The organism is Cellulomonas sp. NS3 (assembly GCF_024757985.1).
Taxonomy (GTDB): domain Bacteria; phylum Actinomycetota; class Actinomycetes; order Actinomycetales; family Cellulomonadaceae; genus Cellulomonas_A.
In genome coordinates, this window is sequence record NZ_CP103289.1 from 4564363 (window position 1) to 4620318 (window position 55956).

The following is a 55956-nucleotide window of genomic DNA, read 5'->3' on the forward strand; positions in this document are numbered from 1 at the left end:
CCCGCGCACCGGCACCGCCAGCGCGCGACGGCCGGGTACCCCGTCACGCCGGCACACCGCGCGTGACCGACGAGTTCCGGCGCCGGACGTGGTCTCCTGCAGCGTGACCACGACGACCGCCCGCACCTGGGACCTCATCCACGCCGAGCGCGCCGCACTGGCCGACGACCTGCGCGGCCTCGACGACGACCGCTGGGCCACGCCGTCGCTGTGCGCGGGCCTGACCGTCCGCGAGGTGCTCGCGCACCTGACCGCCGCGGCGAGCCTCGACGGCCTCCGGTGGTTCGCCGGGGTGGTGCGCTGCCGGTTCGACTTCGACGCGCAGGTCGCCATGCGCCTCGCCGAGCAGCTCGGGGACTCGCCCGCCGAGACGTTCGCCCGGTTCGAGCGTGTCGTCAGGAGCACCACGACGCCGCCGCTGCCCCGGCCGGCGATCCTGGGCGAGGCCGTCGTGCACGGCGAGGACATCCGGCGTCCGCTCGGGATCACGCGGGTGTACCCCGCGGAGGTCGTCGACGCGGTCGCGCGCTACTACGCGGGCACCGACCAGGTCGTGGTCGCACGACGCCGGGTGCGCGGCCTGCGGCTCGTCGCGACGGACGGCGGCTTCACGGCGGGCGCCGGTCCGGAGGTCTCGGGCCCGACGCTCGCGCTCGTCATGGCGATGACCGGCCGCTCGGTGTTCTGCGACGAGCTGACGGGCCCGGGCGTGGGGGTGCTGCGCGCCCGGTGCTGACTGCGGGTGCCGGGACCGCTGCGGCGACGGGACGGGTCCCGGCGCCGCAGCGGCCGGGTCACGCGCGGCGACGCAGCAGCTGCTGGGTCTCCGGGGCACCGTCGTCGGCCGGGCTCACGATCACGAGCTCCTGCTCGGTGCACGTGTAGGTCTGCGTCCCGGTGAGGTCGATGCCCTGGTACTCGTCCGCGCCCGACTCCTCGGCCGGCATGTCGAACGGTGCGCCGTCCAGCGTGAACGACACGTCCTGCGTGACGCCGCTCGTGTCGACCGCGGGGACGGTGAGCTCGGTGTCGGTCGCGGTGTACGCGCCGGTCAGCGGGCCGGTGAACGCGAGCGTCGTGCCGAGGCGCTGCCCCTCGACGTCCATGGTGACGGTGAGCGACTGGCCCTCGTACGTCAGCGTGGCGCTGGTGCCGTCGAAGGCGATCCAGGTCGCGCCGGCCGTCTGCACCTCGGCGACGGTGCCGTCGGCCGCGACCGTCTGCTGGAGGCCGGCGCCCAGCGACGCCTGGTCCAGGTCCCAGCCGCCGACGAGGCACGCGGCTCCGGTCAGGGGCGTCGGCGTGGGCGTCGGGGTCGGCGTCTCCTCGACGGTGGCCTCGGGGGTCGGCGTGGGCGTCGCGGCGGTGTCGTCGCCGCCGGACGAGCACCCCGCGACGAGGAGCGCGAGGGCGACGAGGGTGGGGGCGACGAGGGGACGGACGGCACGCACGAGGGCTCCTGAGCACGAACGGGGGCCCACCGGGCGCGGGCCGCCCGTCACGCTAGCGCCCCGTCACCCGTCCGGGAGCGTCCGTCCGGGTGACGGGGGCGCGGGTCAGGACGCGTCGTACGCGACCGCGACGTCGAGGACCCAGACCACCCCGAACGGGTCGCGCAGCATCCCGTACAGCGGGGCCCAGCCGGCCGGGGCGAGCGGCACGAGGACCGTGGACCGCACGCTCAGCCGCTCCCAGAGCCCGCTGATCTCGTCGGCGGACGCGCCGCGCACGGAGACGAAGTAGGGGTTCTCCCCCGGCGACCACGGCTGGGCGGCGGGGACGTCGTAGGCCATGACGTGGAAGCCGTCGGGCGAGACGACCTGCCCCCACATCACGTGGTCCGCCTCGGCGGGGTCCTGGGCGGCGTGCGCGTCGCCGTAGGTGACGACGGTCAGCTCGCCGCCGAACACGTCGCGGTAGAGCTCGAGCGCGGCGCGGGCGTCGCCGCGCAGGTTGATGTGGGTCGTGGTGGTGATCGACATTCCGGCTCCTGGTGGTGGTGCTGTCGTGGTGCGGCACCCGTCCGGGCGGCGCACGCACACCCTCGCAAGTCATCCGGACAGGATGGGTCCGGATATCCCGGCACACTGGGTCCCGTGCCCACGACGTCCTCGCGCCTCCTGTCGCTCCTGTCGCTGCTGCAGACCCGGCGCGACTGGCCGGCCTCGACCCTCGCGGACCGCCTCGACGTGACCGACCGCACCGTGCGGCGCGACGTCGACCGCCTGCGTGAGCTCGGCTACCCGATCACCAGCACGCGGGGGCGCGAGGGCGGGTACCGGCTCGACGCCGGGGCGTCGCTGCCGCCGCTCCTGTTCGACGACGAGCAGGCGGTCGCGCTCGCCGTCGCGCTGCAGACCGCCGCGGCGTCCGGGGCGGGCGTCGAGGAGGCCGCGGCGCGCGCGCTGCGCACGGTCCGCCAGCTGCTGCCGGTCCGGCTGCGGCACCGCGTGGACGCGCTGCACGTGCACGCCACCCCGGCCGGGCACCGCGACCCCGTCGACCCGGCGGTCCTGTCCGCGGTCAGCGCCGCGATCGGCGCACGCGAGGTCCTGCGCCTCGACCACCGCTCACCGGGTGCGCCCGACGACGCGGAGCCCGGACCGCCGCGGCGGGTCGAGCCGCACCACCTCGTGGCGCGCGCGGGCCGCTGGTACCTCGTCGCGTGGGACCTCGACCGCGACGACTGGCGCACGTTCCGCGTCGACCGCCTGAGCCCGCGCTCGCCCGGCGGTGCGCGGTTCACGCCGCGCGAGGTGCCCGGCGGGGACCTCGACCGGTACCTGACCGGCCGGTTCCGTGGCCTGCCGGAGCCGGGCGCGGCGGGCGGGCGCGGAGGTGTCACCGGGGACGACCGTGGGACCGGCGACGGGGCGGCAGCCGACGCGACGACGGGCGGCGCCGGCGCGGACTGGCCCTGCCAGGGGGAGGTCGTCGTGCACGCGCCCGCGGCGGAGGTCGCGCCCTACCTCGCCGACGGCGTCGTGCAGGACCTCGGGACCGGTCGCTGCCGGGTGGTCCTCGGCGCGTGGTCCTGGGTCGGGCTCGCAGCCTCGCTGGCCCGGTTCGACGCGGACGTCGACGTGGTGGGTCCGCCCGCGCTCGCGGAGGCGTTCGGGCGGCTCGCGGAGCGCTTCGCGCGGACGGCCGCGGGCGCCGCGCGGTAGGCGAGCGCCCTCGGTCGACAGGTGCACGCACGCCGGGGCGCGACGGTGCCGACGGACGAGCGGCGGGCGCGCGGCACCCGTGCGGCAGCGCGTCAGTCGGCGGCGCCGCCACCGGCGCCCGTCGTGCCCGGCCCGGTCGGTCGCACGCCCGCCAGCTCCGCCGCCAGCACGCTCGCGCGCGCGATCACGTCGAGCTGGGCACCGTTGTAGAGCTCGGTGACGGTCTCGAGAAACGTCTCCTGCGTGACGCGCGGTCCCTTCGAGAGGTGCTCGTCCGGGTGCAGCAGCCACGGGTAGTCGGTGAGGTTCCGGGCGATCTCCGGGGCGAGGGCCTCGGCGATCCGCCGGCGGGTGGCGTCGTCCGCGTCGGGCGGCAGGGCGTCGAGCTCGGCGCCCACGCCGTCGTTGGGCTCGGACTCGACCATCTGCTTGAGGTCGGACATCGCCGACTCGTCGTAGAGCTGCTCGTAGACCAGCATCAGGCTCCGCTCGGTGCCGGTCAGCCGGCCGGCGACGTCCTCGAAGCCGGCGGGGACGTCGGTCGTGGTCGAGCCCTCGAGGATCGCGCGGATCTCGGCACGCGCCCGCTGCAGCCGCTCGATGCTCTCGGCGAGGCCGGCGTCGATCGCGAGCAGCGCCTGCGCCGGGCTCGCACCGCCGCCGGCCCCGACCGCCTCGATCTGCGTGAGGGGGACGCCCAGGTCACGCAGTCGCCGGATCTGCAGCAGCCGCACGAGATGCCGCGCCCGGTACTGCTTGTACCCGTTCGACATCCGCTCCGGCTCCTCGAGCAGCCCCGAGCGGTGGTAGTGCCGGACCGTGTTCACGGTCGTGCCCGCGAGCTCGGCCACCTCGCGCGTGCTCCACGCCATCGTCGCCCCGCCCTTCCCGCCGTCGCGGCGACGGGAACCTCCCGTCCGCGACACCGCACCCATTCAAGACCGTGTTCCCGGAACAGGGTCAACGGGCGCCCGCCCGTCGCGGGACCGGTGCGGGCGGGGCTTGACCCTGTGGTGGGAACACGGTCTGGACTGCAGCCCTCACCACCCCAGGACGTCCCACCAGCGCGACGCCCGCCACCGGAGAAGAGCCGACATGGACCACCCGTACCCCTGGCTGCAGGACCTCATCGACCAGGTCCCCGACCTCGTCCAGCCGCTGATCGTCGCCGGCGCCGCCGCCGTCCCCTACGTGGAGGGCGAGGGAGCGGCGGTGCTCGGCATCCTCGCCGGGATCGACCCGGTCGTCGCCGGCCTCGCCGCCGCGGCGGGGAACATCCTGTGCGTCGTCGCCGTGGTCCTCCTCGGGTCACGGATCCGCGGTGGGGTCGGCGCACGCCGCGCGGCGCGGGCAGGACGGACCCGCGAGACGTCGTCGCCCGCCGGTCCGCTCGGCGGGTCGACTGTCGCGCCTTCCGCTGCGACCGCTCTCGCGGAGGCACCCGCGGTGACCGCGGTCGACGCGTCCGCGGCCGACCCCGCGTCGGGCCGGAGCCACCGGTCGAAGGGCCACGCGCGGCTCCGGCGCTGGATGGTGCGGTTCGGCGTCCCCGGGGCCAGCCTCCTCGCGCCGATCGCGCTCCCCACGATGCTGACCGCGGCGTTCTTCGTCGCGTCGGGCGTCCGCAAGGAGTGGGTCATCCTCTGGCAGGTCGTCGCGATCGTGCTCTGGACCGGTCTCGTCGTGGTCGCCGCCACGGGCCTCGTCGCAGCGCTCGGCTGGTGACGGTCGCGACTGCTCGCCGCGCGGCGTCGGCCGGGAGGGACGCAGCCCTGGCGGGCGCCGCGCCGGGAGCCGACCCACCGTCGGAGGACTGACCGACGGACCGACGGAGGCAGCCATGGTGCGATCGATCGCCGACCAGAGCGTCACCGAGCTCGGCGGGCGCGTGAGCGTCCTGACCCGGCAGAAGAAGGACCACGTCACGCTCGACCGCCTGCTGCACGACCTGGGCCGGACGAGCGGCGAGGAGCAGGACGCGGTGCTCCAGCGGCTCTACCGCCTCGTCTTCCCGCACGCGTTCGCCGAGGAGGCCGTGCTGTGGCCGACGCTGCGGCGCGTGCTGCCCGACGGCCACGAGCTGAGCCTCGAGGTCGAGCAGGAGCACCAGGAGGTCAACGAGCTGGTGACCCGGCTCGAGGGCATGGGCCACGACCATCCCGAGCGGGGCGCGGTGCTCGACCGGCTCACGGAGGTGCTCCGCGAGGACGTGCGCGACGAGGAGGACGTGCTGCTCCCCCGCCTGCAGCAGGCCGTGAGCACGCGCGACGTCCGCCGCCTGGGTGTGCTGTGGGAGGTCGTCCGGCGCGTGGCCCCGACCCGCGCGCACCCGGTCGTCGCGCGGCGGCCGCCGGGCAACGTCCTCTCCGCCGTCCCGCTGTCCGTGCTCGACCGGCTCCGCGACCTGCTCGACGCCGGCGCCCGTCGCGGCCCGGAGCGCGTGGTCCCCGCGCTGCGCACCGCGAGCCGGCGGCTGACGTGGGCGGCGCACCGCGTCGAGCACCTGCCGCTCCTGCGGGTCGGCGAGGACCCGAGCACCCGCAGCGACGGGCCGGCCGCCGCCTGACCGGGAGCTCCCGGCCCGACCGGGCGCTCCCTGCCCGACTCGCACTCCCGGCCCGCCCGAGCACTCCCGGCCCGACCGGGCCGGGTGCGGCGACACCGCTCGGCGAGGTTCCAGCCGGACGGACGACGGCAGGGCGGGTGCGGCCGCGTGCGCCGCACCCGCCCTGCCGGGACAGACCCCCCGGTCAGCGCCGGGTCGTCACCGTGTACGTCGTCGTCGCCGAGCCGTCCTCGCTCGTGACGGTGACGCGCGCCGTGGGGTCGCGGCGCGTCGGCTGCCGGATCTCGACGGTCGCGTACGGGTCGGCGGCGACGGCGGTGACCGTCGCGACCCCCCGGACGCCGCCGACCACGTGGTCCGTGACCGCCGGGTCGAAGCCCGGGACGGGCGTGCCGTCGACCGCGAGCGCCGTCAGCGTCGCGTCCGACCCGACGCCCGGTGCGTGCGCGAGCAGCTCGACCTCGCTGACCGTCATGTGCTGCGACGGGCGCGCGGCGAGGACGACCCGGACGGCGTCGGTGTCGACCGGCGGGACCGGCACCGTGGCGACCGGAGCGGTCGGCGTGCCGGTCGGCACCGTGACCGGGTCCCCGGCGTCGACCCACGTGCCGTCCGCCGCACGCGTCTGCACGGTGACGGTCTGCGCGTGGCTGTCGCCGCCGTCGCGGTAGAAGTGCACCGCGACCCCGGAGACCGTGAGGCTCGCCGGGAGGGTCACCGTGAGGGTGTCGGCCGCGTTGGCCCGGCCCGACTGCCAGTTGGACCACGCCTTGTCGGTGAGGTCGCCGTTCACGGTCCCCGCCGCGGAGTACCCGGGCTCGGTGAACGTGGCGGCCGCGACGGTGCCGGGCGTGAGCGCGGCGTTGGCCGCACCGGGCTCGGTGACCTGGACCCGCACGGTCGCGGGCAGGGTGTCGCCGTCGCCGGCGTCGGCCGTGCCGGTGAGCTCGACGGTGCCGACCGCGTCGAACACCGCGCCGTCCGCGTCCCACGTCACGGGGCGCTCGACGTGCGCGCCGGTCGTCCGGCCGACCGCGACGACCGTCGCGGGCAGCTCGGGGACGCCGCCGACGTACGTCTTGGCGCGTGCAGGCTCGGTGCGGAGGAGCGTGTCGACCGTGACGACGACCTCAGCGCGGTGGGTGCTGCCGAGCGCGTCGGTCGCGGTGCCGCTGAGCGTGACCGTGCCGGAGCGGTCCCACCGCTGGTACGGCGAGAGCTTCCACGTCACCGGGAGCGTGCCGCGGGCGCCGTCGCGGAACACCGGGACGACCGTCGCCGGCAGCTCGGGTGCGGTGCCCGGCGTGGTGAACGCCGTGGCCTGCTGCACGTCGAGCACCGTCTCGTCGACGACGCGCCAGAGCTGGTTCGCCCCCGAGTTCGGCAGCCAGGTCGAGACCGGGGAGCCGTCGGCGGTGGCCTGGCCGAGCACCTCGAGGTTCCGGCCCGTCGCGACGTCGACCAGCGTGAACGTGCCGTTCCCCGTCGTGGACAGGATCCAGCGCGCGCCCTCGTCGGGCTCCCCGGAGGCCGGGACGAGCACGACCGCGCCGTCGACCACCGCGAGGCGCCGCCCGTCGGCCGCGGACGTGACCGCGTACTGCGCGCGGTTGGTGCCGCTCGTCCGCTCGTTCTCCCCCGTGCCGTCGTCGACCTGCGTGAGCGCCCAGAGCTGGTCCGGCGCCGCGGCGTCGGTGGTGCGGATCACCGCACCGGTCGCGTCGTCGCCCGCCGTCGCGAGCGAGAGCCCGCTCTGCACGCCCTGCAGCCGGTAGGTGTGCCCGTTTTGCACGAGCGCCGCGTCGTCGGCGACCCCGCGCACCCCGTCGACCACGAACGTCGTGACCGACTGCGCCGGGACCTCGAGCGTGGCCCGGGCGTCCTGCACGCGCACCGGGGCACCCTCGACGAGCGCCCCCTGCGCGCTCGTCACCACGGGCGTGACGGTCGCGCGCCTGGAGACCTTCCCGAACGCCGAGAGGTCCAGCGTCACGGCGCGGGCCTCGGTGGTCTCGTTGAGATGCACGACCGTCGCGCCCTCGTCGTCGACCGCCGCGACGCTCGCCGGGTCGTCGACCGCGACGAGACGGTCACCGGGCTCGATGAAGTGCGTGAAGTTCCGGACCGTGTCGAACTTCGTGTTCGTGTAGATGGGGCAGGTCTCGAGGGTGTCCTCGGCGGTGCAGTCGAACGGGAGCTGGATGCTCCCCCAGTTCGCGCCCGCCGCGCTCTCGCCGCCCGGCTTCATGTTGTCGTAGTCCTCGACGGGCTGCCAGAACACCCAGGCCGTCGGCTCGAGCTCGCGCAGGTCGTCGACGATCCGGTCGGCCATCCCCAGCCCGGGAACCATGGACTCGAAGTCCTGGCCGTTGCCCCAGGAGCCCTCGACCTCGCTCATCCACAGCGGCTTGTCCTCCGCCTTGGCGATGTCCCGGACCGTCGTGCGCTGGCCCGTGCCGTAGGTGTGGACGTTGAGCTGCGCGACGAGGTCCCGCACCTCGGGGGTGTACGCGTTCCAGTTGGTCGCGAACGTGCCCGGGTTCGTCTCGTCCATCGCCGAGATCGCCGCGCCGGTGCTCGACCCCTCGAGGGCCTGGGCCAGCGCCGTGAGGATCTCCTGCTGGCGCTCGGGGCCGACGTGCGCGCCCTCCTGCCGCCCGCCCGTCGGGTTCCCGTCGGGGCCGAGCGTGGTCCGCCAGTAGCTCGTGTTCGGCTCGTTGAGCGGGTCGACCGTGTCGACGGTGATGCCGTGCGCGTCCTCGAGCCGCTCGGTCACGCCGACGACGTACTCCGCGAAGTCGGTCACCCGGTCGGCGCGGACCTGCTCGGCGCTCGCGTCGAAGCCGCCCGAGACGTAACCGCTCACGGTCTGGAACCACGGCGGGGAGTTGCTGAACGTCTCCCAGTGGGTGACGTCGTCCTTGATCCGGTCGACCCACCACCGCTGCGTCTGGTCCGCATCCTCGTTCCAGTCGGCCGGGTCGTCGGCGCTCCACCAGTCGGTGTCGGTGCGCGTCGTGCCCTCGGGCGCGGCCCACCAGCCCTCGACCGCACCGCCGGGGCGCAGGTAGTCCGGCACGTCCGGGGCGTTGCCGCCGCCGATGTTGTAGCGCGCGATGTTGAGGTTGAGGCCCTCGTCGCCGAACACGAGGTCCGCGAGCGCGTCCCGCACCTCGTCGGGGTAGTCGCCGGTGGCGTTGGCGAACCACACGAGGCTCGTCCCCCAGCCCTCGAACGGTGCGCCCTGGTAGGTGGGGTCGGGCCGGACGGTGACCCCGGGCGTGCCCGGTGCCGGTGCTGCGGGTGCCGGTGCCGCGGCCGGTGGTGCGGCGGCCGCGGGTGCGGTGCCGGTCAGCCCGGCCACCACGGCGGCGGCCCCGAGGGCCGCGACGGCCCCCCGGGCTCGTGGGTGCGTGCTCGTCATCGAACAGCTCTCCTTCGTCTCGTACGTCGTCGTACGTCGTCGTCTCCTCCCGGGCTGCGGCGCGGCAGCTCCGGCGGGCGGACCCTGCCCGGTCCGCCGCCGCGCCGCCCGTGCCCGGGCGTCCTCTACCGGGCCGCGCGCCGGAGCACCGCGACACCGCGCGGGCCCAGCACGAGCGGACCCGTCGCCCCCTGCCCCCTCTCCCCCAGCAGCACGTCACCGTCGACCGCGACCTCGACGGCCTCGGCGGTCCGGTTGACCAGGAACCAGAACGCGTCCGCCTCGGTCGCGCGCACGGCGAGCTCGACGCGGCCGCGCACCTCCTGGGGCAGCTCGCTCGTGACGCCCGCGCCGTCGAGCACCGCCGTCAGCACCGGGCGCAGGCCGTCGACCCCGAGGCGCGTCGAGACGTAGGTCGCGGACCCGCCGGACCCGCCGCCGTCGACCCCGGCGTCCCCACCGGCCGCGGACCCGACGCGTCGCCGCGTCACCGCCGCGCGCCCGTCGAGGTCGCCCCCGGCGTACCGCGCGAGCACCTCCACCGCGTCGTCCGTCACGTCGACCCGCTCGCTCCAGAGCGTCCCCACGGTGCCGTCGTCGAGCGTCACCGTCTCGTCGTCCAGGAGCGGCTCGAGCTCCTCGACGCGGATGCCGAGCAGGTCCCGCAGGGGGCCCGGGTAGCCGCCGAGCCACGCGTGGTCGTGCTCGTCGACGACCCCCGAGAAGTACGTGGTGACGAGGTGCCCGCCACCCGCGACGTACGCGGTGAGCTCGTCGGCGAGCGCCTGCGGCACGACGTGCAGCACGGGCGCGACGACCACGGCGTACCCGGTCAGCGGCGCGCCGGTCGGGACCACGTCGGCCCGGACGCCCGCGGCCAGCAGCGCCGAGTACCAGTCGAGCGCCTCCGCCCGGTAGCGCAGGCGGTCGGACGGGTGGGAGTCCTGCTCGCTCGCCCACCACGACGTCCAGTCGAACAGGACCGCGACGCGCGCGGGGGCCCGGTGCGCGCCGACGACGGGCGCGAGGTCCCGCAGCTCGCCGCCGAGCCGCACGACCTCCCGGAACACGCTGCTGTCGCGACCCGCGTGCGGCACCATCCCCGAGTGGTACTTCTCGGCACCGGCCGAGGACTGCCGCCACTGGAAGAAGCAGACGGCGTCGGCCCCGTGCGCGACGTGCGTGAGCGAGTCCCGCACGAGCGCGCCCGGCTTCTTCGCGACGTTGACCGGCTGCCAGTTGACGGCGCTCGTCGCGTGCTCCATGAGGAACCACGGGCGCCCGCCCGCGAGGTTGCCGGTGAGGTTCGCGGAGAACGACAGCTCGTCGTGGGACTGCGGCCCGGGGTGCGTGTAGTGGTCGTTCGAGACGAAGTCGACCTCGGGCGCCCACTCCGCGTAGTTCATGCCCCTCGTCTCACCCATGACCATGAAGTTGGTGGTCACCGGGACGCCGGGGGTCAGGCGGCGGAGCACCTCGCGCTCGGCGCGCAGGTGGTCGCGCAGCGCGTCCGACGAGAAGCGCTTGAAGTCGAGCTGCTGCGTGGGGTTCGGGTGCGACGCGGCGACGCGCGGCGGCAGCACCTCGTCGAGGGCGCCGTACCGCTGCGACCAGAACGCGGTGCCCCACGCGTCGTTGAGCGCGTCGACCGTGCCGTACCGGGCCTCGAGCCACGTGCGGAACGCCCGCGCGGCGTCGTCGGAGTAGTCGTAGACGTTGTGGCAGCCGAGCTCGTTGTTCACGTGCCACGCGACGAGCGCCGGGTGCTCCGCGTACCGCGTCGCGACCGCCTCGACGAGGCGCAGCGCGTGCTCGCGGAACACCGGCGACGTCGGGCGCCAGTGCTGGCGCGCGCCGGGCCACAGCGTCTCGCCGGTGCGCGTCACCGGCAGCACCTCGGGGTGCGCGGTCGTGAGCCACGGCGGCGGGGACGCGGTCGCGGTCGCGAGGTCGACGCCGATGCCGTTGCGGTGCAGCAGGTCCATCGCGTCGTCGAGCCACGCCCAGTCCCACGTGCCCGCGGACGGCTGGATCCGGGCCCAGGAGAAGATGGCGAGCGACACGACGTTCACGCCGGCCTCGCGCATGAGCGCGACGTCCTCGTCCCAGACCTCGCGCGGCCACTGGTCCGGGTTGTAGTCGGCGCCGTACGCCAGGGGGTTCCCGGCGGTCTCGGGCCAGCGCAGCCAGGTCCGGGCGCTGTCGGGGCGGGGCATGGAGGTCTCCTCGGGGCAGGGTCGAGCGAGGCGGGGCGGGATCACCGGCGGGTCGGGTGCACACGACCCGGCCCGCCGGTGCGCGGGGGACGGCGGAGGGCGTCGGCTACTCGCCGATCGTGAAGCCCTGCTCCTCGCCGTAGGAGGCCGAGGCCTCCTCCCAGTCCGTCAGCCCGTCGAGCAGCGTCGTGCCGCCGACGTAGGCCTGGCCCGCGGTGTCGTTGAAGATGCTGTTCGCGTAGACCTGGAACGGGAGGTACGACCAGCCCTCACGGACGTTCGCGGCGGACTCGGCGAGCACCTCGTTGACCTTCTGCCCGCCGAAGTACGGGAACTCCTTGCCGATGAACTCCTCGGACTCGAGCTCCGCCGTCGTCGCGGGGAACGCGCCGCCGTCGACGCGGGTCTGCACGCCGTCGCCCGCGTTGGCGTACTCGAGGAACGCGTACGCGAGCTCCTTGTTCTCGCTGGCCTCCATGACGGAGAGCGCGCTGCCGCCGTTCTCGGCGGTCGCCTCCTCGCCGGCCTCCCACTGCGGCATCGGGGCCACGCGCCACTTGCCGGCGCCCGCCTCGACGCCCGACTCGAGGTTCGCGGGCATCCACGCGCCGATCGTCAGCGTCGCGATCGAGCCGTCACCGAGGCCCTGGTACCACTCGTCGCTCCACGAGCTGATGGGGGCGACGAGGTCCTCGTCGAGGAGCTGCTGCCACGTCTCCGCGAACCGCGTCGAGCCCTCGTCGGCGAGGTCGAGCGTCACGTCGGTCCCGTCGACCTGGAACGGCTGACCGCCCGCCTGCCAGATCATGCTCGTCGCGAAGCCCGCGTCGCCGGTGTCGTTGGTGATGTAGACGTTCGGGTCGGCGGCGTGCAGCGCCTTCGCCGCCGCCACGTACTCGTCCCACGTCGTCGGCACCGTGATGCCGTGCTTCGTGAAGACCTCCTCGTTGTAGAAGAGGGCCATCGGGCCGGAGTCCATCGGCAGGCCGTAGATCCCCTCGCCGACGGTCACGGACGACCACGGGCCGGGCGTGAAGGTGCCGTCGAGCTCGCCCGCACCGAGATCCGTCAGGTCGGCGACCGACTCGCCGAGCGCGAACTGCGGCAGCGCGTAGTACTCGACCTGCGCGACGTCGGGCACGCCCGAGCCGGCCGCGACGGCGTTCTGCAGCGCGGTGTACTGGTCGTTGCCGGTGCCGGCGTTGACCAGCTCGATCTCGACGCCCTCGTTCGCGGCCTCGAAGTCCTCGACGACCTGCTCGAGGGTGGGCTCCCAGGCCCAGACCGTGAGCGTGCCGCCCTCCTCGGCGGCGGCCGACGGGTCGGCGGCGTCGCCCGAGCCGCCCGAGCAGGCGGCCAGGGCCAGGGCGGTGACGCCGGCGAGCGCGGCGGCGCGCACGGCGGGGCTCGTCGCGCGCCCGGCGCGTCGGGTGCGGTTCCTCATGGTGGGTCCTCTCACTTCGTTGTCGAGGTCGACCCGGTCGCGGGGAGCGACCGGCGGGGGGTGGTGGGGTGGGTCGGTGCGGCGGCGGCGGCGGCGAGGGCGTGCGGGCGCTGCCCGGCGAGGCGGGTGGCGGCGCTCACTCCTTGACGCTCCCGGCGGCCAGGCCGGACTGCCAGTACCGCTGGAGCAGCAGGAACGCGGCGACGAGCGGCAGGATCGTGAGCAGCGAACCGGTGATGACGAGGTGGAAGATCGCCTCGCCGCCGGCCGTGGCGGCCTGTGCGTTCCAGGCGTTGAGCCCGAGGGTCAGCGGGAACCAGTCGGGGTCCTTGAGCATGATCAGCGGCAGGAAGTAGTTGTTCCACGTCGCGACCATCGTGAAGAGCAGCACCGTGACGATGCCCGGCGCGAGCAGCGGCAGGCAGACCTGCCAGAACGTGCGCCACTCGCTCGCGCCGTCGACCCGCGCGGCCTCCATGAGCTCGGTCGGGATCGCCTCGGCCGCGAACGTCCACATGAGGTACAGCCCGAACGGCGAGATGAGCGACGGGATGATGACCGACCACGGCGTGTTCGTCAGGCCCATCTGGCTGAACATGAGGAACGTCGGGACGGCGAGCGCGGTGCCGGGCACGGCGACGGCCCCGATGACGGTCGCGAACACCCCGCGCTTGCCGGGGAAGTCGAACTTGGCCAGCGCGTACCCGCCGAGCACCGCGAGCGCCGTCGCACCGCCCGCACCCGCGACGACGTAGAGCAGCGTGTTCGCGAGCCAGCGCACGAAGATGCCGTCGTCGTAGGTCAGCGTCGTGGTGACGTTGTCGACGAGGGCGAAGTCGCCCGCGAACCACAGCCCGAACGAGGACAGCAGGCCGGGCTGCGTCTTGGTCGCGTTGATCACGAGCCAGACGAGCGGGACGAGGCTGTACACGAGCACGATGCCGGCGAGGACCGTGAGCGTGACGCTGCGGCGGGGGCGGGCGCTGCGGACGCGGGCGGCGCGGGCCGGTCGGCGGCTCCCGCGCCCAGGGGCGTCGTCGCGGGCGGACGGGCGGATCCGGGGTGCCGGGCGGGCGGGACGCGGCCGGTCGGACGAGGAGGTGCCGGACTGGGCGGTCACGGTCATCAGCTCGCCTTCCGCATGCCGCGCAGCTGCACGGCGTAGGCGACCGCCATCGTGACGAGCCCCATGAGGATCGCGACGGTGGCCGAGTAGTTGTACTGCTGGCCCGAGAAGGACAGCGAGTAGGCGTAGAGGTTGGGCGTGAAGTACGTCGTGATCGCGTTGGGCGCGAGGCTCTGCAGGATGCTCGGCTCGTTGAAGAGCTGGAAGCTGCCGATGATCGAGAAGATCGTCGCGATGACGAGCGCGCCCCGGATCGCCGGGAGCTTGATCGCGGTGATGACGCGGAGCTGGCCGGCGCCGTCGAGCTCGGCGGCCTCGTAGAGCGACGTCGGGATGACGCGCAGCGCCGAGTAGAAGATCAGCATGTTGTAGCCGACGAACTCCCAGGTCACGATGTTGCCGATCGAGGCGAGCACGAGGTCCGGCGACAGCGGGTTGGGCAGCGACGTGCCGAGCGCGTCGTTGAGGTTGCCGACGAGCCCGAACCGCGTGCCGTACATGAACCCCCACATGAGGGTCGCGACGACGGCCGGGACGGCGTACGGCAGGAAGATCGAGATCCGGAAGAACCCCGCCCCGTAGAGGCGGCCGCTGTCGATCGCGAGCGCGACGACGAGGGCGATCGCGAGCATCACCGGGACCTGCACGAGCAGGAACAGCCCGACCCGCCCGAGCGCCTCCCAGAACTGGCTGTCGGCGAGCGCCCGCTGGTAGTTCGCGAGCCCGACGAACGCGTTGCCGCCGACGAGCTGGTTGCGGAACAGGCTCAGGTAGAGCGAGTACGCGATCGGCGCGAGGAACACGAGGGCGAACACGGCCATGAAGGGGCCGATGAAGGCCCAGCCGGTGAGCGACCGGCGCGTGCGGCCGGCCTGTCGGGGTCGCCGGACCGTGGGGACCGGTGGAGCGGACGTCGTCGTCATCGCGGTTCTCGTGCCTTCTGGTGGCCCGGTGCGCGCCCGGTGGGTGTCCGATGTTTGCGCAACCATAGGAGCACGCTGGATGATGTTTGCGCAACCATAGGGGTGGCCTAGGCTGTCCGCGACGAGCCCGGCACGGGCCCGCGCAGGGGATCTCAGGGGGTCTTCGAGGTGGAGCGATGAGTCCGGACGACGGGACGGCGACGGCCGCCCGCGCCCCACGTCAGGCGCCCGCCGACACGCCCGGCGCCGCCCGCCCGGGCACCCGCCGGCGCGTGTCGATGGCCGACGTCGCCCGGCACGCCGGGGTCTCCGCGCAGACCGTCTCCCGCGTCGCCAACGGGTACGAGGGCGTCGTCGAGGAGACCCGCACGCTGGTGCTGGCGTCGATGCGCGAGCTCGGCTACCGGCCCAACAGCGCCGCCCGCGCGCTCAAGAGCGGCCAGTTCCGGACCATCGGCGTCATCGTCTTCACGCTCTCCACCACGGGCAACATGCGCACGCTCGAGGCCATCGCGACCTCGGCCGCCGCCGCCGGCTACGCGATCACGCTCATCCCCGTCGCGGTGCCGACGCAGAGCGACGTTCGCGGGGCGTTCACGCGCCTCGGGGAGCTCGCGGTCGACGCCGTGATCGTCATCATGGAGGTCCACCTCCTGGACTCCTCGACCGTGACGCTCCCCCCGGGCGTCGAGGTCGTCGTCGTCGACTCGGACGCGGGCGACCGGTACGCGGTCGTCGACACCGACCAGGCCGACGGTGCCCGGCAGGCCACCGAGCACCTCCTCGACCTCGGCCACGGCACGGTGTGGCACGTCGCCGGACCCGAGGCGTCCTTCGCCGCGGAGCGCCGGGCGCAGGCGTGGCGCGCGACCCTGGAGGCGGCCGGTCGCCCGGTGCCCGAGGTCGTGCGCGGCGACTGGTCCGCCGAGTCGGGGTACCGCGCAGGCCTGACGCTCGCGACCGAGCCGACCTGCACGGCGGTCTTCGCCGCCAACGACCAGATGGCCCTCGGCCTGTACCGCGCGTTCGCCGAGAAGGGGCTGCGGGTGCCCGAGGACGTGAGCGTCGTCGGGTTCGACGACTACCCCGAGGCCGCGTCGTTCAGCCCGCCCCTGACGACCGTGCACCAGGACTTCTCGGAGGTCGGGCGGCGCTGCGTCGACCGCGCGCTGCACCAGCTCACCGCGGGCGAGCCCGACGTGGGCACGACGCTCGTGCCGACGCACCTCGTGGTGCGCGGGAGCACGGGGACGCCGCGGGCGGGGGCCGACGCGGGCTGACGGACGGGCCCGACGAGCCCGGACGGGCGCCGAGGCCGCCCGCGGACGGTCACTCGCGGAGGTCGATCTCACCGAAGCGCTCGTCGTCGCGGATCGGCTCGGTCAGGCACGGCGAGTCGACCATCCGCACCGGCGGGTCCGCGTCGCGGGTCACCGTGACGTCCACGCACAGCACCGCCTCGGCCATCTCGGAGAACATGCCGCTGCCCACCGACTCGCTGCCGACGATCTGGACCCGCCACGCGGCGCCGGTCCCCCCGGGGCCGAGGGGCTCGTAGGCCCCGATCCAGGGCGTGCGGCTGAACGCCACCTCGAACGCCTCCGGGAGCGTCTCCGAGGTCCCGTCGTCGACGTCGTCGATCGCCTCGGTCAGCCCGGCGTCGAGGATCCGCGCAGCGTGGCGCGCGTTGCTCGTCGCGGCCGCCGTCAGCGGGTCCCGCACCGGGGCGACGAACGTGCGGGCCGCGGCGGCGAGCGCGACCAGGACGAGGACGAGAGCGCCGACGAGGGCCCACCCGCGGCGGTTCACGGGCTCGTGGCGGGGGCCGGCGCGCTCGTCATCGCGTCAGGGTAGCGACGGATGGAACCACGGGGGGCCGATCGGCGCGCGCGGGGTGACGGTCTCCGACCAGCCTGGCCGGGGCGTCGTGCACGCGGCACCGCACCACAGCCAGCCCTCTCGCAGGCGTCCCTCGCCGGTGGAGGAACCGCGGTCCACACGGCGAAACTTTCGACTTGAAAGGATTCAGAGGTGTCTCGTCCGTTCCTCAGCGGCGAGCGCTTACCTACCTTGGGGCGCGGACGCAGTCCCGGGGCGATGGCGCCCGGGTAGGGGTCCTGCAGCGCCGCGGCGACCGGCCGGCGGCGCCACGTCGCGAGGGAGACGTCATGAGAGCACGAGGTATTGCGGCGGGGCTTCTCGCCGCCGCGACGGCGGTCGGCGCAGGGGTCGTCGCCGCGGAGAGCGCCCACGCGGCGATCGGCTGCCGCGTCACGTACGCGGTGTCGAACGAGTGGTCGACGGGGTTCGGCGCCGCCGTCACCGTCGAGAACCTGGGGGACGCGGTCAACGGCTGGACGCTGGCCTGGGACTTTCCCGCCGGGCAGACCGTGACGCAGGCGTGGAACGGCGTCGCGAGCCAGTCCGGCACGACCGTGAGCGTCAAGGACGCCGGCTACAACGCGCAGGTCCCGTCGGGCGGCACGGTCGCGTTCGGGTTCAACGGGACGTGGAACGGATCCGCGAACACCGCCCCGACGGCCTTCCGGCTGAACGGCACCGCGTGCACCGGGACGGTCACCCCGACCCCGACGGCGACCCCGACGTCCACGGCGACCCCCACTCCCACCCCGACCGTCACGACCACCCCCACGACGACCACCCCGCCCGCGGGTGCGTGGCAGGCCGAGGACCTCGACCGCGGCCTCATCAGCGTCCGGTCGGGCTCGGGCAACCTCGTGCAGTGGCGCCTGCTCGGCACCGAGGCCGCCTCGACGGGCTTCCACGTGTACCGCGGCGGCACGCGCGTGACGTCCTCGCCGGTCACGGGCTCGACGAACTACGTCGACGCGGGCGCGTCCGCGAGCGCGAGCTACACCGTGCGCGCGGTCGTGAACGGCACCGAGCAGGCGCCGTCGGCCCCGTCGCTGACCTTCGGCAACGGCTACCTCGACGTGCCGATCTCGAAGCCGGGCTCGGGCTACGTCGCCAACGACGGGTCCGTCGGCGACCTCGACGGCGACGGCCGGCTCGAGATCGTCCTCAAGTGGGACCCGACGAACGCCAAGGACAACTCGCAGGCCGGGGTCACCGGCAACGTGTACCTCGACGCGTACCAGCTCGACGGCACCCGCATGTGGCGCATCGACCTGGGCCGCAACATCCGCGCGGGCGCTCACTACACGCAGTTCCAGGTGTACGACTACGACGGCGACGGCAAGGCCGAGGTCGCCGTCAAGACGGCCGACGGCACCCGCTCGGGCACCGGCCAGGTCATCGGCAGCGCGAGCGCCGACCACCGCAACGGCGACGGGTACGTGCTCAGCGGCCCGGAGTACTTCACGGTCTTCCAGGGCCAGACCGGCGCGATCGGCGCCACGACCGACTACGTGCCCGCACGCGGCACCGTGTCGAGCTGGGGCGACTCCTACGGCAACCGCGTCGACCGCTTCCTCGCCGGGACGGCCTACCTCGACGGCGTGCGGCCGTCGATCATCATGGCGCGCGGCTACTACACGCGGGCCGTCGTGGTGGCCTGGGACTACCGCGACGGGAGGCTCACCCGCCGCTGGACGTTCGACTCGAACGCGTCGGGCAACAGCACCTACGCCGGCCAGGGCAACCACTCGCTGACCGTCGGGGACGTCGACGGCGACGGCCGCCAGGAGATCCTCTACGGCGCCGCCGCCATCGACGACGACGGCCGGGGGCTCTGGAACACCCGCTACGGGCACGGCGACGCGGGCCACCTGGGCGACCTCATCCCGAGCCGCCCGGGCCTCGAGTACTACAAGGTCACCGAGACCGCGTCGCAGCCCGACTCCTGGATGGCCGACGCGCGCACCGGGGCGATCCTGTGGCGCACGCCGGGCACGACGGACAACGGCCGCGGCGTCTCGGCCGACATCTGGGCCGGGAGCCCGGGCGCGGAGTCGTGGTCCTCGTCGGACTCCCAGCTCCGCAACACCTCTGGCACGGCGGTCGCCCGCAAGCCCTCGTCGGCGAACTTCCTGGCCTGGTGGGACGGCGACCCGGTCCGGGAGCTGCTCGACGGCACCCGCATCGACAAGTACGGCACGGGCGGCGACACCCGGCTGCTCACCGGCGCGGGCGTGCACAGCAACAACGGCACGAAGTCGACGCCCACGCTGTCGGGCGACATCCTCGGCGACTGGCGCGAGGAGGTCGTCTGGGCGACGTCGGACGACAGCGCGCTGCGCATCTACGCGACGCCGATCGCGACCGACACCCGCGTGTGGACGCTGCTGCACGACCAGCAGTACCGCACCGCGATCGCGTGGCAGAACACGGCGTACAACCAGCCGCCGCACCCCTCGTTCTTCCTGGGGGCACCGTTCACGCTCCCGGCGCAGCCGCGGGTGTACGTGCGCTGACGGCGTGCGGGTCGGCCGGGGTGACACCGGCCGACCCGCACGGGCGTGGGCGGCCGCCCACCGGCTCGACCGACGCGCGGCCCCTCGTCCGGCCAGGCGCTGCGGTGCGCGGGCTCGGCGGCCACGGGTCCGACGGCACCAACGGGCAGGCTGCCGCGCGGGGCGCCCGGCGTAGCGTGGAACGCGTCACGCAGGGGTCGAGGGGGATCGCCGTGAAGCGCTCGTGGGCGTTCCTGGCCGTCACCGTCGCCCTGCTCGCCGGGCCGGGCGCCGCGAGCGCGCTCGCCGGTCCCGCGGACGCCGCGTCGGCCGCGACGGCGGTCGGCGCGGCCCGGGCGGACCTCGCCGACCAGGGCGCGCAGCCCGACGGCGGGCGTCACCACCCGCGGCCCGGCCGCCCGCTGCACGTCGCGATCGGCGACTCGCTCCCGGCCGGCCAGCAGTCGGTGCCCCCCGCGGTCGACTTCCCCACGACGGCCGCGCTGTGGAAGGCCAACGGGTTCGTGGCCCGGTTCCACGCCGTGCTCCCGCGCCGGCTGGACTGCGCTCCGGGGCGCGGCCGGCACGGCGAGGACCTCGACCACCGCGGGCGCGGCTGCCGCGGGATCGCGCTCGTGAACCTGTCCCGGACCGGGATCCCGGGCGTGGCCGGCGGCGTCACGACCGAGACGGTGCTGGCGCCCGGGGACCAGCTGGACCAGGCCGTCGCGCTGCTCGACGCCCGCAACCACGACCGCTCGCGCCGCAACGACGTCGAGGTCGTCACGGTCTCGGTCGGCGGCAACGACCTCTACGGGCCGGCCGTCGCGGCGTGCGTGCTGGCGACGACGCCCGCGTGCCTGCCGACGCTCGAGACGACGTTCGCGGGCTTCGTGACCCGGTACGACGAGATCCTGCGCACGCTCCGGGAGCACGCCGGACCCCGGACGCTCATCCTCGGGATGACGTACTACAACCCCCTCCCGTTCTGCGACCTCGGCGCGACCGACCCGGAGCGCGTGCGGCTGCTCGGCGACGCGATCCTCGAGGGCGGGACGCTCGGCGGCGCGACCCTGCCGGCCGGCTCCAACGACCGGCTCCGCGAGGTCGCCGCGCGCCACGACGTGACCGTCGTCGACGCGTTCGGGCTCCTGGGGGCCGGGGACTTCGTCGGCGGGTCCGACTGCGTGCACCCCGACGGCGACGGCCACGAGCGTCTGGCCCGCGCGTTCGCGGCGGCCCTCCCCCGCTGAGTCGCAGGTGCGACGACGGCTGCCCTCGCCTCACTCGTGCGGGCACGCCGCCGGCGTCGACGCGTCGGTCCGCCGACGGGCGGGGCTGACCCGCTGACCCGCCGACGCGCCGACGACGACACCGCCGGTGCTCGCCGCACGTCCCGGAGCCGCCATCCGGCGTTCACCGCGCCGACCGGCGGCCGTCGGCGGGCGAGGTTAGCCTCGCGAGGTGACCGAGCTGACCTCCCTGACGACCGAGCCGGTCGAGCTGCCCGGCGTGCGCCCCGCGGACCCGCCGACCGAGATGCTGCCGGGCCGGCTGTGGCACGGCGGCTGCCCGGTCGACTTCGACTGGGTCACGGCGACCGGGATCCGCGCGGTGATCGACATCGCCGACGCCGACGCGCACCCGCCGGCGGGCGCGACGGACGGGCTGCTCTACCTCAAGGCCCCGCTCGTCGACGGCGACGACCTGCCCGACCCGGCGCTGACCCTGCGGCTCGCGACCCTCGTCGCCGGGCTGCTCGACGACGGGTACCGCGTCCTCGTGCACTGCACGTTCGGTCGGAACCGCTCCGGGCTGGTGGTGTCGCTCGTCGTCCGCGAGGCGCTCGGCCTCACGGGCGCCGAGGCCCTCGCGCACGTGCAGCAGCACCGCGAGGGCACCGTCAACAACGCGCGCTTCGCGGAGTGGCTGCGCACCCTGCCGGCGCCGCGCTGACGCCGGGCACGCCACCGTCACGTCACAGCGGCGTGCGCCACTCCCGCACCGCGTCGTCGAGCCAGTCGTGCGTGCGCCCGTGGTGCACGTCGTCCCACAGCCGGAACGCGACCCCGCCGAGCTCCGCGACGCGGTCGAGCACCGGGCGTCCGTCCCACGTGAGCACGTCGAACCCGTAGGCGTCGCGGAACCCCCGGTACGCGGCGGCGTCGATCTCGCCGGCGACGAACCGCCGTGCCGCGCTCGTCAGGTCGTACTCGCGGGGCGCACGGGCGATCCGCGGGTCGCTCGGCGGCGATGTCACGAGGAGCGGCGTGACCCGACTCGACCGTTGGGAGCAGCGCGCCGAGGTGCCCCTGTCCGTGGCCGCGCTCGTCTTCCTCGCCGCCTACGCCGTGCCGATCGCCGCACCGGACGTCTCGGAGAGCACGCGAGCCGTGTGCGAGACAGTGCTCACCGCGACCTGGATCGCCTTCGCCGTGGACTACGCCATCCGGCTGAAGCTCGCTGAAGCGCGCCGCGCGTTCATCCGGCACAACCTCTCTGACCTCGCCGTGATCGCACTGCCGATCCTGCGTCCCTTGCGGCTCCTGCGACTGGTCGCGCTGATCGGCGTGCTCAAGCCAGGTGCGCCGCGTTCGGCGCGGTGATCGCGAGTGCGCCACAGGTAAGGAGCAGCGCAGTGCCGGCGGTCACGTAGGTGACGACCCGTCCTCGCAGGGAGCGAGCGCCGGCGCGGTTGGCTCGTCGAGCGCGTCGCCGACGCCGCCGAACAGCAAGAGGCCGTGACACGAGACCAGCTCGACGACCTCATAGCAGAGGTCCGCCAACGACGAGCCGAACTCGCCAACCGCCGCCGCGCCGACGACGAAGGCGCGCCTGAGGCAGGCGTGACACGTACGTAGACGATCGTTTGAGTGCATGGATGCGCACGCACGGCCCGTGTGCGCACGGTCGTCAGCGCCGCACGGCCGGCGACCCGGCCCTCCGGTTCGACCGCGCAGCGGCATGAGCGCGCGTAGGAGTGCGCTCGGAGCATGTGACAGGTCTCGGTCCCTCTCGCCTCAGTCGCTCAGCGCCCCGGAAGCGGCGGCAAGCGCCGACAGGCATCCGAGAACCACGGCCCACACGAGAGCCTCCGAACGAAGGACTGCGGCGGCACGGCTACGAAAGCAATGGCGAGCGTCGTGAACCATGCGTGGACCGTAGGCCCGGCACAACGCGCACGGAAGCGCCGGCGGCCCAGCGTTCCCGGTGGACCCCGCAACGGCATGACCGTGCGCTGCGCGCACAGCGGGACCTCACAGCGCACTCGCTGGCCTCCCGCCGAGCGCATGCACCTGAACGGAGGTTTGTGTACACGCAGTGGCGAGACGCCGCGGGGGCCGCCCTGCGGCGTCCCCAACGCACCAACCAGCTGTACTCAAGCCTTCGGTCAGGTGCAGTGTCCCGTGTGATGAGCCGTCAGTCGCCGCCGCCTGACGCGTGCAGCGTTGGGGCAAGCGTTGTTGCGGTGACGCGTACCGGGTGCCGAGAGTGATCGACGCTGCGGGCGGCGCGCCTCGGCCCTCGCTTGACAGACCTCAGAGGTTCTCTAGCGTCGAGACCATGACCCTCATGCAGTTGCGTGACCTGACTGGGACCGTCGTGGCGGTCACCGGTGCCTCCGCCGGCATCGGCCGTGCCATCACCGAGGCGCTGGTTGCCGCGGGCGCCAACGTCGTGGTCGGAGCTCGCCGGCTCGAGCGTCTCACCGAGCTGGCCGGGCAACTGGGAACCGACCGGGTCGTGCCCGTGCAAATGGACGTGCGCGCGCCCGCCGACAACGCCCGCCTCGTGCAGGCGGCCCTAGACACCTGGGGCCGACTGGACTCCGTGGTCGCCAACACAGGCGTCGGTCTCTACGGCTCGGTCCTGGACGGCAGCGACGAGGACATTCGAACCATGATCGACACCAACTTCACCGGCACCGTCTTCACCGTGCGTGCCGCGCTGCCACCGATGCTCGAGGCCGGTGCAGGCGACATCGTCATCGTCGCCTCCGTGGCGAGCTTCCGCGGCGGGCCGGACGAGGCCGTGTACGCCGGAACCAAGTTCGCCCAGCAAGGCTTCGCGGGCTCCATCGATCGTGAGCTCCGCGAGAAGGGGATCCGTGTGACGACGATCAACCCCGCCGGGGTCGAGACGGAGTTCGCGATCGGCAAAGGCCGCACCCAGGGTGACCCCTCGCTCGCGGAGTACCTGCGCCCGGAGATGGTCGCCCACGCCGTCGTCACCACGCTGCAGCAGCCGCGCGAGATGCGGACACAGCACTGGGCGATGTGGAGCATGCGCCAGGGCAGCTGAAGGAGCCGTGGCTCGGCAGACGGAGCCGCGGCGCTGGGCGAGGTTCGGTCGCGGAATCGACAGACCGAAGGAGCACAGACCCATGGAGAACACAGGCAGCACGGTCCGTGGCGAGCGGGTCCCGAAGGTTGTCGTCTTCGACGTGAACGAGACGCTGAGCGACATGTCGCCGATGTCGGCCCGTTGGAAGAGTGTCGGCGCGCCGGCCTACCTCGCGCGGCAGTGGTTCGTCGAGGTGCTTCGTGACGGCTTCGCTCTGGCCGCCGCGGGTGCGTCGCAACCCTTCGCAGAGATCGCCGCTGCCACCGCCGAGCGGCTCCTCATGCCCGTCGGAATCGAGGACGTGCCGGCGGCGGTGAAGCACGTGATGGCGGGTTTCGGTGACCTCGACGTCCACCCGGACGTGCCGGACGGCGTGCGCGGCCTTCGCGCCGCCGGGATCCGGTTGGTCACGCTCTCAAACGGTAGTGCCAAGGTGGCAGATGGCCTGCTGACGCGGGCGGGCCTGCGGGGCGACCTCGAGGCTCTCCTCAGCGTCGACGACGCGCCACGGTGGAAGCCTGCGCCTGAGGCGTACGCGCACGCGGTCCGCTGGGGCGGGGTGGCGGCGGCCGAGATGCTACTCGTCGCGGTGCACCCCTGGGACATCGACGGCGCAGGACGGGTCGGGATGCGCACCGCCTGGATCAACCGGGACGCAGCCCACTACCCCGCATTCTTCCGGCAGCCGGATATCGCAGTGGCGTCACTGACGGACCTCGCAGCGCGGTGGTCCCGGCGATGAAGCCGCTGCTGGCCCGTACCTGAACGGACGTTTAGGTGCACCGTCATACGACGCCTCAGGTGCTCGGCGGGGTCTCCGAAAACCCTGCGCGGGCGATCGGCTCGCGGAGCCAAGGCCAGTCGTCCTCGGCCCAGATCGTGAAGCGGTCTACAGCGCCACCCTCGCCCAAAGACAGCTCGACCAGCCACTCGACGTCGGAGTGCTGAACCACCTCCACCGGGACGAGGTCTGGTGGTGGATGTGGGCCGCGAGGGCGCGCGCCCGCGGCTCGCTCATCACGGGCGCCCCCGCGCGTCGTCGTTCACCCGGACACTGTGCGTCACGGCCGCTTCTCGCGGAAGTAGCCGGCGCCTTCGCAGGTGCATGTAATCAAACGATCGTTTAGGTACATGTCACGCTGTCGTGCGTTGATCATGGCGTCGCAGCGGCTTGGTCAGCCATCGCCGCCACCGGGGCACGATCAGCACCGTCAGCGCCGGTGTGGCGTAGGCGAGGGCTGCCCAGGGGTGCGATCGACCCGCGGCGAGGGCTGCCCGGGCATCGCGAACGGCCATCACGACGCCCGGATCGGCCGGGTCGTGCACTAGCTCGAGTGGAGCGGTGTACCGGGAGTCGGCCGGGGCTTGCTCCCAGTACTGGTACGGGCCCCGCGTGGTCCACCCTGCTTCACGTACAACCGAGCGGAGGTTGGTCGACGCTCCATGCCATGTGCACTTGAACGAACGTTCGAGTACATGTACCGGCGTCCGCGCTCACGGGGTCACTCCGGCGTCGCCGAGGGTTGAGGGATCGAGCGTGGAGCGTTCAGCGGCGGGGATCGACCGGAACGTACCCGCCCTCGGCATCTCGGACGAGCAGCGTCGCGACGTCGCCCGCGACGCGGACGAGGCCTTCGCGCCAGACGCCGTCGACGAGCATCCGAACCTGGCCCTGACCGTCGCCCGTGGGGAGGGTGTACTCGTCGAGCAGCACGTCGGCGTGTTGCGCCTGCTGCTCGACCTGCCGGGCCAGGCCCGGATCTGTGCGCGCATCGACGACGAACCAGGCTCCGATGCCCACCGCCGCCACGGTCAGCACGACCAGCAGGGGGACCCACAGCCGCTCGAGCGAGTCGCTGCGCCCGCGAGGCATGTCTTTCGCCATTTCGAGGAACACGTCCGCTCCTTCCCGCCGGCCGGGCCGGCTGCCCAACACCGGCGTCTGGTGCGCCGCCGCGACGCGGAACGCGCAAGCCAGGGTTCATGCCATCGTCACACGACGGTCAAGCCAGCACCAGGCCACGCTCGTTTGAGCCAAACCGTCGAGACTGCCTCATCGCGAACTCGACCGCGCTCTGCTCGAGTGCATGTACTCAAACGATCGTTTGAGTACATGCCGTCAGAGCGGGCAGCGGCCCACGGGCGCCTCCGCCGCGCGGCAAACTGGGGCGGTGACGCCGGCTGAGATCCACCTGACGCGACTGGTCGAGGCGGACGATCCCAACGCAGTAGCCGCGGAGCTGCGAGCCGCCGTGGGTGAGCGAGGAGCCCTCGACCTCGCAGTGTCGTGGAGCCGAGCGATCGACCCAGACATACGGAGCGCCGCGCTGGATCTGCTCGTCGCCGTCCTCGACGCGGCCTGGGAAGCGTCGCCGGAGGTCGGCCCCGCACCCGAGATGGTCCGCCTGGTCATCGAGCAGGCCGGCTCCGTCTCGGTAGACCACGAGAACGAGTACCTGCGTTGGATCGCCGCGCGAGCCCTGCGGCTGGTGGCAGGTCTCGACGAGGACGGACAAGCGACCGAGCTGTTGATGCGCTTCGCCGACGACGAGGACGGCGACGTTCGCCTCCAGGTGTCGTTCCAGCTGGCCTTCTCCCTTGAGGACGACGCCGCACCTGACGACCCGGACGTGGAACTGCTCGTGCGGCTGCTCAGCGACCCCGACCCCGATGTCCGCGACTACGCGTCCTTCGCCTTCACCATCAACTCTGTCGACTCCCCGACCATCCGAGACGAGCTCCTGACCCTGAGCGCGACCTCCGAGGAGCCGGCCGCAGGGCAGGCGGGGGCCGCCCTCGCCGAGCGCGGCGACACCCGGGTGCTCCCGATCGCCGTCGTTTACGTACATGCACGAACAGGCGATGGCCGACCGGCTGCGGGTCAGCGGTCGCGTCGAAAGCCGGCGCCAGCGTGCTCGCCGCTGCTCCCGGTGCCGCTCGTGCCGCTCGTCCCGCTCGTGCGTCGAACTCGCTGACCGGCTGCAGGCGCGCGACGCCCTCGAGTCGTCTGGCGAGGGCGAAGATGCTTGTCCGCGCGACAAGATGGCGGAGTTCGGCATCCGACGGAGGAGGACGACGTGGAACGCGTGACCGGGGTCGGTGGCATCTTCGTGGCGGCGCGCGATCCGGAACGGCTGGCCCGGTGGTACAGCCTCCAGCTCGGGGTCGACCCCGCGCCCGACTCCTACGAGGTGTCCTCGTGGTGGCAGGACGCGGGCCCGACCGTCTTCGCCCCCATTGCCCACGACGGGGAGCACGTCGCCGGCCCCGCGCACTCGTGGTCGTTGAACTTCCGCGTCGCGGACCTCGACGCGATGGTCGAGCAGCTGCGCCGCAACGGTGTCGCCGTTGAGGTCGACCCCGAGGTCTACCCCAACGGCCGGTTCGCCTCTCTGCAGGACCCCGAGGGCAACCCGCTGCAGCTATGGCAGCCCGAGGGCGCCGATCGGCGTGGACCGGTCTGAGCGTCGCCTCTTGGGATAAGCCCGATCCCGACACCGGGTCCTGGCTGCTCGCCCATGGGTGTTTTGCGGTCGTGCTCGTGCTGGTGCTGGTCGCCATCGGTGGCGTCATCGCCGTCCGCTGGCTCGTCAGCCTGTGGTGACGGGCCGACGTCCGCACCACCACACGCCACGACTTCATCAGCACCAAGCCCTCGCCGGCCGGCGAAGCACGTACATGTACTCAAACGAACGTTTGGGTACATGTACGCAGGCTCCCCTGCGGGCGGTGCCTGTCCCGCTCCGTGGTCGGCACGTCTGCGCAGAGCCAGCGGCACGTCCGTGTGGAGTCAGGCCCTCAGTCGAGCCAGCTCGGCAGAGGCGTGCCTGGATGGACGACCGCGATGTTGTCCGAGGACGGGACGAGTACGCCGTCCAGGGAATCACCCAGCACGACGTCGACACGGTCTCCCTCACCGCGGATGGTGATCCGGGGGCACCAGAAGCTGCCGAGGGCTTCGTCCCACGGGACGTAGTGGAGATCCACACCCGTGACGCGCCCGCCGACCATCGGCGCCCAGCTCGGGGCATGCTCCCCCACGTCCCAGATCGCCACGTCCGCGTCGCTTCTGACGCCGCTGCCGAGCATCGGGGTGGGCTGCAGGCCGATTCCCTCGCGTTCGCCGGGGGGATCCCACGTGAGCGAGAACACCGCGCCCCCGTCAGTCGCCACCTCGAACCCGTGGTCCACGGCGTCGAACCCGTCGAAGAGCCATGTCGGGTCGTTCCACTCCAGCTCCGCGTCGATGTTCCGAGGGCCGTCGTCAACTAGTCCGGGGTGCAGCTCGTGGCGGCGGTAGTCGAGAGTGAAGTAGCGGACAGCTCGGATGCGCGCGCCGACCAGCTCGTCGGCATCGCGGCGGCGCGCCTCCACCTCGGCGGCCGAGCCGGCCCAAGACCACACCCGCCCTTCTCCACGTGCCCCGACCTCCATGGCGCGAGTCTTGCAGGTCCTCTACCCATCGAAGCTCTGCCAGGTCCCCTCGGCGGCAGGTGCAACGACACGTACCTAAACGATCGTTTAGGTACATGTCTCACCGGGCTGACACCAGGGCTGTACGCCAGCGTGCCTCCACTCGCCACTGGCAGTGGCTCACTGTGGCCTCGGTTCCACCAGCGGTGACCGCAGCGCCGGGAGTCGGGCCTGGTCTCGTCGTGGTCGGTGTCCCGGGCTCATGGCGGCTCGCGCTGTCGACGGGTTCGGTCAGCTGTCGATGTCCTCGGTGGAGCAGCCGCCCTGCTCATCAGGTGCGTCCGTCCGCAGGGAGCAGTCGCTGGCCTGGTGGGCGTCGAGACCGCTGCGGATCCTCCGGGTGATGGCGTCGAGGGCCGTCCGTCCGGGCCCAGGGCTGAAGACCTGGCGGCACGGGTGGTGCGTTGACCGGTTGAGCCCGCCCTCGTTTCCGGCCACCACGGGGAACGTCGCCTGGAGGTGCGGGGTGCGGGTCGGCCAGGCGGTGGCGGGTCACGACACTCGGGCTCGCGCGACGACTCAGCGGGTGGCGATGCGGACCGATGAGACTGGCACCGGCTCTCACCGGTGCCGCCCCCGCCCTGGAGTCCTTGATGCTGCTGAAGAACCTCTCGATCGGTCGTCGTCTCGCGATCGGGTTCCTCGTGGTCGTCCTCGCGATGATCACCGTGACCGCGGTGGGGGTCACGCGGGTCGAGCAGATCCAGACGCGCCTGAGCACGATCAACGACCTGAACAGCGTCAAGCAGCGCTACGCCATCAACTTCCGCGGGAGCGTGCACGACCGTGCGATCGCCCTGCGCGACGTGGTGCTGGCGGGGTCGCCGGCCGACGTCGACCGCGAGGTCGCGCTGATCGAGAGCCTCGAGGCGGACTACGCCGACTCCGCGGTGCTCATGGCCGAGGTGTTCGCCGACCCGGCGAACGTCGGCGAGAAGGAGGTCGAGGCGCTCGCGCAGATCGAGCGCATCGAGGCGGAGACGATGCCGCTCGTCGACGAGGTCGTCGGGCTCCAGCGCGCGGGCGAGGGCGAGGCCGCCCTGGCGCTGCTCACCGAGGAGGCCAAGCCGCGGTTCGTCGAGTGGCTCGCGGCCATCAACGTGCTGATCGACCTCGAGGAGTCGATGAACCAGGCGGAGTCCGCGCAGGCCCGCAGCATCGCCGGCAGCTTCCTCATGACGATGGTGCTGCTGGCCGCGCTGGCCGCGCTGGCGGCGAGCGTCGTCGCGTGGCGGCTCACGCGAGGGATCACGCGACCGCTCGCCGCGGCCGTCGACGTGCTCGCGCACGTGGCCGACGGCGACCTGACACAACGGCTCGACGTGACGTCGAACGATGAGGTCGGCCGCCTCGCGCGCTCCCTGAACACCGCACTGGCCGCGGTAGGTGGTGCGCTCGGCTCGGTCGCCGGCAGCACGCAAGGGCTGTCCGCTCTCAGCGGGCGCATCGGTGAGCTCTCCGGACGGATCGCCGAGGGCGCGCAGGAGTCCGCGGCGCAGGCCGACGTCGTGGCGTCCGCCGCGAACGAGGTCTCCTCGAACGTGCACGCCGTCGCCTCCGGCTCCGAGCAGATGGGCGCGTCGATCCGCGAGATCGCTCAGAGCGCCAACGAGGCAGCCGGCGTCGCCCAGCGCGCCGTGGACGTCGTCGAGATCACCAGCGCGACGGTCTCTCGGCTCGGGGACTCCAGCCGCGAGATCGACGCGGTCGTCAAGACCATCACGACCATCGCCGAGCAGACCAACCTCCTCGCGCTCAATGCCACGATCGAGGCCGCACGCGCCGGTGAGGCGGGCAAGGGCTTCGCCGTCGTGGCCGGGGAGGTCAAGGAGCTCTCGCAGGAGACCGCGCGGGCGACCGAGGACATCTCCCGGCGGGTCGAGGCGATCCAGGCGGACACGCGCAGCGCCGTCGCGGCGATCGCGGAGGTCGCGTCCGTCATCGCCCGCATGAACGACCACCAGATGACGGTCGCCTCGGCAGTCGAGGAGCAGAACGCCACGACGACCGAGATGAACCGCGGGGTCGCCGAGGCGGCTGCCGGCTCGGAGCAGATCGCCGCGAACATCACCCGGGTCGCCGACGTGGCGCGCGCGACGACCGACTCGGTGGCCGAGTCCCAGCGCGCGGCGGACGAGCTCGCCAGTGTCTCGGAGGAGCTTCGCGGGCTCGTGCAGCAGTTCCGCTTCTGACCGCGTCTCAGCGACCTGGCCGAAAGCGAGCCAAAGCGGCCCCCTTCCCGCCGTCGCAGCCACCCGACAGCGGACACCTACGGTCGGTCGGCCAGCCGTAGGCGCAAACGCTCTGCGACGCGAGTGGCCTCATCGCGCTCGTCGAGCATTCCAACCTGTTCGCTGACGGCCGCCCACCGGACAAGCTCCGCCAGGATGAACGACCAGTCCGTCGTGAGCAGGTCAGGAGTGATGTCGGCGGTGACCGGTGGCCACCCCGCTGGTCCTTCCTCCCGGTTCGGGTGTGACGCGGCAGCCGCCCACCCGGCTTTGCGAATACGACGGCCGGTCTCGACGCGTGGGTCATCGCCGTCCACGGCTGCGTCAGATACGGAGTTGTCGATCGTGGCGTCGACCAGCAGCCAGTCGCTGACGGGCATGGCGATCTCTCGGGCGTCGTTCACGGCGGAAGTGTCGCCCCGCGGACACCGACTACGCCAGCCGCTCCCAGTCACGTCGTGGACAGCCCGCCCTACCTCGACGAAGCGGGCCCTATCCCGTGGCCGGGGCAGGCCTCGACCGGAACGACGGCGATCGCGACCAACGGTTTCGACCGCCGTTTGGCGTAGACCGGCGTCGGTGGCCGGAAACAGCGAAAGTGGCCTCCGTCGCGCTGCTGTAGCCACTCGACAACGGACGTGTTCCGATGAGAGACGCAAAGGCGGTTGCGAACGGACCGCGCTGAGCGGGTCAGCGGAGGTTGAGGACGGCTTCGTGCAGCACGCGCCGCAGCTCGAAGTGGGCCTCGACCATGCGCCCGAGGATGATCAGGTGGCGCACCTGCTGAGGGGTCCACTCCCGGGCGCTGGTGTCCATGATCTCCAGGGCGCCCAGCGGTTCGTCGCCGATCGAGCTGAGCGTCGTTCCCATGTAGGCCCGCATCTTCACCGCGCCGGTGACGTACGGGTTGGCTGCGAAGCGGACGTCGCGCGTCATGTCCGGGACCACCGTGGGTTCCAGGCGGTCCTGGATCGTGACCGCGGTGAAGGACTCCGCCTGCTGGAACGTCGCGATGAAGTCGCCCACACATGCCTTCACGACGCCTTCGTCCGGCAGCACCAGACCGATCGACACGTACGGGGCGCCTGTCACGTCGCGCGCCAGCTCGACGAGGTCGTCGTACTCCGGACCGTCGAACGAGTGCACCAGCCCGTACCGGTCCAGCGCCTGCAGCGAACGAGGCTCCTCGGCAAGCAGGGCGTCGGCCGGTGCGACGGTCACGTTGGCATTCATCACGGGTCCCTTCCACGGTCGCCGACCCCCGACGACCTACCAGCCCACCCATCGGCCCCGCACCCCGCCCATCCAGCATTCGCAACAGAACCGGCCGACATCACACCCTCGCGGCGAGCACACGTGGCCGAGCCGGCGCCGACGGCACGGCGAGCACACGGACGCGAAGGAGGCCCCGCTGCTGCAGGGGGCTAGAGCAGCGGGGCCTCCACGTCAGCGTATCGACCACATCTGGACGCCGGTCCAGTGGCGGACGGATGAACCCACGTCGGCAGGGCGCGGCATACCCCCTCCCCTAGTCAGCTCGGAGGTAGCCACAGCGACCACACGCCGGCCACAACGCCGCACACCGCCCCGAGCACGACGAAACCAGGCATCGGCGCGGAGCCCGTCGAGCACGCTCGACAGGATCGTGGCCTGCACACGCGTGCCGGACGGGTCCCACGACCCGGTCGTAGTGAACGGGAGTCCCTCGGCTTCGTGGATCCGCCGGTGCTTCTCCGTCAGCCGGTTGATCGCCTCGTGGTCCGTGCCTGCTCCGCCCGCTCCCGTCCGTGCACCTCGCTGAGCTCGTCGAGCCGCCACGTCACGTGCAGGGCGCGCGCCGTTCTCTTCCGGGCCGTGGCGAGCCCGTGGCCGATGCCCCACAGCGTCAGCAGGCGCGACGCGACGGTCAGAAGGGTCAGGACGACCCGCACATCCATGGCCGGGGTCAGCGTTCGACGCGGATGCGGGGGTGTTGTCCGGCGGGGTAGACGTCGGCGGTCCGGTCCTCGTCGCCGCGCGCGCTGCCGCCGCCGTAGGTGTCAGCAGCAAGCACGCCGGCACCGACGTGGTCCACCGCGACGAGTCCGACACGCTCTGGCTCGACGGCGTGGCGACGAAGCCGAGCTGACGCGAGCTCGTGGTCAGAGCCCTGGCCGGGCCGGGCCGGTCATCGTTTCGGACGTTGACCGGGCCGCGGCGTGGGCTCAGCCGAGCAGGCGGGTCATCTCGGAGATCTCGGCGGTCTGGTCCTCGATGATCGTCTCCGCGAGCGCGACCGCGTCGGCGTTCTCGCCGCCGTCGACCTCGTCCTGCGACATCGTGATCGCGCCCTGGTGGTGCTCGATCATCATCGTGAGGAACGCCTCGTCGAACGCGGCGCCCTCGGTCTCCTCGAGCCGCTCCATCTGCTCGTCGGTCATCATCCCGGGCATCGAGCCGTGGTCCATGTCGCCGTGGTCCATCCCGGCCATGGCGTCGTCCGCGGGGACCTCGGCGTCCCAGGCCTCGAGCCACGCGGTCATCGTCTCGATCTCGGGCCCCTGGGCGGCGGCGATGCGCTCCGCGAGGTCGAGGACCTCGGGGGTCTGCGTGCGGTCGGCGGCGAGCTCGGCCATCTCGACCGCGCCCCGGTGGTGCACGATCATCCCCTGCGCGAACTGCACGTCCGCGTCGTTGTGCTCGGCGGGCGCCTCGCTCGTCGACGCGGGTTCCGAGGCGGACGACGTGGCCGCGCCCGGGTCCGCCCCGGGGTCGCCGGAACAGCCGGTCAGGGTCAGCAGCAGCGCGACGCCCGCGGCGGCCGCACCGGGCAGCGTGGCGGTGCGGCGGGCCGGGGTCGGGCGGGTGCGTGCGGTCATGGTGGAGCTCCCTCGGTCTGTGGTCGGGTGGTCGAGGTGGTGGCGCGGCGCACGGGCCGGCCCCTGGACCCGGAGACGCACAGAGCGGTGCGCGGCGACCCGCATCCCCGGGACGGCACCGGCCGCGGGTCGACCGGGTCGCGACGGGTCGCGCGGCCTCCCTGCATCTCCGCATCATGACGCGGCGACGGACGCGGCTCCAACCGCTGCACCGGTTCGCGACCGCCCGCCGGCGCTGCCGCGCGCCCCGCACCGAGGCCCGCGGCAGCGGCGACGTCAGCGGCCGAACGTGTCGACGAGCTCGGTCCCGGGGCGCGCCACGGTCAGGTAGCCGCCGCCGTCGAGGGCGGTCGGCACGGTGATGGTGCCGGTCACCGTGCCCGCGCGGGTGTCGAGGACGTCCACGATGCCGTCGCCTCCCCGGGAGACGTAGCCGGTGTCGCCGGCGGCCGTGATCGCCGTGATGGGCCTCCCCGGCGACGCCCACACCTCCTCGAGGTCGTCCTCGCGTGCGGGGGCGCGGCTGGGCGTCGGCAGCGGCACGGCGTGCAGGGTCTCGAGGAACGTGGGCGAGCCCGGGTCGGCGTCGACGACGTGCGCGACGTACCCGTCGGGGTGCATGCGGGCGAACAGCACCCGGTCGTCGGCCACGGAGAAGCGGAAGGCCAGTCCGTCCCCAAGGGGCCGGCGCTGCGCCTCGTCCTCCCCCGGCGGGACGACGAACAGGTCGTTGCGCCACTCGCCCCACGTCTCGCTCGACTGGTCGCGCACGTAGCTCCACACGTGCGGCGCCTCGGCGCCCAGGACGCGGAGGTAGTAGCCGCGGCCCCAGTCCCGGTCGCCCGCCGTCCAGCTCAGCACGCCCTCGGGCGCGAGCTCGCCGCCGTCGACGTGGACGCGCTCGAGCCCGGCGTCCGTCGCGAGGAGCAGGTGACCGTCGACGACGGCCTCGCCGTGCCCGTACGCGCCGACGTCGGTCGTGCTGGTGGCCTCCGCGGGCCCGTCGAGCACGTCCTCGAGCGGGAAGGCCTCGACCCGCCCGGCCTCGGCACCGTCCCGGTGCAGGAGCGTGTCGCCGACGAGCGCGATCCCGGGCTCCTCGGTCGCCACCGGCAGGGTCGCCACGGACTCGAAGGTCTCGAGGTCGACCACGGTGAGGGCACCCGTGCCGGTCTGCGGGTCGGCGGAGGTGCTCACGACGGCACGCGCGCCCTCCGGGTCGACCGCGATGTGGACGGCCGAGCCGGGGAGGTCGACGCGGTCGGTGATCACGGGCTCGTCGCGCGTGACGTCCAGGGCGAGCAGCTCGGGCGTGTCGATGTCGGCGAGCAGCAGGCGGCCGTCCTCGAGCTGCACGAACCCGGCGTGGTCCTGGACCTTGACGCCTTCCAGCGTGCCGAGCAGCTCGTGCTCCGGCACGGAGTACGTGTGGATCGCTCCGGCGGCAGGGTCGGCGACGACGAGGCGCTCCTCGGCCGTCCGCACCGCCTCGGCGTCGGCGGTGCTCTCGGGGGCCCGCGGCGCGGCCCCGCTGCACGCGCTCAGGGTCAGCACCCCGGCGAGCCCGGCGGCGAGGGCGCCGCCCGCGCGCCGTCGGCCGAGCGCAGGACGAGGGCCCGTCGGACCGGGTACGGATGGGGTGGGCATGCGGCCTCCTGGCCTCGGGCGTCAGCGACGCGACGGGTGAGCGCGCCGAACGTAACGCTAGTGCGACTCTTTATCAACAAGCGCCCCGAAGAGGCAGCGCCGCGCGACGCCGGGCCGCCCTAGGCTCGCCGCATGACCGCCGCCGACCCCGCCGAGCCCGCCCAGCCCGGGCCAGCCGACACCTTCGCCGCGGTCCGCGAGCGCGTCCTCGCCCTGCACCCCGGCGACGAGGAGGGCCGCATGCTGCACTCGCTCGGCCTGCGGACCGCCGGGAAGTTCTACGCCTTCGCCACCGGCGCCGACGTCATCGTCAAGCTCCCCGCCGCACGCGTCGCCGAGCTCGTCGCGAGCGGCGCCGGGAGCCCGTGCGAGACGAAGCCGGGCCGTCCGATGCGGGAGTGGGTGCAGCTCCCGGTCCGCGACGCCGACTCGTGCCTGACCTCGGTGCTCGAGGCGCGCGCGTTCGTGCTGTCGGTCCTCGGCGCCCGGGCCTGAGCCGCGCACCGACGCACGGGCCGGCCGGGGCGGGCCCGAGTGGTCCGGCGCGTCCGGGATGCGGATGGCCAGGTCGTCGCGGTCGTCATCGCGTATCGCGACCAGGACGGCGGGCTCGTGAGCGAGGTCCTCGAGCTCGAGGACGGGCTCGTGGTGCGCGGGCACGGGACCTACCTCGTCTGACGGGCCTAGGCGGGACGGCCCGCATCTCACCCGCACCCCGCGCCGGCTTCATCCCGCCCGCCGCTCCACCTCGCACGCACCCCGGTCGATAGACTGAGGCAGAGGCCCCGCTGCTCTAGCCCCCTGCAGCAGCGGGGCCTCCTCCATGCCCGGGACCGGGCCGCCGCTCCGCGGGTGGTCCGGACCGCCCCGATGACCGGGCGCCTCGGGCGCCGCACCGGACGACGGGCGGACGGTGAGCCCGAGCGGTGCGGCAGGGTGGTCGGCATGCCCGAGCACCACGACGCCGAGCCTGCCGCCCCGACCCCGGACCGGGTCGGGCCACGCCTGCGCACGCTGTGGCTGGTGACCCACGCCGAGGCGACGCACCACGCCGACGGCCTCGTCGGCGGGTGGTTCGACTCGGCGCTCACGCCCCGCGGGGCGCAGGACGCAGCACTCGGCGGGCAGGAGCTGCGGCGACGGGTGCCGCCCGACGCCGACGTCGAGCTCGTCTCGTCCGACCTGCGGCGCGCCCAGCAGACCGCGGCCGCCGTCGGGGCCGCGCTCGGGACGACGTCCTCGCTCGACGCCCGGCTGCGGGAGAAGTCGTACGGCGTCGCCGGTGGGCGCCCGCAGGCCTGGCTCGACGCGCGCTTCGTGGCGCCCCCGGCGTCGGGCGACCGGCTCCGGCACGACGAGGGGATCGACGGCGCCGAGCCGTGGCTGACGTTCGCCCGTCGCGTCTACGCGGGGGTGTCCGACCTGCTGAGCCGCCCGCGCGACCACCAGGTCGTGGTCGCGCACGGCGGCTCTGGCCAGCTCGTCGTCGCCGCGTGGCTCGGGGTGCCGGTCTCGGCGACCGGGTACGCGCGGTTCCGCCTGCCGGCGGGGAGCCTCACCGTGCTGCGCGAGGACGGTCGCTTCCACAACCGCGAGGTCACCGAGCTCGGGTCGACCGCGCACCTCGGGCTCAGGGCGTGAGCAGCGACCGGTCCTCCCGTGCCGCCCCGCGCAGCGTCGCGGTCACCGGGAGGTTGTGCCGGAAGACGTCGTCCGGGTCGTAGCGCTCCTTGAGGGCGAGGAGGCGGGCCAGGGTCGCCGGCGGGAAGGCGTCCTCGACGCGCTCGGGCCGCGGGTCGGTGTCGAAGCTGCCGTACAGCCCGGACCAGTGGTGGGCCATCGCGTCCCACAGGCGGTCCACCCGGTCCCGCTCGGACCCCATGGCGACGAGCGAGAACCCGGCGCTGCGGTGCGCGTAGGCCGTGGCGTCGGCCGGGACGTCGTTGACGGCGCCGCCCGCCGAGCGGATCTGGAAGAAGTGCACCGCCCCGCTGCGGACCAGGCGCTCGAGGTCCGTCGCGAGCCCGGGCGTCACGTGCTCGACGAGCGAGGAGCGGGACACCGGCTCGCCGTGTCCCCCGTGCACGTCGGCGGTCCGGCGCACGACACCCGTGTACGGGAGCACGTGCACGGACTGCTGCACCAGCGGGGCGAGCATCGCGAACGGCTGGAGGCGCTCGACGATCGTCTCGGGCACGTCGGAGTCGACGACCGCGAGCACGTGCGCGACGACCTGCCCGCCGCGCGGGGCGCCGACGATGAGGAACGGCGTCACGTCGCGCGGCGCGGCCTCGACGAGCGCGCCGAAGTCGTGCAGGTAGCCGGCGACGTCGTCGACCGCGAACGACAGCTGCGCGAACCCGACGTCGCCGACCTCGTCGACCTCGAACTCGAACGAGGTGACGACCCCGAGGTTGCCGCCCGCGCCGCGCAGGCCCCAGAAGAGCTCGGGGTGGTGCTCGGCGTCGGCGCGCACGACCGACCCGTCGGCCAGCACGACGTCGGCCGCGCGCACGTGGTCGATCGTCAGCCCGTGCTCGCGCGCGAGGAACCCGAGACCGCCCGCGGTGGCCAGCCCGCCGACGCCGACGCCGCCGTAGTCGCCCGACGTGAGCGCCCACCCGTGCGGCTGGAGCGCCTCGGCGACCGCTCCCCACCGCGCCCCGGCACCGATCCGCACGCGCCGCGTCGCGACGTCGAGCACCTCGATCCCGTCGAGGTGGCGCAGGTCCAGCACGATGCCGCCGTCGTTGGTCGACCGGCCGCTGATGCCGTGGCCGCCGCTTCGCACGGCGAGGGCGACCGGCTGGGTCCGCGCCCAGGTCAGGGCCACGGCGACCTGCGCGGTGTCACGGGGCAGCAGCACCAGGCCGGGCCGTCCGGCGCGGAGGTAGTTGGAGCGCATCGCGGGGTACCGGGTGTCGCCGGGCTCGACGGTCTCGACGCCCGCCGGGACGGTGTCGTACGCGATGCCGGCGCGGCGCGCGGTCCGGACGCGAGCGCTGCGGGTCGGCGCCGGGGCGGTGCCCCGCGCGGTGCGGGTCGCGGCGACCGCGGACCGGACGGCCGGGGCGACCTCGGTGGCCCACCGGTCGAGCGCCCCGGCGTCCTGGGTCGCGAGGAGGACCGTGTCGACGCCGTCGTCGACCACGAGCCCGACGACCTCCTCGACCGTGGGCACACCTGCCGCCCCGGCGAGCGTGAGCACGCGTCGCACGTCCCCCGGCTCCCGGCCGTGCCGGGCTGCGGCACGGTCGAGCTGCTGCTGCAGGCGACCGACGTCCGCGAGCGCGTCGCCCGCCGCGCCGAGGTCGAGCCACCAGGCGTCGGCCGTGCGCGCCGCGAGGTCGATCGACGCGTCGTCGGCACCGGAGACCCCGACGGGGACGTCATGGGCCGGCGCGGGGCCGCGCGCCGCACCCGGGACGGGGTGCGCCGGACCCGGAGCGACCAACGGGGTCCCGTCCGGCGTCCACATGCCCCGGACGACAGCCACGACCTCGCCGAGCGCGTCCGCCGCGCCGTCCGCTCCTTCGTCCGCCGCGCCGTCCGCTCCCTCGTCCGCCGCGGTCGTCAGCGCGAGCTCGACGCGGCCCCCGGTGAGCAGGTCGAGGCTCGCCACCGCCTGCGCGAGCACGGCCGGGGGGCCGTCGACCCCGAGCCCGTCGGCGACGAGCGTGATCCGTCGCGTGACCCCCGCGACCCACCCGAGCGCCGTCCAGGCGTCGAGCCCGACGGCGACGTCCGCGCCGGCCCCGTCGTCCGCGACGCGCGCGCGACCGCCACCTGCGCCAGGGCCGACCGCGAGCACGTCCAGCCCGCCGGCCTCCGCGACGGCGGCGAGCCGGGTCAGTGCCGCGGGGTCGCGCGCGTCGCCCCGGACCGCCGCGCCGAGCCGCAGCGCGTGCCCGGCGTCCCCGCGCCCGCTCACGCGCCCACCCCGGACGTCCGACGGTGCGCGGCCACGAGCTCCCGCAGCGCCGGGCCGACCTCGCCGCCGAACAGCCGCAGCGCGCGCTCGTCGTCCCCGGCCAGGACGAGCGTGCTGAACCCGTGCTCGAGCACGAGCTCCCCGAGCTGCTCGACCCACTGCGAGACGGGCCCCTGGAGCAGGCCGCCGTCCGACCGGTCGGTGAACGTGCCGCCGATGTTGAGCAGGCGCCGGACGTCCGCGGGGCGACGACCGGCGGCGAGCGCGGCGTCGTCGATCCGCGCGTTCGCGTCGCGCATGTCCTGCGGCGAGCCGAGGTAGGACAGCGACGGCAGCCAGCCGTCGGCCTTCTGCCCGGTGAGCGCGAGCATGCGCGGCTTGTACGCGCCGAGCCAGATCTCCATCGGGTGCGCCGGCGACGGTCCGCGCTTGGCGCCGTGGACGGCGTAGAAGGTGCCGTCGACGCGCAGCGGCTGGCGGGTCGAGTCGTCCCACACGCCGCGGATCACGTCGATCGCCTCGCTGAGCGCCGTGACGGCCTGGCCGGGTGTGAGCCGGCGCCCGCCCATCGCCTCGATCGCGTCCCAGAACGCCCCGGCGCCGAGGCCGAGCTCCACGCGCCCACCCGAGAGCCGGTCGAGGCTCGCGGCGGCGCGGGCGAGCACCGCGGGCGGCCGGAGCGGGAGGTTGAGCACGTTGCCCGCGAGGCGGACGCGCTCGGTGCGCGCGGTGGCGTAGGACATCAGCGTCCAGGTGTCGAGGAACGCCGGCTGGTAGGGGTGGTCCTGGAACGTCACGAGGTCGAGACCGGCGGCCTCGCTCGCGACGGCGAGCCGGACGGGCGCCTGCGGGTCGGCGTGCGTCGGGGTGAGGAACGACCCGAGCAGCAGGTCGTGGCCGTGGTCAGCCATGGCGGGCGGTCCCTTCGACGGATTCGCGTTGTCGTGCAGAACGTATGCCTGACAGACGATCTGCGCAAGCGACGTCCCCGGCGTATGCTGCGGGCGTGGAGACGACGACGGCAGCCGACGGCGGACGCCTGGGGCACGACGAGCTCGGGTGGAGCCTCGGCGTGCTGCTGCGGCACTACCAGGAGCAGGTCGGGCCCGTGCTCGACACCGTCCCGCACGGGCACCGCGGCTTCCAGGTCCTCGCCTCGGTGGTGCACGGCGACCAGCGCAGCCAGCTCGCGCTCGCCGGGCACCTCGGCATCGACCGGACCGTGATGACGTACCTCGTCGACGACCTCGTCGCCGCCGGGCTCGTCGAGCGCCAGGTCGACCCGGCCGACCGCCGCCAGCGCCGGCTCGTCCCGACCCCCGAGGGGCGCACGACGCTCGCCCGGCTCGAGGACGACGTCCGCGCCGCCGAGGACGCCGCGCTGCAGGTCCTCCCGCCCGCCGACCGCGCGGCGCTGCGCCACCTGCTCTCGGCCGCGGCGTGCGCGCTGCGGGGCATCACCCCGGCGCGCGACGTGTGCGCGGCCGTCGAGGACGAGCTGGGGCTGACCGCGGGCTGACGTCGTGCGTCGGCCCGTATGGCCCGTCCCGGCGCGCCCCATCGGGCACGCACCGTGCCCTCCCCGGCCGTATCCCCCGGCCCCGCACCGCCTCCACCCAGGAGACCGCCGACCCCCGGCGGCCCGACCAGGAGGCACCCCATGACCACGACACCCGAGAAGGTCGACGCCCCGGTGACCGCGCGCTCCCTGCGCCGGCGCCGCGAGGAGGAGGCCACCGAGGCCCCTCCGGGCGGCGAGTTCTCGCTCTACGAGTTCGCCCTGCCCGACGGCGACGACGTCGAGCTCGTGCGGGACGAGCGCGGCACCTACCGCGTCGTCGCCCGGACGCGCGGCGACGGCGTCCGTGTCGAGCCGCCGTACCCGACGCTCGACGTCCAGCGGCTCGACCGCGGGCTCGTCGAGCAGCTCGGCGACGTCCGGGAGCTCGACGGCTACCGCCCGCCGTTCGCGGCGCTGCGCTCGTGGCCGCACGTGCTCGAGCGCGCCGGGAAGCTCGGCGAGGACGAGGACCGGCCCGCGAACGTCTTCCAGCCCGACTCGCGGTACGTCTACCAGGACACGTCGTTCCCGTGGCGCATCGTCGGCCGCGTCTGGGGCGCCGGCGGGACGGGCAGCGGCGCGGTCGTCGGCCCGCGGCACGTGCTCACCGCGAGCCACATGATCGACTGGCACGACGACGGCGGCGCCGGGTGGGTCACGTTCTCGCCCGGGTACTACAACACCAACGGCCCGTGGGGCGAGTACCACGCGACCACGATCCTGTCGTGGAACAAGGCCGAGGGCGGGCTCACCGACCTCGAGACCGCGTTCGACTACGTGGTGCTCGTCATGGACCGGCCCGTCGGCGACCACGTCGGCTACGCGGGCTACCGTGCGTACGACGACGGCTGGAACGGCGGCGCGTACTGGCAGCACATGGGCTACCCCGGCGACCTCACCGGGACCCAGCGGCCCGCGTTCGTCGGCAGCGCGGTCGTGTCGTCGACGTCCGACGAGTCGGTCTCCGGCCAGGACGGCCTCGTGATGGGCCACTTCAACGACATTACGGGCGGTCACTCCGGCGGCCCGGTGTGGGGCTGGTGGGGCTCGGAGCCGTGGCCGCGGGTCGTCGGCGTGCAGTCCGCCGAGGCCGGCACCCCGGGCCCGACGACGTCCGGCGACAACGAGTTCGGCGGCGGGTCGGCGCTCAGCGCGCTGATCACGTACGCGCGGTCGACCTTCCCCTGACCGGTGGTGGGCGGCGCGTCGCGGGTGCGGCGCGCCGTCCGGCCGGGTCGTGCGCCCTCCGGCGCTCACGCGACGAGCGGCGCTGCCGATAGGGCGGGCAGCGCCGCAGGACGGACCTGCGCCCTGCCCCGGGAGTCACCGTGCCCCTCGTCGCCTGCACGTGCATCCGCTTCGTCGACCTGCGCACCATCGCGCTGCGCGACCCCGCCTGCCCCGCCGACGCCGTGCACGCACGCGCGGCGGCCGACGCGCGTGCCGCGGCCGACGCCACCGCCTGACGAGACCCCGGCGTCCGCGCGCTGACGCCCGTCACCCCGGCCGGCGGGCGTCCACGCGGTGCGCCAGGCCCGCCGTGCCCACCTGGTCGGCGTGCTCGATCACGAACCCGGCGCCGGCCGCGAACCGGCGCGGCTCGCGCAGCAGGTGGTCCGCCTGGAACCGCACGGCCAGCGGGTCGAGCACGCGCTGGAGCGCCCGGACCCAGGGCGACGACGCCGGCCCGTGCTCGACCAGCACGAGGCGCCCGCCGGGGCGCAGCACGCGCCGGGCCTCCAGCAGCGCGGCACCGGGGTCCGGCACGGTGCACAGCGCGTAGGTCGCGACGACGGTGTCCACCGAGCCGTCAGGCAGGTCGAGGTGCTGCGCGTCGCCCGCGCGCAGCTCGACGCGCTCCCCCAGCCCGAGGTCACGCACCCGGGCCCGCGCCCGGTCGAGCATCGCCGTCGACAGGTCGATCCCGAGGACGTGCGTCGCCGCCGCCGGGTACAGCGGGAGGTTGAGGCCGGTGCCCACCGCGAGCTCGAGCACGGCGCCGGTCGCCCGCGACGTCGCCCACGTCCGCTGCTCGCCGAGCAGCCGCCGCTCCGCGACGCGCATCTCGTCGTCGTAGCCGTCGGCGTGCGTGTCGAAGTACCGCCGCGCACGCTCGGTCGCGGGGTCGGTCGCACGCTCCGTCGCGCGCTCGGCCTCCTGGTCGGCTGCATCCCCCGGTGCGCGGTCCCGCGCACGCGCGGTCCGGCGCTCCGTCGCACCGCCCTCGTCGCTCGCGTCGGCCATCCGACGAGTGTGGCACCGGCCGTCGGGCCGGCGGTTGCCGTCTGAACCGTTTCATCGGGGCCGCAGGTCGTTGTGCCGCCTACAACGTTGTCCTACGGTCGGCGCACTCCCCGCACCCGTCCCGCGTCCGGCGCCCCCACGTCGTCGGACCCGCCGCAGCGCGGCCGGGCGACCCGCGGGACACCCCGACCGGAAGGGCCCGACGACGTGCACCTGACCGAGAACCGCCCACCCGCCCGCCGCCGACCGGCGGCGCTCCTCACGGCCGTCGCCGCGGTCGCCTCCGCACTGGCTGCGGTCGGTGCGGTCGCCGTCGCACCCGCGGCGAGCGCGGCCACCGTCGACCCGACCGCCTGGTACCAGCTCGTGAACCGGCAGAGCGGCAAGGCCCTCGACGTCGACGCGCGCTCGACCGCCGACGGCGCGCAGGTCCTCCAGTGGACCCGCGGCGACGGGTGGAACCAGCACTTCCAGTTCGTCCCCACGGGTGACGGCGCGTACCGGCTCAAGGCCCGCCACTCGGGCAAGGTCCTCGACGTCTGGGAGTGGAACGCGAACGACGGCGCCCAGATCCGCCAGTGGACGGACCTGAACGCCCAGAACCAGCAGTTCACGCTCTCGGACTCGGAGGGCGGACGGATCCGCCTGGTGAACCGGTTCTCCGGGAAGGTCGTCCAGGTCCAGGACCGCTCGACCGCCGACGGCGCCCTCGTCGTCCAGGGCACCAACACGAACTCCTACCACCAGCAGTGGGAGCTCGTGCCGGTCGGCTCCGGGAGCGGCGGGGGCGGCACCGGTGCGTGCGGCGGCGCGTACCAGGCGGAGGTCGTGCAGAGCGGCAGCACCTGGACGGCCCGCCGCGGCGGCAGCCAGGTCTACAGCGGGACCGACCTGCGCGCCGCGGTCCAGGCCGGCATCGACAGCCTGACGCCGGGCCGCACGAGCAAGGAGCGCGTCGTCGTCCGCGGGTCCGGGACCATGAGCGCGAACAGCCGCATCTCGCTGCGCAGCTACACGACCGTCGAGGTGTGCGGCACGATCCACGTGACCGGCAGCGGCACGGGCGACCAGGCGATCTTCTACGGCCGCGGCGTCACCGACGTCGAGATCACGCGCCTCACGGGCACCGGGACCCCGAACTACGGAATCTTCATCCGCAACGGCGTCAACATCACGCTCGGCCAGATCGACCTCCGGTTCGACCGGGTCGGCCTCGGCATCCGGATCGACAACCACGGCGACCGCTCCCAGCGGACCCGCAACGTGCGCATCGACAACGTGTACGTCGAGAGCACCGGCGCCGAGGGCGTCGAGACCTACGGCGTCGACGGCCTGACGATCGGGACGGTCACCGGGCGCAACACCGGGTACTCCGCGCTGCTGCTCAACGACACGAACCAGGCCACGGTGGGGACCGTCGACGCGCAGGGCGCCGGGACCGGCACGGGGTACGCGGCGTTCCGGATGGCCAACCGCAACGGCGCGAACGGCGGCTCCTACGCGACGAACATCCGCGTCGGGACGGTCAAGGCATCCGGCGGCGGCCGCGGGATCTTCTGCGTCTCCGAGAGCGGCGGCGCCGTGATCGACCGTGTCGAGATCTCCGGGACCGGCAACAACCCGATCCTCATCGAGAACTGCTACAACGTCACGATCGCGACCCAGAGCGGCACCGTCTCAGGCGGGGAGGTCCGCCTCGCGGCGCGCACGGAGTTCGCCGGGAACCGCGACATCACGCTGCAGAACCTCACGCTCACGAACGGCGCCCGGCTCCGCGAGAGCCCCTGCACCGCGAACCTGACGATCCGCAACGTGACGCCGACGAGCGCCATCACGCGCTGCTGACCGCATCGCCGCGCACGGAGCGCAAGGTCCGACGAGGGGTGGTCACCGACGGTGGCCACCCCTCGTCGCGCTCCCGTGCGCGGCGTCCGGCCGCGGGGCTGGCGCCGGCACCGCGTCGCTCGTCACCGCGTCCGCAGCACCTCCGCGACGAAGCGTGCGGAGCGCTCGCGCAGCCCGGCGACGCGCCGCTCGACGATCTGCTCGCGCACCGACTCCAGGTCGCTGCCCGCCTCGGCGCGCGTCGGCGTGCGTCGCACGTTCCGCGAGCACCGGAACTCGGTGCAGATCAGCGTCCCGATGGTGTCGCCGCGGCGGCCCAGCGCACCGCCGCGGCGCGCGACGTAGAGCGACACGTCCTCGGTCTCGACGACGTCCTCGCACCACGCGCACACCGCCCGGCGGCGCTTGCCCTTCGTGGCGTCGCCCGAGCGGAGCAGGACCCCGACGGGCTCGTCGTCGAGCTCGACGACGACGTACGCGGCGAGCGGCGCCTTGCGGTCGCGCCACCCCAGGTACTCGAGGCGGTCCCAGCGCAGTGCGTCGAGGTCGGGGAGGGTCGCCTGGGCCGCCTCGCGGCGGGAGGCGTTGACGAAGCAGGCACGGACCTGCTTCTCGGTCAGGGGGTTCATGGGGGGTTCTCGGCTTCCGGCGGGTCGGGGCCACCGGCCGGCGCACCGGACGGTGCACGACGACGCGTCCGCCACCCGGGGGTCCGGGCGGCGGGTGGCTGGTGGCGGGGCAGAGGGTCAGCCCCGCCCGCACGCTCACCGGGGCACGGCGCGCACGGGTCGACCGCCCGGGTGGACGGTGGTCCGGCGTGCTGCCGTGCTCGGGGTCAGAGGTGCGTGACGAGGCTCCCGGGTGCGCCTGAGCAGGCCAGGGCGGCCACCCCGCATCCCGCGATGCCCAGCATCCGCTCGCTCCCCGTTCCTCCGACGACGCGGCCGCCGCTCAGCACGCGGCGCCCGACCCTCGATGGTGCACCGCGCGGGGCGCCTGGGGCAACCGGGTTCCCCCGCGACGGTCCCGCGAGGAGCAGGTCAGCGGTAGTCGCCGACCTGGCGCTCGACCGGCACGGTGCGCTCGGCGAGCACGACCTCAGACGGCCGCGTGAAGTCCCCAGCGATGCAGGCCCACCGTTGTAGGCCCTGAACAGCGGCCTCTCCGCGTCGCCCTCAGACGTCGGACGTGACCTCCGCCGACGCGAGCGGCACGTCGAGCCCGACGACGCCGAGCTCGACCCGGCTGATGCCGTCGAGCGGGACCGCAGACGAGGCGCCGAGCCCCGCCGCGGCGCGCGAGCCCGTGCTCGTCCACGTCGCGACGACCGTCCGCTCCCCCGCCTCGTCGACCAGCACGAGCTCGTAGACCCCGACGGCCAGCTCGGCCGCCTCGTACTCGCACGACCAGTCCAGCCGCGTGCCCCAACGGGCCGGGACGAGCGTCAGGTCCGCGCTGACGCCGGACTGCCCGACGGGCGTCAGCGTCACGGTCCGCGCCTCCGCCTCGGCAACGACCGCGGGTGCGCGCTCGTCGTCCCCGAGCCGGGCGGTCGCCGCACCGCCGAGGCCGCTCGCCGCGACGAGCCCCGCGGCGGCGACCGCGAGGAGCGTGCGCCTGCGGCGGGTGCGCCGCTGCGCGGCGTGCGCGAGCGAGGCGATCGGCACGAGCGCCGCCGACGGCTCGTCCGCCGCGCCGGACGCACCCGGCCCGGCCACGCCGAGGTCCCCGCCGGAACCGCGCGCGGGCACGGCCGGCATCGCCACGTCCGCGGGCACCATGCCGAGCAGCGCCGGCATCCCCGCGAGGTCGCCCACCCCCTCCCGGCACGCCGGGCAGCCCGCGAGGTGCTGCTCGAACTCGCGCCGCTCGTCGGGCGCGAGCGCTCCGAGCACGTACGCGGCGTCCCACTCGCGGTACGGGTCGGCGGTCATGAGGTCACCCCTCTCTCCTGGAGCGCGAGCCGCAGGGCGCGCAGCGCGTAGTGCAGCCGGGACTTGACGGTGCCGGGCGGGATCCCGAGCTCCGCGGCGAGCTCGGCGACCGAGCGGCCGCCGTAGTACGCCCCGACGACGACCGCGCGGTGCTCGGCGGACAGCCCGTCGAGCGCGTCGCCGACGAGCCACGCGTCGAGCACGGCCTGCGTGCCGTCACCGGTGGGCGCGTCAGGCACGGCGTCCGTCGTGAGCTCGCGCCGCCGGTGGGCGCTGCGCACGTCGTCGACCACGAGGTTGCGCGCGACCGTGAACAGCCACGCGCGCACCGACGCCTCGGGGCGGGTCAGCACCTCGGGGTTCCGCCACGCGCGCAGCAGCGTCTCCTGCACCACGTCCTGCGCGCGGGCGGGGTCCGTGAGGCGCACGACGTACCGGTGCAGCGCGGCGCCGTGCGCGGCGTGCACGGCACGCAGCAGCTCGTCGGCGTCGGCGTCGGGGGTCATCGGTGCTCGTCAGGCTGCCGTCAACCGGCGGTCAGGCGCAGGTCGAACTCGACGGCGCCGGTGTCCTCGACGCTGACGAAGCCGAGGTTCGGGGCCTCGACGCCGTAGTCGGCGAACGTCACGGGCACCGAGCCGACGACCTGGACCGCGTCGCCGGACGCCGCGATCTGCGCGTCGACCGTGACGGGCTGCGTGACGTCGCGGATCGTGAGCTCGCCGACGAGCTGGGCGCTCGTCGCGCCCTCCTCGAGCTCGACCGGCTCCGTGAGCTCGAACGTCGCCGTCGGGTACGTGTCGACCTGGAGCGCCGTGCCGCGGAAGTAGTCGTCCCGCCGCGCCTCGTCGGTCGCGATGCTCGCCATGTCGACCTCGACGGTCGCCTCGGTGAGCGAGCCCTCGGCGACGGTCAGCGTCCCGGTCACCTCGTCGGTGCGCCCGGTCACCGTGATGTCGTTGCCGCTGAGCACCTCGTCGACCCGGTACCCGGCGAACGAGCCCTCGCCGATCGTCCACGTGCCGTCGGTCGCGGCCGGCGCCGCCGTGCTGCCGGCCTCGGCCGCCGCGGTCAGCGTGGGCGCCGCGTCGACCCGGCTGTTCTCGGCGTCCGCGTACAGCCGCGGACCCACGATGAGCCCCGCCGCGAGCACCACCACACCGACCCCCGCACCCGTGATCACCTTCGTGCGCTTGTCCATCGTCCTGCCTCCTGCCGCCGTCCGCCCCCGTCGCGACCCGGTCGAGGCCGCCACCCGGTAGACGAGACGCAGGGCCCGATGGTTCACCACGTGTCTGTGAGCCTGCCGTGGGACGGGGTCACGCGACGCCCGAACGCGTGCTCACCCCACCGTGAGCGTCACCCGCCCGTGGCAGGGTCGAGACGTCCGACGGAGAGGGAACCCATGACCGCGTTCAGCAGGCTGCCGGTGCGCCGGGTCGAGCGCGACCCGGGGTTCGACCTCTCCTCGGCGCCGCGGACCCGGTGGCCCTGGACCGTGCGGGCCGTCGCGCAGCTCGTCGACGACGGGCTCGACCTCGGGCCGCTGACGGTGCTCGTCGGGGAGAACGGCGCGGGCAAGTCGACGGTGGTCGAGGCCGTGGCCCTCGCGTTCGGTCTCAGCCCGGAAGGTGGCGGGACCGGAGCCCGGCACACCACGCGCAGCAGCGAGCCGGGGATGCAGGAGGTGCTGCGCGTGATCCGCGGCGTCGGGGGCGCGCGGTGGGGCTACTTCGTGCGGGCCGAGACGATGCACGGGCTGTTCACGTACCTCGAGGACAACCCCCGTGCGTACGACGGCGAACCGGCGTTCCACGAGCGGTCCCACGGTGAGGCGTTCCAGGCCATCACCGCGGACCCGTGGCGCTTCGGCAAGCCCGGGTTCTACGTGTTCGACGAGCCGGAGGCCGGCCTGTCGCTCCGCTCGCAGCTGCTCTTCGTCGAGCAGGTCGAGGACATGGTCGCGAACGGTGCGCAGGTGCTCGTCGCGACCCACTCCCCCGTCGTGGCCGCGCTGCGCGGGGCGACGCTGCTGCAGGTCGACGACGCGGGCCTGCGGCTCGTCCGCTGGGACGAGCTCGCACTCGTCGACCAGCACCGTCGCTTCGTCGCCGACCCGGAGGCGTACCGCCGCGGGGACTGGTGAGCGCGTCACCTGACGGCTCGGCGCGCACCCCTTGCACCTCACGTGACGTGAGGGCCTAGCGTCACGAGGAGCGGCGGCAACCGCCGCCGCCGCTCAGGGCACCGCACGCGAAGGAGCGGACGATGACACGGATGGTCCCGTACCTGACGGTGCACGACGGCGCTGCGGCGATCGCGTTCTACGCCGCCGCGTTCGGCGCGAAGGAGACCGGCGAGCGGTACGACGAGGAGGACGGCCGGATCGGCTTCGCCGGCCTGGAGATCGACGGCGAGCCGCTGTACCTGTCCGACGAGAACCACCAGTACGGCGCGTACGCACCCCGGACGCTCGGCCACGGCACGTCGTCGGTCGTGCTCCACGTGGACGACGCCGACGCGTCCTACGCACGCGCGGTCGCGGCCGGGGCGACGGTGGACCGGGAGCCGCGCGACCAGGGGGACGAGCGGCGCGGCTGGCTATTCGACCCGTTCGGGCACCACTGGGCGATCTGCTCGCCGCTCGGCTGAGCGGTGGGTGTGGCGGTGGACGACGACGGCGCGTCGTGGCGGGTGGGCGACCTCGCGCACGCGTCCGGGCTGACCGTGCGGACGCTGCACCACTACGACGACGTCGGCCTGCTGCGGCCCGAGCGGACCTCCGCCGGGCACCGGGTCTACCGCCGCGCGCACGTGGAGCGGCTGTACCGGATCAGCGTGCTGCGCCGGTTCGGGGTGTCGCTCGACGACATCGCCGCGGCGCTCGACGACCCGGGCTGGACCCTCGACGGCGCGCTGCGCGGGCAGCTCGCGGCGCTCGAGGACCAGGTGCTGCGCACGGAGCGGCTGCTGCACCGGCTCACGGACGTGACGTCCGGGCTGGCGGGGCCGCCGCGGGGCGAGGACGGCGAGGCCGAGGTGAAGCGGGGCGAGGACCCCGACGCCGGATCGGAGCCGCCAGCGACGCCCCGCGGCAGCGACGTCGACGTGTGCCGCCGGCTGCTGGCCGTCCTCGAGGACACCGCGGTCGTCGCGACCGAGCCCCTGCGCCGCATCGCGGTGCTCGTCTACGCCGACCTCGCGGCCGCGCACCGGCATCTCGTCGACGTCTTCGGGCTCACGCCCGGGGCGCTGCACCGGGACGACGACGGGGCGGTGGTGCACGCCGAGGTCCGCACCGCCGACGGCGTCGTGATGCTGCACCGCGTCGCCCCCGAGTGGCGGCTCGCGTCACCCGCGACCCTCGGGGCGGCCACGGGGATGCTGGTCGTGACGGTGCAGGACGTCGACGCGCACCACGCGGCCGTCGTCGCGCGCGGCGGCACGGTCACCTACCCGCCGACCGACCAGCCGTACGGGGTCCGCGAGTACGGCGCCCTCGGCCCGGAGGGCGAGCCGTGGTCGTTCTGGTCGCCGCGGGCCGAGCCGCCCCCGGCGTAGCCCATCCGGGTGCCGCGGGCGGAGGCCCGATCGTCGCGCCCGGGTCTCCGCACGGCGCGGGCTCACAGCACGACGACGCCCTTGCCCCCGACCACCCCGGCCTCCATGTCGCGGTGCGCGTCCGCGATGTCGTCGAGCCGGTACGTGCGCCCGAGCGGCACGCGTGCCCGGCCGGCGGCGACGGCGTCGAGGAAGTCCTGCAGCACGTCAGCGGGCAGGTCGGCGGCGGTGCCCGAGTACGCGGTCAGCCGCACGCCGTTCGCCAGCCAGTCCATCGGGTAGAAGTCGGGGATCGTCCACTCGTCGGAGAGCATCCCGGTGAAGCACGCGGTGCCGCCGGTCCGGACGGCCCGGAGCGTGTCGCGCAGGGTGGCGACGCCGACGAGCTCGACCGCGCCGTCGACTCCTCCGGGCACGAGCTCGCGCACCCGGGCGGCGAGCGACCCGTCGTCGACGAGGGCGTGGTGCGCGCCGACGTCCTCGAGCGGCCCGAGCCGGTCCGCGGAGCGCGTGGTCGAGAGCACGGTGAGCCCGCGCAGGCGACCGAGCACGGCGAGCGCGAGCCCGACGGACGACGTCCCCCCGCGCACCAGCACGGTGTCGCCCGCACGTGCCTGGAGCCCGACCGCGAGCGACCCGTGCGCGGTCTGCAGCATCTCCGGGACGGCCCCGAGCACCTCCCAGGGCAGGTCGCTGCGGAACGGGACCACCTGCGCGGCGGGCACCGCGACGAGCTCCGCGTAGCCGCCGTCGCGCTCGCGGCCCATCCCGCCCATGAGCGTCACGACCTGCGTCCCGACCGCGAGCTCGCCGCCGGGCGCCGCCTCGACGACTCCCGTCGCCTCGATGCCGGGGATGCGCGGGAACGACCCGGAGTACGCCTGCCCGCGGCGGAAGTGCAGCTCGGAGCGGTTGAGACCGAACGCCCGCACGCGGATGAGCACCTCGCCCGGTGCGACCTCGGGGACGGGCACGTCGCGGACCTGCAGCACCTCCGGGCCGCCCGGCGCGTCGACCACGACGGCGCGCATCCGGGCGGTCACGCGGTCACCGCGCTGGTGAGGAGACGGGCGTCGAGACGCGCGAGCACCTCGGTGGCGGCCGCGAGCGCGTCCGCGGGCTCGTCGGCGAGGTGCTCGCGCATCGCCTCGTCGAGCACCGCCGTCCCCGTGGCGAGCGCGTCCCGCCCCGCGGGCGTCAGGTCGACGAGCGACGAGCGGCGGTCGTCCGGGTGCGGACGCCGGGTCGCGAGCCCGTCGCGCTCGAGGCGGTCGACGAGCTTGCTCGCGGCGCCCACGGTGATCCGCAGGTCCGCGCGGACGTCCTGCACGCGGGCACGGCGGTCGTGCTGGTCGACGACGCGGAGCGCCGACAGCGTCGAGAGCGACGCGGCGCCCCCCTCGCGCAGCCGGTCCTCGAGGTGGTTCCAGAGCTCGGTCTCGTACCGGACGAGCAGGTCGAAGAAGTCCATGCGGGCCAGAACTGGATGCACCGGAACTATATTCCTGGTGATCTTTCCGGAACCTGCGCTGTAGGCGTCCGCCACGCGCCACACTCGGGACATGACGCACCGCGGGCCCTCGCGCCGCCTCCACCCCTCTCGCCCCGGACCGCGCCCGTGACCGCCGACGACGCGCTCGCCCACGTCGTGCGCGAGCTGTGGGCGCTGGGCGCGAGCCTCGGCCGCACCCCGGAGCCGACGCCCGAGATCGACCCGTGGGAGGAGGCCGACCCCTATCCGGTCGACGACGTCGCCGCGGTCGTGGCGTTCGGCGGCACCCCGTCGGTCGTCGTGCGGCTCGACCGGCTCGGAGAGGACGTGGTCACGCTCGAGGACGTCCTCGACGTCGACGTCCCGCGGCGCGACACGGTCGCCGTCGTGGAGTCGGTGCTCACCGGGCAGGCGTGGGTCGAGCAGCCACGGATCCCCGCGCTGCTGCGGTGGGTCGGGGTCATGTTCGGGTCGGCGTTCCCCGGGACCGTGCGGATCCCCGGCGGCGACGGGCGCACGTACGCCGCGCCGCTGCCCGCGGCCGTGTCGAGCGGGTGGCTCTCCCGGTTGCCCGTCGTCGAGGAACCCGGACGGGAGAGGCGACGGCGCGAGCGGCCCTGAACCCCCGGCACAGGGAGAGGCTCACCGCGCGCGGCGGCTCAGGACACGTGCCCCGTCAGCAGCCGGTGCCAGTACACCTGCGGCTCGACGTACCGGTCGAAGAGGAACGTGCTGCGGCGCGGGCGCACGAGGTCGGGGAAGGCGACGGTCGGCTCGGGGCGGCGGTCGCGGTCGAACTCGGCGAGCAACAGGTGCGTGCGCGACGTGGTGACCGGCCCGATCGAGTACCCGTCGTAGCGGCGCACCGGCTTCCCGGTCCGGCGCGCCGCGATGTTGTGCGCGACGACGGGGGCCTGCTTGCGCAGCGCACCGCCCGACGGCAGCGCGTCGACCGTCGCGACGTCGCCGAGCCCCCAGACCGTCGGGTAGGCGACGTGCTGCAGCGTGTGCGGGTCGACCGCCACGAACCCGTCGCTGCCGGGGGCGTCGAGGCCGCTCTCGGCGACCCAGCCGGGCGCGCGGTGCGGCGGCGCGAGGTAGAGGGCGTCGTAGTGCAGGTCCTCCGACCCGCCCGCGGAGCGCACCCGCAGCGTCCGCGACGACGCGTCGACGGACTCGACGGTCGTCGCGGTGCGCACCCGGACCCCGAAGTCCTCGGCGGCGGCGCGGAGCTCGCGGTCGGCGCGGTCGAGGTCGACGAGGCGGTCGGCCTCGACGAGCAGCTCGATCTCGACGTCCCCGAGCACGCCGGTGGCGCGCCAGTGGTCGGCGGCGAGGAAGAGGGGCTTGAGCCCGACGGGCGCGCACGGGACGTGCCGGTCCGAGATCGCGAAGACGGCGCGCCCGGAGGTCAGCGACGACAGCATCGTCCAGGTGTCGGGCGCGTGCTCCGGCAGGTAGCTCGTCGATGCGTACGGGGTCGCGACGGCCGCCTCGGAGCCCGGGATCGCGTCCCAGTCGACCTGCGAGCCGGGGCAGACCACGAGGTCGGTGCAGGTGATCTCCTCGCCGCCCGCGAGCCGGACGAGCGAGCGCTCGGGCTCGATCGCGACGACGCGGTCCGGGTACCAGCGGACGCCGTCGGGGATCACGTCGGCCTGCGGGCGGCGCAGGTCGTCGAGCGTCGCGAACCCGCCGGCGACCCAGGACAGCAGCGGCCGGTACTCGTGGGTCTGCTTCGGGTCGACGACCGCGACGTCGCGGCACCGGTCGCGGCGCAGCTTGGCGGCGAGCGAGATGCCGGCGTTGCCGCCGCCGACGATCAGGACGTCGTGGTGGCGGTGGGAGCTCATGCCGGACACGCTCCGGGGATCGAGGACGGGGACGCGAGCCACGCTAGGAGACGCGGGGGCAGAGCGCGCGCTGGGGCCTTCGCCCTCGGATGTCGGGTATGTACTTTCCGGTCAGTAACCCATAGCCTCGCTCCGCCGGGACGACGACGCCCCGGCCTTCCCGTGCGACGACGCACCGCGGACGGCGCGCGGGTGGACGATCCGACCGGTCCCGTGCGGACCTGAAGGAGACGGACGATGCAGCTCGCGCCCCCCGAACCCCGAACGACCCGACGCCGCTGGCTCACCGCCGCGCTCGCCACCGTCGCCGCCGGCGCCGCGACCCTCGCCGGCACGCTGCCCGCAGCAGCCGGCCCCGCCCCCGCCCTCGGAGCCGCCCCCTCGGCCGTCGGCGACGTCATCTGGTCGCAGGAGTTCAACGGCGCGGCCGGCTCGGCGCCCGACGGCTCGGTGTGGAACTACGACACCGGCGCCGGCGGCTGGGGCAACGCCGAGCTGCAGAACTACACGACGTCGCGCGCCAACTCCGCGCTCGACGGCGCGGGCAACCTCGTGATCACGGCACGGCGCGAGGGCGACGGCTCCTACACGTCGGCCCGCCTGCAGAGCAACGACAAGTTCGAGGTCAGGTACGGCCGGGTCGAGGCGCGCATCCAGGTCGCGCGCGGCCAGGGCATCTGGCCCGCGTTCTGGATGCTCGGCGCCGACTTCCCGGCCGTGTCCTGGCCGAGCTCGGGCGAGATCGACATCATGGAGATCGTCGGCAAGGAGCCGCACCGGGCGCACGGCACGGTGCACGGCCCGGGGTACTCGGGCGGTGCCGGGATCACCGGCACCTACCAGCACCCGCAGGGCTGGGCGTTCGCCGACGACTTCCACACCTTCGCGGTCGACTGGGCCCCCGGCACGATCACCTGGTACGTCGACGGCCAGCGCTACCACCAGGTCACGCGCGCCAGCGTCGGCGCCAACCAGTGGGTCTTCGACAAGGCGTACTTCCTCATCCTCAACCTCGCGGTCGGCGGCCAGTGGCCCGGCTACCCCGACGCGACGACGCAGTTCCCGCAGCAGATGAAGGTCGACTACGTCCGCGTCTACGACAACGGCGCCAACGGCGGCGGCGGTGGCGGGGGCGGCGCGCTGCCGACCGGGACCGGGACGATCCGCGTGGCGAGCTCGCTCTGCCTCGACGTGCCGTGGGGCCAGACCCACAACGGCAACCCGGCGCAGGTCGTGAGCTGCAACGGCAACGTCGCGCAGCAGTGGACGCGCGGCTCGGACGGCACCATCCGCGCCCTCGGCAAGTGCCTCGACGTCGCGGGCGGCGCGACCGCCAACGGCACCGCGGTCCAGCTCTGGGACTGCAACAACACGAACGCGCAGAAGTGGACGTACGACTCCGCGGCACGCACGCTGCGCAACCCGCAGTCCGGCCGGTGCCTCGACGCCAAGGGCGGGAACCCCGTCTTCGAGGGCCAGAAGCTGAACATCTGGGACTGCCACGGCGCGGCGAACCAGCAGTGGACGTTCTGACCGTCCGCACCGCACCCACCGGCGCGTCGCGCACCTGACGCCCGGGACGACTCCTGACCGGACGGCCCTCCTCCCCCCCGTGAGGGCCGTCCGGTCAGGGCTTCCCGCATCCGGGTCCCGGCCCCCCGCACGGGGGCGACGGTGCAGGATGCAGCCATGACGCAGACGGCGCGAACGAGGACCACGACCACCGCTTCCCGGCTGCAGGGAGCGGTGGTCGCACTGCTCCTGGCCGCGACCACGGTCGCGTGCACACCGGACGACACCGCGGACGGCGGCGCGACCCCGACCGACCCCAGCGCGTCCGGGGCGCCCGTCGCGTCGCCCTCCCCCACCAGCACCACCGCGGCGCCCGCGACGCCCACGGACGTCCCCGCCGACGTCCTGCTCCCGGCCGAGGTGTTCGAGGCGTCGACCGACGCGTTCACGGAGACGACGGCCGTCGAGCCGTGGCGCATCCCGGACTCGTGCGGCGACGTCGGGGCGCCGGCGGCGGCCACCGCCATGCGCACGCACGCGCACGGCGACGGGATGGAGGAGACCGTGGTCGGGGTCCAGCAGGTCGCGGCGTTCGCGACGGCCGACGAGGCGGTCGCGGCGGCCACGGCGCTCGTCGAGGCGCTGGGTGCGTGCATCGACGAGAGCGGCTCGGGCGGCGGTTTCGCGGTCGAGCCCGTCGCCGTCGGCGCACAGGGCCACGGGCTCGCGACCTGGTACTACGAGCCGGGCGACGACGCCGGGCTCGGCACCTACCTCGCCGTGACCCGCCGGGGCAGCGCGGTGACGCTCGTCTCGGGCGAGGGCGGGGAGCGCACGGTCGGGAACGCCCGCACGGCGACCGTGGCGCAGACCCAGCGGGCGTGGGAGCGGCTGTGCGGGTACGAGGTCGCGGGCTGCTGACGGGGCGGCCCGCGCGGCGGCCCGGCGGCGACGGCGCCCGGAGCCACTCCTGACCCGCCCCCGCAGCGGCCCCGCGGGAGGGCGCCGGGCCTTCCCCCGACCGGCAGCCGGTGCGGTAGGGTCACACATACCGGGCAGTCGGTATGTGTCGAGGCGTCGATGGCGACGCCGACGGGAGGTCACGCGTGCAGATCGTCGGAGCCGTGCTCGAGCGCTCGGGCAGCACCCCGCCGTTCGCCGCGTCGCGCCCGTTCACGGTCTCGCGCCTGGACCTCGACGAGCCCGGACCCGGCGAGGTCCTCGTCCGGAT

57 protein-coding genes (1 of these 57 only partly in view) are annotated in these 55956 nt (G+C 74.2%); 28 read left to right on the forward strand and 29 right to left on the reverse strand.

Going from position 1 to position 55956, the window contains the following annotated elements; translation table 11 throughout:
• Window positions 1–103: 103 nt before the first annotated feature.
• Window positions 104–736, forward strand: a complete 633-nt coding sequence (locus NXY84_RS20720) for a maleylpyruvate isomerase family mycothiol-dependent enzyme (protein ID WP_258724917.1) — start codon at window positions 104–106, stop codon at window positions 734–736.
• Between the two features lie 58 nt (window positions 737–794).
• Here the strand turns inward: NXY84_RS20720 and NXY84_RS20725 are convergent, their stop codons facing one another.
• A complete protein-coding gene (locus NXY84_RS20725) occupies window positions 795–1451 on the reverse strand; it encodes a hypothetical protein (RefSeq protein WP_258724918.1) in 657 nt (218 codons plus the stop codon).
• Window positions 1452–1556: 105 nt separating this feature from the next.
• The gene (locus tag NXY84_RS20730) at window positions 1557–1982 is read right to left on the reverse strand and encodes a VOC family protein (RefSeq protein WP_258724919.1); all 426 of its coding nucleotides are present in this window, start codon (window positions 1980–1982) and stop codon (window positions 1557–1559) included.
• 114 nt (window positions 1983–2096) lie between these two features.
• Between NXY84_RS20730 and NXY84_RS20735 the strand changes: the two genes are divergently transcribed.
• A complete protein-coding gene (locus NXY84_RS20735; RefSeq protein ID WP_258724920.1) occupies window positions 2097–3167 on the forward strand; it encodes a helix-turn-helix transcriptional regulator in 1071 nt (356 codons plus the stop codon).
• 92 nt (window positions 3168–3259) lie between these two features.
• Here the strand turns inward: NXY84_RS20735 and NXY84_RS20740 are convergent, their stop codons facing one another.
• Window positions 3260–4039 carry a MerR family transcriptional regulator gene (locus tag NXY84_RS20740; protein WP_258724921.1) on the reverse strand — a complete coding sequence of 260 codons (780 nt, stop codon included), beginning with the start codon at window positions 4037–4039 and terminating at the stop codon, window positions 3260–3262.
• A 223-nt stretch (window positions 4040–4262) separates the two neighbouring features.
• On the opposite strand from NXY84_RS20740, the gene NXY84_RS20745 reads away from it, so the two are divergent.
• Window positions 4263–4892: a small multidrug efflux protein gene (locus NXY84_RS20745; RefSeq protein ID WP_258724922.1), complete on the forward strand. Its 630-nt coding sequence runs from the start codon at window positions 4263–4265 to the stop codon at window positions 4890–4892.
• A 115-nt stretch (window positions 4893–5007) separates the two neighbouring features.
• Complete coding sequence (locus NXY84_RS20750; RefSeq protein WP_258724923.1) at window positions 5008–5733, forward strand: hemerythrin domain-containing protein; 726 nt, start codon at window positions 5008–5010, stop codon at window positions 5731–5733.
• 184 nt (window positions 5734–5917) lie between these two features.
• Here the strand turns inward: NXY84_RS20750 and NXY84_RS20755 are convergent, their stop codons facing one another.
• From NXY84_RS20755 to NXY84_RS20780, 6 genes are all read right to left on the reverse strand, one after another.
• Window positions 5918–9157, reverse strand: a complete 3240-nt coding sequence (locus tag NXY84_RS20755; protein ID WP_258724924.1) for an RICIN domain-containing protein — start codon at window positions 9155–9157, stop codon at window positions 5918–5920.
• A 125-nt stretch (window positions 9158–9282) separates the two neighbouring features.
• Window positions 9283–11373 carry a beta-galactosidase gene (locus NXY84_RS20760; protein WP_258724925.1) on the reverse strand — a complete coding sequence of 697 codons (2091 nt, stop codon included), beginning with the start codon at window positions 11371–11373 and terminating at the stop codon, window positions 9283–9285.
• A 106-nt stretch (window positions 11374–11479) separates the two neighbouring features.
• Entirely contained in the window at window positions 11480–12817 is a 1338-nt protein-coding gene (locus NXY84_RS20765; protein ID WP_258724926.1) for an ABC transporter substrate-binding protein, read from the reverse strand.
• An 11-nt stretch (window positions 12818–12828) separates the two neighbouring features.
• Complete coding sequence (locus NXY84_RS20770; protein ID WP_258724927.1) at window positions 12829–12957, reverse strand: hypothetical protein; 129 nt, start codon at window positions 12955–12957, stop codon at window positions 12829–12831.
• Window positions 12954–13943 (reverse strand): carbohydrate ABC transporter permease, encoded by a 990-nt coding sequence (locus tag NXY84_RS20775; protein ID WP_258724928.1) that lies wholly within the window; start codon window positions 13941–13943, stop codon window positions 12954–12956. Before NXY84_RS20775 ends, NXY84_RS20770 begins: the two co-directional genes overlap by 4 nt.
• Window positions 13943–14866 (reverse strand): carbohydrate ABC transporter permease, encoded by a 924-nt coding sequence (locus tag NXY84_RS20780; protein WP_258724930.1) that lies wholly within the window; start codon window positions 14864–14866, stop codon window positions 13943–13945. Before NXY84_RS20780 ends, NXY84_RS20775 begins: the two co-directional genes overlap by 1 nt.
• 278 nt (window positions 14867–15144) lie before the next feature.
• On the opposite strand from NXY84_RS20780, the gene NXY84_RS20785 reads away from it, so the two are divergent.
• Window positions 15145–16146 (forward strand): LacI family DNA-binding transcriptional regulator, encoded by a 1002-nt coding sequence (locus NXY84_RS20785; protein WP_258727290.1) that lies wholly within the window; start codon window positions 15145–15147, stop codon window positions 16144–16146.
• A gap of 49 nt (window positions 16147–16195) precedes the next feature.
• On the opposite strand, the gene NXY84_RS20790 is transcribed toward NXY84_RS20785, so the two are convergent.
• Window positions 16196–16675, reverse strand: coding sequence for a hypothetical protein (locus NXY84_RS20790; protein ID WP_258724931.1), 480 nt, complete (start codon window positions 16673–16675; stop codon window positions 16196–16198).
• 359 nt (window positions 16676–17034) lie between these two features.
• Here NXY84_RS20790 and NXY84_RS20795 point away from each other — a divergent pair, with 359 nt between their 5' ends.
• The 3 genes from NXY84_RS20795 to NXY84_RS20805 all read left to right on the forward strand — a co-directional run bounded on the left by NXY84_RS20795 (window position 17035) and on the right by NXY84_RS20805 (window position 21195).
• A complete protein-coding gene (locus NXY84_RS20795) occupies window positions 17035–19260 on the forward strand; it encodes a cellulose binding domain-containing protein (RefSeq protein ID WP_258724932.1) in 2226 nt (741 codons plus the stop codon).
• A 212-nt stretch (window positions 19261–19472) separates the two neighbouring features.
• The gene (locus NXY84_RS20800) at window positions 19473–20492 is read left to right on the forward strand and encodes an SGNH/GDSL hydrolase family protein (RefSeq protein ID WP_258724933.1); all 1020 of its coding nucleotides are present in this window, start codon (window positions 19473–19475) and stop codon (window positions 20490–20492) included.
• Window positions 20493–20703: 211 nt separating this feature from the next.
• Window positions 20704–21195 (forward strand): protein-tyrosine phosphatase family protein, encoded by a 492-nt coding sequence (locus NXY84_RS20805; protein WP_258724934.1) that lies wholly within the window; start codon window positions 20704–20706, stop codon window positions 21193–21195.
• Window positions 21196–21217: 22 nt separating this feature from the next.
• Here NXY84_RS20805 and NXY84_RS20810 read toward each other — a convergent pair whose 3' ends face one another.
• Window positions 21218–21499 (reverse strand): hypothetical protein, encoded by a 282-nt coding sequence (locus tag NXY84_RS20810; protein ID WP_258724935.1) that lies wholly within the window; start codon window positions 21497–21499, stop codon window positions 21218–21220.
• Window positions 21500–21509: 10 nt separating this feature from the next.
• On the opposite strand from NXY84_RS20810, the gene NXY84_RS20815 reads away from it, so the two are divergent.
• The 3 genes from NXY84_RS20815 to NXY84_RS20825 all read left to right on the forward strand — a co-directional run bounded on the left by NXY84_RS20815 (window position 21510) and on the right by NXY84_RS20825 (window position 24325).
• Complete coding sequence (locus NXY84_RS20815) at window positions 21510–21845, forward strand: hypothetical protein (protein ID WP_258724936.1); 336 nt, start codon at window positions 21510–21512, stop codon at window positions 21843–21845.
• 958 nt (window positions 21846–22803) lie between these two features.
• Window positions 22804–23541, forward strand: coding sequence for an SDR family oxidoreductase (locus tag NXY84_RS20820; RefSeq protein ID WP_258724937.1), 738 nt, complete (start codon window positions 22804–22806; stop codon window positions 23539–23541).
• An 82-nt stretch (window positions 23542–23623) separates the two neighbouring features.
• A complete protein-coding gene (locus NXY84_RS20825; RefSeq protein WP_258724938.1) occupies window positions 23624–24325 on the forward strand; it encodes a haloacid dehalogenase type II in 702 nt (233 codons plus the stop codon).
• An 804-nt stretch (window positions 24326–25129) separates the two neighbouring features.
• Here the strand turns inward: NXY84_RS20825 and NXY84_RS20830 are convergent.
• On the reverse strand, window positions 25130–25480 hold the full coding sequence (locus NXY84_RS20830; protein WP_258724939.1) for a hypothetical protein: 351 nt from the start codon (window positions 25478–25480) through the stop codon (window positions 25130–25132).
• A gap of 274 nt (window positions 25481–25754) precedes the next feature.
• On the opposite strand from NXY84_RS20830, the gene NXY84_RS20835 reads away from it, so the two are divergent.
• Window positions 25755–26558 carry a hypothetical protein gene (locus NXY84_RS20835; RefSeq protein ID WP_258724940.1) on the forward strand — a complete coding sequence of 268 codons (804 nt, stop codon included), beginning with the start codon at window positions 25755–25757 and terminating at the stop codon, window positions 26556–26558.
• A 102-nt stretch (window positions 26559–26660) separates the two neighbouring features.
• Complete coding sequence (locus NXY84_RS20840; RefSeq protein ID WP_258724941.1) at window positions 26661–27047, forward strand: VOC family protein; 387 nt, start codon at window positions 26661–26663, stop codon at window positions 27045–27047.
• Window positions 27048–27381: 334 nt separating this feature from the next.
• Here NXY84_RS20840 and NXY84_RS20845 read toward each other — a convergent pair whose 3' ends face one another.
• A complete protein-coding gene (locus NXY84_RS20845) occupies window positions 27382–27987 on the reverse strand; it encodes a hypothetical protein (protein WP_258724942.1) in 606 nt (201 codons plus the stop codon).
• A 611-nt stretch (window positions 27988–28598) separates the two neighbouring features.
• Between NXY84_RS20845 and NXY84_RS20850 the strand changes: the two genes are divergently transcribed.
• Entirely contained in the window at window positions 28599–30248 is a 1650-nt protein-coding gene (locus tag NXY84_RS20850; protein WP_258724943.1) for a methyl-accepting chemotaxis protein, read from the forward strand.
• A gap of 77 nt (window positions 30249–30325) precedes the next feature.
• Here the strand turns inward: NXY84_RS20850 and NXY84_RS20855 are convergent, their stop codons facing one another.
• The 6 genes from NXY84_RS20855 to NXY84_RS20880 form a co-directional block, all read right to left on the reverse strand.
• A complete protein-coding gene (locus NXY84_RS20855) occupies window positions 30326–30691 on the reverse strand; it encodes a hypothetical protein (RefSeq protein ID WP_258724944.1) in 366 nt (121 codons plus the stop codon).
• A gap of 286 nt (window positions 30692–30977) precedes the next feature.
• Window positions 30978–31520, reverse strand: coding sequence for a GAF domain-containing protein (locus NXY84_RS20860; protein WP_258724945.1), 543 nt, complete (start codon window positions 31518–31520; stop codon window positions 30978–30980).
• Window positions 31521–32023: 503 nt separating this feature from the next.
• A complete protein-coding gene (locus tag NXY84_RS20865) occupies window positions 32024–32224 on the reverse strand; it encodes a hypothetical protein (RefSeq protein WP_258724946.1) in 201 nt (66 codons plus the stop codon).
• Between the two features lie 8 nt (window positions 32225–32232).
• Window positions 32233–32361, reverse strand: coding sequence for a hypothetical protein (locus NXY84_RS20870; RefSeq protein WP_258724948.1), 129 nt, complete (start codon window positions 32359–32361; stop codon window positions 32233–32235).
• Window positions 32362–32491: 130 nt separating this feature from the next.
• Window positions 32492–33145: a DUF305 domain-containing protein gene (locus tag NXY84_RS20875; protein WP_258724949.1), complete on the reverse strand. Its 654-nt coding sequence runs from the start codon at window positions 33143–33145 to the stop codon at window positions 32492–32494.
• A 276-nt stretch (window positions 33146–33421) separates the two neighbouring features.
• Window positions 33422–34792 (reverse strand): hypothetical protein, encoded by a 1371-nt coding sequence (locus NXY84_RS20880; protein ID WP_258724950.1) that lies wholly within the window; start codon window positions 34790–34792, stop codon window positions 33422–33424.
• 132 nt (window positions 34793–34924) lie between these two features.
• Between NXY84_RS20880 and NXY84_RS20885 the strand changes: the two genes are divergently transcribed.
• The 3 genes from NXY84_RS20885 (at window position 34925) to NXY84_RS20895 (ending at window position 36433) form a co-directional block, all read left to right on the forward strand.
• Entirely contained in the window at window positions 34925–35287 is a 363-nt protein-coding gene (locus NXY84_RS20885; protein ID WP_258724951.1) for a hypothetical protein, read from the forward strand.
• Between the two features lie 39 nt (window positions 35288–35326).
• Window positions 35327–35470, forward strand: coding sequence for a hypothetical protein (locus NXY84_RS20890; RefSeq protein ID WP_258724952.1), 144 nt, complete (start codon window positions 35327–35329; stop codon window positions 35468–35470).
• Window positions 35471–35737: 267 nt separating this feature from the next.
• Entirely contained in the window at window positions 35738–36433 is a 696-nt protein-coding gene (locus NXY84_RS20895) for a histidine phosphatase family protein (RefSeq protein WP_258724953.1), read from the forward strand.
• On the opposite strand, the gene NXY84_RS20900 is transcribed toward NXY84_RS20895, so the two are convergent.
• Window positions 36423–38723 (reverse strand): LLM class flavin-dependent oxidoreductase, encoded by a 2301-nt coding sequence (locus NXY84_RS20900; RefSeq protein WP_258724954.1) that lies wholly within the window; start codon window positions 38721–38723, stop codon window positions 36423–36425. The genes NXY84_RS20895 and NXY84_RS20900 overlap by 11 nt on opposite strands.
• Window positions 38720–39634: an LLM class flavin-dependent oxidoreductase gene (locus NXY84_RS20905; RefSeq protein WP_258724955.1), complete on the reverse strand. Its 915-nt coding sequence runs from the start codon at window positions 39632–39634 to the stop codon at window positions 38720–38722. Before NXY84_RS20905 ends, NXY84_RS20900 begins: the two co-directional genes overlap by 4 nt.
• 95 nt (window positions 39635–39729) lie before the next feature.
• On the opposite strand from NXY84_RS20905, the gene NXY84_RS20910 reads away from it, so the two are divergent.
• From NXY84_RS20910 to NXY84_RS20920, 3 genes are all read left to right on the forward strand, one after another.
• On the forward strand, window positions 39730–40242 hold the full coding sequence (locus NXY84_RS20910; protein WP_258724956.1) for a MarR family winged helix-turn-helix transcriptional regulator: 513 nt from the start codon (window positions 39730–39732) through the stop codon (window positions 40240–40242).
• A 141-nt stretch (window positions 40243–40383) separates the two neighbouring features.
• Window positions 40384–41472 (forward strand): trypsin-like serine peptidase, encoded by a 1089-nt coding sequence (locus NXY84_RS20915; protein ID WP_258724957.1) that lies wholly within the window; start codon window positions 40384–40386, stop codon window positions 41470–41472.
• A 140-nt stretch (window positions 41473–41612) separates the two neighbouring features.
• On the forward strand, window positions 41613–41750 hold the full coding sequence (locus NXY84_RS20920) for a hypothetical protein (protein ID WP_258724958.1): 138 nt from the start codon (window positions 41613–41615) through the stop codon (window positions 41748–41750).
• A 31-nt stretch (window positions 41751–41781) separates the two neighbouring features.
• Here the strand turns inward: NXY84_RS20920 and NXY84_RS20925 are convergent, their stop codons facing one another.
• The gene (locus NXY84_RS20925; RefSeq protein WP_258724959.1) at window positions 41782–42528 is read right to left on the reverse strand and encodes a class I SAM-dependent methyltransferase; all 747 of its coding nucleotides are present in this window, start codon (window positions 42526–42528) and stop codon (window positions 41782–41784) included.
• A 207-nt stretch (window positions 42529–42735) separates the two neighbouring features.
• Between NXY84_RS20925 and NXY84_RS20930 the strand changes: the two genes are divergently transcribed.
• A complete protein-coding gene (locus NXY84_RS20930; protein WP_258724960.1) occupies window positions 42736–44373 on the forward strand; it encodes an RICIN domain-containing protein in 1638 nt (545 codons plus the stop codon).
• A 122-nt stretch (window positions 44374–44495) separates the two neighbouring features.
• Here the strand turns inward: NXY84_RS20930 and NXY84_RS20935 are convergent, their stop codons facing one another.
• The 4 genes from NXY84_RS20935 to NXY84_RS20950 form a co-directional block, all read right to left on the reverse strand.
• Window positions 44496–45002 (reverse strand): FBP domain-containing protein, encoded by a 507-nt coding sequence (locus NXY84_RS20935; RefSeq protein WP_258724961.1) that lies wholly within the window; start codon window positions 45000–45002, stop codon window positions 44496–44498.
• Between the two features lie 546 nt (window positions 45003–45548).
• Window positions 45549–46307: an anti-sigma factor family protein gene (locus tag NXY84_RS20940; protein ID WP_258724962.1), complete on the reverse strand. Its 759-nt coding sequence runs from the start codon at window positions 46305–46307 to the stop codon at window positions 45549–45551.
• On the reverse strand, window positions 46304–46813 hold the full coding sequence (locus NXY84_RS20945; RefSeq protein ID WP_258724963.1) for a sigma-70 family RNA polymerase sigma factor: 510 nt from the start codon (window positions 46811–46813) through the stop codon (window positions 46304–46306). Before NXY84_RS20945 ends, NXY84_RS20940 begins: the two co-directional genes overlap by 4 nt.
• A 20-nt stretch (window positions 46814–46833) precedes the next feature.
• Window positions 46834–47508, reverse strand: coding sequence for a YceI family protein (locus tag NXY84_RS20950; RefSeq protein ID WP_258724964.1), 675 nt, complete (start codon window positions 47506–47508; stop codon window positions 46834–46836).
• Between the two features lie 204 nt (window positions 47509–47712).
• Between NXY84_RS20950 and NXY84_RS20955 the strand changes: the two genes are divergently transcribed.
• The 3 genes from NXY84_RS20955 (at window position 47713) to NXY84_RS20965 (ending at window position 49868) form a co-directional block, all read left to right on the forward strand.
• Window positions 47713–48453 carry an AAA family ATPase gene (locus NXY84_RS20955; RefSeq protein WP_258724965.1) on the forward strand — a complete coding sequence of 247 codons (741 nt, stop codon included), beginning with the start codon at window positions 47713–47715 and terminating at the stop codon, window positions 48451–48453.
• Window positions 48454–48575: 122 nt separating this feature from the next.
• On the forward strand, window positions 48576–48959 hold the full coding sequence (locus NXY84_RS20960) for a VOC family protein (RefSeq protein ID WP_258724966.1): 384 nt from the start codon (window positions 48576–48578) through the stop codon (window positions 48957–48959).
• Between the two features lie 15 nt (window positions 48960–48974).
• Window positions 48975–49868, forward strand: coding sequence for a MerR family transcriptional regulator (locus tag NXY84_RS20965; protein ID WP_258724967.1), 894 nt, complete (start codon window positions 48975–48977; stop codon window positions 49866–49868).
• A 62-nt stretch (window positions 49869–49930) separates the two neighbouring features.
• Here the strand turns inward: NXY84_RS20965 and NXY84_RS20970 are convergent, their stop codons facing one another.
• Both NXY84_RS20970 and NXY84_RS20975 read right to left on the reverse strand, forming a co-directional pair.
• Window positions 49931–50911 carry an alcohol dehydrogenase catalytic domain-containing protein gene (locus NXY84_RS20970; protein WP_258724968.1) on the reverse strand — a complete coding sequence of 327 codons (981 nt, stop codon included), beginning with the start codon at window positions 50909–50911 and terminating at the stop codon, window positions 49931–49933.
• Window positions 50908–51432, reverse strand: a complete 525-nt coding sequence (locus NXY84_RS20975) for a MarR family winged helix-turn-helix transcriptional regulator (RefSeq protein WP_258724969.1) — start codon at window positions 51430–51432, stop codon at window positions 50908–50910. Before NXY84_RS20975 ends, NXY84_RS20970 begins: the two co-directional genes overlap by 4 nt.
• A gap of 54 nt (window positions 51433–51486) precedes the next feature.
• Here NXY84_RS20975 and NXY84_RS20980 point away from each other — a divergent pair, with 54 nt between their 5' ends.
• The gene (locus NXY84_RS20980; RefSeq protein WP_258724970.1) at window positions 51487–51981 is read left to right on the forward strand and encodes a hypothetical protein; all 495 of its coding nucleotides are present in this window, start codon (window positions 51487–51489) and stop codon (window positions 51979–51981) included.
• A gap of 38 nt (window positions 51982–52019) precedes the next feature.
• On the opposite strand, the gene NXY84_RS20985 is transcribed toward NXY84_RS20980, so the two are convergent.
• Entirely contained in the window at window positions 52020–53213 is a 1194-nt protein-coding gene (locus tag NXY84_RS20985) for an NAD(P)/FAD-dependent oxidoreductase (RefSeq protein WP_258724971.1), read from the reverse strand.
• A gap of 237 nt (window positions 53214–53450) precedes the next feature.
• Between NXY84_RS20985 and NXY84_RS20990 the strand changes: the two genes are divergently transcribed.
• The 3 genes from NXY84_RS20990 to NXY84_RS21000 form a co-directional block, all read left to right on the forward strand.
• Window positions 53451–54746 carry a family 16 glycosylhydrolase gene (locus NXY84_RS20990; protein ID WP_258724972.1) on the forward strand — a complete coding sequence of 432 codons (1296 nt, stop codon included), beginning with the start codon at window positions 53451–53453 and terminating at the stop codon, window positions 54744–54746.
• Between the two features lie 156 nt (window positions 54747–54902).
• The gene (locus tag NXY84_RS20995) at window positions 54903–55646 is read left to right on the forward strand and encodes a hypothetical protein (protein ID WP_258724973.1); all 744 of its coding nucleotides are present in this window, start codon (window positions 54903–54905) and stop codon (window positions 55644–55646) included.
• Window positions 55647–55831: 185 nt separating this feature from the next.
• Window positions 55832–55956, forward strand: partial view of an alcohol dehydrogenase catalytic domain-containing protein gene (locus NXY84_RS21000; protein WP_258724974.1) — the start only. Its footprint extends 1018 nt past the window's final position; only the first 125 of its 1143 coding nucleotides appear in the window; its start codon is at window positions 55832–55834; the stop codon falls past the right edge of the window.

Excerpts from the sequence above, each read along its gene's own strand:
- NXY84_RS20915 (WP_258724957.1), top strand. The coding sequence starts at position 40,384 with ATGACCACGACACCCGAGAAGGTCGACGCCCCGGTGACCGCGCGCTCC.
- NXY84_RS20860 (WP_258724945.1), bottom strand. The coding sequence starts at position 31,520 with ATGAATGCCAACGTGACCGTCGCACCGGCCGACGCCCTGCTTGCCGAG.
- NXY84_RS20765 (WP_258724926.1), bottom strand. The coding sequence starts at position 12,817 with ATGAGGAACCGCACCCGACGCGCCGGGCGCGCGACGAGCCCCGCCGTG.
- NXY84_RS20950 (WP_258724964.1), bottom strand. The coding sequence starts at position 47,508 with ATGGACAAGCGCACGAAGGTGATCACGGGTGCGGGGGTCGGTGTGGTG.
- NXY84_RS20795 (WP_258724932.1), top strand. The coding sequence starts at position 17,035 with ATGAGAGCACGAGGTATTGCGGCGGGGCTTCTCGCCGCCGCGACGGCG.
- NXY84_RS20780 (WP_258724930.1), bottom strand. The coding sequence starts at position 14,866 with ATGACGACGACGTCCGCTCCACCGGTCCCCACGGTCCGGCGACCCCGA.
- NXY84_RS20745 (WP_258724922.1), top strand. The coding sequence starts at position 4,263 with ATGGACCACCCGTACCCCTGGCTGCAGGACCTCATCGACCAGGTCCCC.
- NXY84_RS20895 (WP_258724953.1), top strand. The coding sequence starts at position 35,738 with ATGCCCGAGCACCACGACGCCGAGCCTGCCGCCCCGACCCCGGACCGG.
- NXY84_RS20730 (WP_258724919.1), bottom strand. The coding sequence starts at position 1,982 with ATGTCGATCACCACCACGACCCACATCAACCTGCGCGGCGACGCCCGC.
- NXY84_RS20760 (WP_258724925.1), bottom strand. The coding sequence starts at position 11,373 with ATGCCCCGCCCCGACAGCGCCCGGACCTGGCTGCGCTGGCCCGAGACC.
- NXY84_RS20945 (WP_258724963.1), bottom strand. The coding sequence starts at position 46,813 with ATGACCCCCGACGCCGACGCCGACGAGCTGCTGCGTGCCGTGCACGCC.
- NXY84_RS20750 (WP_258724923.1), top strand. The coding sequence starts at position 5,008 with ATGGTGCGATCGATCGCCGACCAGAGCGTCACCGAGCTCGGCGGGCGC.
- NXY84_RS20825 (WP_258724938.1), top strand. The coding sequence starts at position 23,624 with ATGGAGAACACAGGCAGCACGGTCCGTGGCGAGCGGGTCCCGAAGGTT.
- NXY84_RS20850 (WP_258724943.1), top strand. The coding sequence starts at position 28,599 with ATGAGACTGGCACCGGCTCTCACCGGTGCCGCCCCCGCCCTGGAGTCC.
- NXY84_RS20925 (WP_258724959.1), bottom strand. The coding sequence starts at position 42,528 with ATGGCCGACGCGAGCGACGAGGGCGGTGCGACGGAGCGCCGGACCGCG.
- NXY84_RS20755 (WP_258724924.1), bottom strand. The coding sequence starts at position 9,157 with ATGACGAGCACGCACCCACGAGCCCGGGGGGCCGTCGCGGCCCTCGGG.
- NXY84_RS20985 (WP_258724971.1), bottom strand. The coding sequence starts at position 53,213 with ATGAGCTCCCACCGCCACCACGACGTCCTGATCGTCGGCGGCGGCAAC.
- NXY84_RS20935 (WP_258724961.1), bottom strand. The coding sequence starts at position 45,002 with ATGAACCCCCTGACCGAGAAGCAGGTCCGTGCCTGCTTCGTCAACGCC.
- NXY84_RS20990 (WP_258724972.1), top strand. The coding sequence starts at position 53,451 with ATGCAGCTCGCGCCCCCCGAACCCCGAACGACCCGACGCCGCTGGCTC.
- NXY84_RS20820 (WP_258724937.1), top strand. The coding sequence starts at position 22,804 with ATGACCCTCATGCAGTTGCGTGACCTGACTGGGACCGTCGTGGCGGTC.
- NXY84_RS20975 (WP_258724969.1), bottom strand. The coding sequence starts at position 51,432 with ATGTCCCGAGTGTGGCGCGTGGCGGACGCCTACAGCGCAGGTTCCGGA.
- NXY84_RS20960 (WP_258724966.1), top strand. The coding sequence starts at position 48,576 with ATGACACGGATGGTCCCGTACCTGACGGTGCACGACGGCGCTGCGGCG.
- NXY84_RS20775 (WP_258724928.1), bottom strand. The coding sequence starts at position 13,943 with ATGACCGTGACCGCCCAGTCCGGCACCTCCTCGTCCGACCGGCCGCGT.
- NXY84_RS20875 (WP_258724949.1), bottom strand. The coding sequence starts at position 33,145 with ATGACCGCACGCACCCGCCCGACCCCGGCCCGCCGCACCGCCACGCTG.
- NXY84_RS20905 (WP_258724955.1), bottom strand. The coding sequence starts at position 39,634 with ATGGCTGACCACGGCCACGACCTGCTGCTCGGGTCGTTCCTCACCCCG.
- NXY84_RS20785 (WP_258727290.1), top strand. The coding sequence starts at position 15,145 with ATGGCCGACGTCGCCCGGCACGCCGGGGTCTCCGCGCAGACCGTCTCC.
- NXY84_RS20885 (WP_258724951.1), top strand. The coding sequence starts at position 34,925 with ATGACCGCCGCCGACCCCGCCGAGCCCGCCCAGCCCGGGCCAGCCGAC.
- NXY84_RS20865 (WP_258724946.1), bottom strand. The coding sequence starts at position 32,224 with ATGGATGTGCGGGTCGTCCTGACCCTTCTGACCGTCGCGTCGCGCCTG.
- NXY84_RS20955 (WP_258724965.1), top strand. The coding sequence starts at position 47,713 with ATGACCGCGTTCAGCAGGCTGCCGGTGCGCCGGGTCGAGCGCGACCCG.
- NXY84_RS20880 (WP_258724950.1), bottom strand. The coding sequence starts at position 34,792 with ATGCCCACCCCATCCGTACCCGGTCCGACGGGCCCTCGTCCTGCGCTC.
- NXY84_RS20740 (WP_258724921.1), bottom strand. The coding sequence starts at position 4,039 with ATGGCGTGGAGCACGCGCGAGGTGGCCGAGCTCGCGGGCACGACCGTG.
- NXY84_RS20995 (WP_258724973.1), top strand. The coding sequence starts at position 54,903 with ATGACGCAGACGGCGCGAACGAGGACCACGACCACCGCTTCCCGGCTG.
- NXY84_RS20940 (WP_258724962.1), bottom strand. The coding sequence starts at position 46,307 with ATGACCGCCGACCCGTACCGCGAGTGGGACGCCGCGTACGTGCTCGGA.